Genomic DNA, 55492 nt, shown 5'->3' with positions numbered 1-55492 from the left:
CTGGATGCCGATGTCGAGGGCCGACACCGGCTCGTCGCACACGATCAGCGCGGGCTCGGCGGCCAGAGCCCGGGCGATCGCCACGCGCTGACGCTGGCCGCCCGATAGGGCGCGCGGATGGCGATCGAGTACGCAGCCGTTCAGGCCGACTTGGTCGAGGAGCGCCAGCAGGCGCGCGCGCCGATCCTTCGCGCCCGGGTTCGGGAGGTTCTCGGCCACGATGTCCTCGACGCGGTAGCGGGGATCGAAGCTGCTCAGCGGATCCTGCGGGATGTACTGGAGCCTCCGGCGCAGAGGGCGTCGTCGGGACTCAGGAATACCCGACCAGGACTCGCCGAGCAGTCGCACCTCGCCCGCATCCGGCTCGAGCAGACCCAGGACGATCTTGGCACAGGTCGATTTGCCCGAGCCCGAAGCGCCGATGATTCCGAGAACCTCGCCGGCCCGCACCGTGAAGCTGACCTCCTCCAGAGCGGTGAAGGCGCCGATCTTGCCGGGCGTGGCACGCTGCTGTGCGTAGTGCTTGGCGATGCTTCGAACCTCGAGCACGGGGCGCGGCTCGACGGCCACGCGCGACGGAAGCGGGTCGCGCGTGATCGCGGATGTATCGTGGCCGCAGGCGATCCGCGCCGATGCTAAGCGCCCGCCCCGAGAGGCGAAGGAAGGGGTCGCGGCGAGGAGTTGGCGGGTATAGGGATGCCGGGGCTGCGTCAGGACGTCTTGGGTCGCGCCGGCATCGACGATGCGGCCGGCCCGCATCACAATCACGCGGTGCGCGATCCGTGCCACGAGTGCAAGATCGTGGCTGATCAGAAGAAGGCCGGCGCCTTCCTGGACGCGGGCGGCCAGGACCGCGAGCACTTGTTCCTGGATGCCTGGATCGAGCGCCGTTGTCGGCTCGTCCGCGACGATCAGATCTGGCTCGGCCGCGATGGCGGCGGCGATCAGCGCCCGTTGCCGGAGCCCGCCGGAGAGCTGATGGGCGAACTGCCGGGCCCGCTCGGCCGGCCGCGGCATGCCGACCTTCGCAAGCGTCGCGTGGACGCGCTCCGCCAGCGCGACACGGCTAGAGACCAGCCGGTGCTCGGTGAGCACCTCGCCGACCTCCTGGCCGATCGTCCGCAGGGGATCGAGCGACACCAGCGCATCCTGCATCACGAGACCCGTGAAGGTGCCGCGCAGGTGCCGCCAATCGGCCTCTCGGAAAATGCGCGCATCCCGGCCGTGGATCCGGAACTGCGCCGCCTCCACGCGAGCACCGTCGCCCGCGAGGTTCAGGAGGCTGCGCGCCGTGACGCTCTTACCCGATCCGGACTCGCCGACCAAGGCGACGCATTCGCCCGGATGTATGGCGAGGTCGATGCCCTCGACCACGGGTTCATCCCTCTGGGCTGGGAAGGCGATCGACAGGCCACGGACGTCGACGAGCGGTTCGCTGAGCGCGATCATGCGAGACGTCCCTCATAGCGCTTCTGAAGAACGCCCCCAACGATGCTGAAGGCGATCACCGTCAGTGTGATCGCGAGCCCCGGGAAGACGCCGGGCCACCACGCCACCCGCAGCACGTCACGGCTCTCAGCGAGCATCACGCCCCATTCCGGCGTCGGCGGCTGGGGTCCCAGGCCCAGGAAGCTGAGGCCAGACACGACAAGGATGGTATTGCCGATGTAGATGGTGGCGATCACCGGGACCGCGACCAAGACGTTCGGCAAAACGTGGCGCAGGAAGACCTGGAGGCGCCCGAGCCCGTAGATCGTCGCGTGGGTCACGTAGTCGGCGCCGCGCACGAGCTGCGTCTGCGCGCGCACGACCCGGCCGAATTTCGGGATGCCGGCGATGCCGACCGCGAGGGCGATGTTGGCCATACCCTGCCCCAGGAAGGTGACGACCAGCATGGCGAGCAGCACGCCCGGAAAGGACGAGAGCACGTCGAAGAGACGCGACACCACCTCGTCCAGAAAGCGGCTGCGCAATCCCGCCAGGACGCCGAGAAGCACGCCCACGGCGGCACTGACCGCCATGCCGGCCAGCCCGATCAGGAGCGAGTAGCGCGTGCCGTAGAGGGTCCGGGCGAGCACATCGCGCCCGAGGCGGTCCGTACCGAAGGGGTGGACCCAGCTCGGCGCTTGCAGGGTCTCCGACACGTCTCCGGTGAGGGGGTCGTAGCCGGTGAAAAAGCGTGGCCCGAGAGCGACGAGGGCCAGCAGGATGAGGAATCCGGTCGCCAGGATGAAGCGCGGTGGATGACGCAGCCGGGACCGCGTCGCGCGTCTGACCGGGGCCGACGCGCTGACCGTAGACCCCACGCGATCTTCGGACGAGAGCGCGACCGTGGCGGGCGCAGGGTGAGAGAAGGCGGTCATGCGGCCCTGAGCCTCGGATCAATGAGGAGATAGAGGATGTCGAGGAGGGTCGAGGCGGCGACGTGGATGAGGGCAGCGAGCAGAACCACCGCCAGCACCACCGGTACGTCGTGGGTCAGGACCGCCCCGAGCGTCACCGTGCCGAGCCCCGGTCGGCCGAACACCTTCTCGGTGATGACGGCGCCGCCGAGCAGGCCGCCGATCAGCCAGCCTCCGAGGGTCACCGCCGGGAGAAGAGCGTGGCGCAGAACGTGGCGGGTCCGGATCGCGGTCTCGCCGACGCCGCGGGCCCGGACCGTGGTGACGAAGGGCTGATCGAGGGCCTTCTCCATCGCCTCGCGCAGGACCTGGGCCAGGAGTCCGGCGGTCGGCAGGGCGAGAGCGATGGCCGGTAGAACGAGGGCGTTCCAGCTCTTGGCGCCCGCCACCGGGAACCAGCGCAGGGTGAACGAGAACGCCATCAGCAGAAGGATGCCGAGCCAGAAGACCGGCGTGGAGGCCGCGACGAGTTCCAGGCTCGAGGCGAGTCCGCGGGCGATGCGCCCCCGTCCGGCCGTCGCGAGCGCGAGCCCGGCAGCCAGCACGACGGCCAGCAGCCCCCCCGCAAGTGCGAGTTCGACGGTCGGCCCCAGCTGGGAGCCGACGACCTCGATGACTGGCCGGCGCAGCACGTAGGAGGTGCCGAAATCGCCGTGGGCGATGCGGAGCAGGAAGTCGGCGTATTGGGCCGGCAGGCTCCGGTCCAGACCCCACTCGGCGGCGATCGCCTCGCGCAACCCGGGGAAATCAACGTCGCCCGCGAGAATATCCTCGATCCGGCCCGGCAGGGCGTGAAGCGCGACGAAGGTCGCGGTCACGCTTGCCCAGGCGACCAAGAGGCTCGTGGCCAGACGGCTCAGGATGCGGACCGTGATCGAGCGTACCGCCATCGGCTTATTCCCCGGAAAGCCAAACGTCGTAGCCGTTGGCGGGCGAGTCGAGGCCGGCCTCGAAGCCGAGGCCCTCGACGCCCTTGCGGGCCGCTAGAAACCAACTCGGCGCGAACAGCGGCACGATGTACGCCTTCTCGATGCCGAGCGTCTGGATCCGGTCGGTGAGCGCGCGCTTGCGCACGAGATCCGTGGCGGCGAGTGCCTCGTCGACCAGTCCGGTGATCTCCGGGTCCGGGTTCGGAATGTTGGTGTAGAGGAAGCCCTTCGAGCCGAGCATGTCCCAGAGTTCGCGGGCGGCATCAGAGGGATTGTCGGTGTTGGGGTAGATCGCCCAGGTCCCGGCGGCGTTATTCTTGGCGTATTCGCCCGCCGTGATTATGCGCAGGTTGAGATCGAGGCCGATATTCTTGCGCACCGCGGCTTGGATGCCCTGGATCAGCACCTCGCGATTGTCGCGCACGTAGGGCTGCGGATAGCCGACCTCGATCGTCAGGCGCTTGCCGTCCCGGGTGCGGAACCCGGCTGGATCCCGGCCAGTCCAGCCCGCCTCGTCGAGAAGCCGGTTGGCGCCAGCGACGTCCCGGCCCCAGCCGCCGATCAGCGCACGGTTGAAGGCTGGGTTGTCCGGGCCGATAATCGACCACGCCCGCGGGACTGTGCCCAGATAGACCTGGCGCACGATCGGCTCGGGGTCGAACCCGTCGCGCAGGGCGCGCCGCACGCGGACGTCGTCGGCGGGCGCGCGGGTGTAGTTGACGTTGAGGGTGAAGGCCGTGCCGGCGCCCAGCGGCCCCTTGAGCAGGGTGAAGTCCGGCTGATCGGCGAACAGCGGAGCATCCGTCGGCTGCACGCCCTCGATGACGTCGAGCTGGCCCGAGGAGAGAGCGCCCGCCCGTACCGCCGCCTCCGGCAGGAAGCGGATCGTGAAACCATCGAGATAGGCCGGGCCGGAATGGGCAGCGTAGCCGGGCGGCCACGCATAGGCCGTGTTGCGGGTGAACCGAGCCGATTGGCCCCGCACGTAGTCCGCGAACACGAAGGGGCCGGTACCGGCAAGTGCCGGGCCGCCGCCGCAGAGATCGCCCTTGGCAAGAGCCTTCGGCGAGATGATCCCGAGCTTCACGTTGGAGACGGATTCCAGGAAACTCGAATCCGGCCGGGCGAGGATCAGTCTCACTATGTTGGGAGCGACGACCTCGGCCCGCGCGTAGCGGTCGAGTAAAGAGGCTGCGTTAGCGGCGTTCTCCGGCTTCTTTACGAAGTCGAAGTTGGCCTTCACCGCCTCAGCATCGAGCGGCACGCCGTCGTGGAAGATGACGCCGTCGCGAAGCGTGAAGGTGTAGGTCAGGCCGTCCGGCGTGATCGACCACTCCGTGGCGAGCCAGGGGGCGAAGCTCCCGTCCGCGCGCTTGGCCACCAGGGAGTCGATGTAGTTCCGGGCGACGAAGAACGCTGCCTGCTGGGACGACCGGTGCGGATCGAAGCAACTTGGCTCGGTCGCGACGCCCCATGTGATCGTGCCACCGGACTTCGGGGCCGGACCGGACGGCGCCGCGTAAGCTGGCCCCGCAAGCCAAACAGCGCAGGCGGTGAGTGCCGCGGCGCGGTGAACTATCTTTTGCATCAGATTTCACCAAGCCAATCTTATGCGCGCCAGATCAGTACATTGGCGCGACATTGTTTCTTTCAAAGCGATCAAAATCTCGGATTGAAAGCCCGGATCGGTGCGCCGACCATTGGCAGATGTGTAAGATGCAACGCTGCCGCCTGGCAACGCGCGATGTCCCGTTTTCATTGATCTGATAGAATTTTGTATTCTGTTGATCGTTATATTCTCGGTTCTTGGATGGAATTGCTAATATGATCGTCGGCGAGGCATATTTATTTTGGCCGATCCGGCGGATCTTCGGCGCATGTGGCGACAATGCGGATCGCCGGGCACCGTACCGCTCGACGGTCTTGTCTCGAAGACGTGGTGCCTCTGGGGCTGGCCGCGATCGGAGTGGCTACCGAGTGCGCAGCGAGATCTAAGCAGGGTGACCGATGCTGCGAACCTGACGGCCAGACTTCCTCATGACCGGCGTATCGCCCGAGGATCATGATACCGTCGATCAGGTCCGGTCAGGGCCTTACATCCGGCCTTGGGTCCGGGACGAACCCGTCACGGTTCGGCATGCGAACGGCCGCCAAGGATCTCGCGTCGAGCACGGCCCCCTCCGGAACCAGCCCGTTCAGGTGAAGGACGTAGCCCGAGACGGCATAGACATCGTCATCGCTGAGAGATTGCGGGGCATTCATCGGCATCGCGCGGCGAATATAATCGAACAGCGTCGGTGCGTAGGGCCAGAAGCTGCCGACGGTCTTGACCGGCCTCGTCGAGCCAAGCGTACCCTGCCCACCGACGAGCCGTTCCCCGATCCCGCCTTCGCCCCGAGCGCCGTGGCAGGACGCGCACTGCGCCTCGAAGACATCGCGGCCGTGGGCGACGCTGCCGCTTCCCGGCGGAAGCTTCCGGCCGTCCCGGTCGACGTCGATGTTCCAGGCAGCGATCTCCGGCTCCGTCGCCGGATGGCCGATCCCGTAGCGCTCAGCGGACAGGGCGCCGCCGGCGAAGCCGAATATGAGAGCGACGCCGACGAGAGAGCCGAACCTACGCGTAGCCATTGGCGACCTCGCCGTCCGCCGCGATGAGCCAGGGCACGACGGCGTTGTTGTGGTAGAAGGACTTGAGACCGCGCACCGCCGTCAGGTCCTCGAAGCTCGGCTGCACATAGCCGGTCTCGTCGATCGCCCGACTCGCGATGGTCGTCGGCGTCCCGTCCCAAGTCCAAGGTAGGCGGAACCGCGTCAGCGCCCGGTTGAGCACCGGCTCCTGCAGGGATGCGTCCTGCCAAGTCCTTCCGCCGTCGGTCGTGACCTGCACGCCGCGGATTTTGCCCCGCCCGCTCCAGGCAAGGCCAGTGATCTCGTGAAAGCCGGGGGCGATCCGCTGCGTGCCCGAGGGCCGCGTGATGATCGACTTGGCCTCCATCACGAAGGTGAATTGCCGCGCCGTGCCGTCCGGCATCAGGTCGGTGTACTTCGACGTCTCCTCGCGGGAATAGGCCGGCTCCGCCGTGACGTTGAGCCGGCGCAACCACTTCACGCTCATGTTGCCCTCGTAGCCGGGCAGCAGCACCCGGAGCGGGTAGCCCTGCTGGGGGCGCAGCCGCTCGCCGTTCTGGCTGTAGACCAGCAGGGCGTCGTCGAGGCACTTTGCGATCGGGATACTGCGGGTCAGCGCGGCGGCGTCCGCGCCCTCGGCCACGACCCACCGCGCGTCTGGCTTGAGCCCGGCCTCCGCCAGGACCGTCGCGAGGCGCACGCCGGTCCATTCGGCGCAGCTGACGAGGCCGACGAGGTCCGACGCCGTCTTGCCCTTGATCGCCTCGAAGCCCGGGTTGCCCGAGCATTCGAGAAAGTAGATGTGCGACTCCGACGGGAAGCGGCGGATGTCGTCCATCGTCAGGATGAGCGGCGTCTCGACGAGTCCGTGGATCATCAGCCGGTGCTGGGCTGGATCGATGTTCGGGATGCCGCCGTGGTGGCGCTCGTAGAACAGGCCGTTGGGCGTCAGGATGCCGTCGAGATCCTGCAGCGGCGTGCGGCTCGACGCCGAGATGTACTGCTTCAGACCCTTCGGGACGTTGCGGATGACGCCCTCCTCGAAGCGCGAGGGCTGGCCGTAGGTCTGGCTGCCGACATCGGCGCCGGGGGCCTTCATGCTCTCTGGTATACCGGGCGGGCTCGCTTCCTCTGCCCGGGCACCGTGTCCTGCCACCATCCCGACGGCGGCGGCGACCCCACGTCGAAGGAAGCGCCGTCGTGCCGGTATGGTCGTGTTGTCGTCGGTCATGGCTAGTTGATCCGAAATCGAACGTGTCTCCAGCCTGATCATAGTCATGCCGCGCCCCGCACGGACGCATCGTGCCGCGCGTAGAACCGGTCGGCGGGACGCGGGAGGCCAAGATGCTCGCGCAGCGTCGCTCCCTCGTACTCATTCCGAAACAGGCCTCGGCGCCGCAATTCTGGGAGCACGAGGGAGACGAAATCGTCGAGCCCGCCGGGCAGGGTCGGCGGCATGATGTTGAAGCCGTCTGCGCCATGGGCCTCGAAGCGCTCCTGAAGAGCGTCGGCGACCTGGACCGGCGTACCGACGATCGTCCAGTGTCCCCGGGCGCTGGCTGCGCGAAGGTAGAGTTCACGAATCGTCAGGCCCTCCCGCCGGGCGAGGCGCAAGAAGAGGTCCTGGCGGCTCTTGCCGCCGTTGGTCTCGGGCATTTCCGGAACGGGGGCGTCGTCCGGGTAGGCCGACAGGTCGGCGCCGGTGAGCTGCTCCAGGAGTGAGCGGCCGACCACCGGGTGGATCAGATCCTGCAGCGAGGCGAACTTGTCCTGCGCCTCCGCCTCGGTCCGACCGACCACCGGGAAGGCGCCCGGCATGATTTTGAGGTGGTCCGGATCGCGGCCCTGATCGGCCATTCGGCCCTTTACGTCGGCGTAGAAGGCGACCGCATCCTCCAGGGTCTGCTGCGCGGTGAAGATCACCTCGGCGGTGCGCGCGGCGAGCGCCTTGCCGGCCTCGGACGAGCCCGCCTGCACGACCACCGGATGCCCCTGCGGCGGGCGGGGAACGTTGAGGGGGCCACGGACCGAGAAATGCACGCCCTCGTGGGCCAGCAGATGCAGCTTGTCCGGATCGAAGAAACGCCCAGCCTCGCGGTCGCGGACAAAAGCGTCGTCCTCGTATGAATCCCACAGGCCGCGCACAACGTCGACGAACTCTTCGGCCCGGGCGTAGCGGTTGGCATGGGCGAGGTGGCTCTCCCGGCTGAAGTTCCAGGCTTCCCGCGGATCAGCTGAGGTGACGAGGTTCCAGCCCGCCCGGCCGCCGCTCAGATGGTCGAGAGAGGCAAATTTGCGGGCGACGTGGAACGGTTCGTTGTAGGTGGTCGAGGCGGTGGCTACGAGACCGATGCGCTCGGTCACCGCCGAGAGGTGCGATAGCAGGGTCAGCGGCTCGAACTGGCCGACATAGCGGATCGCTGTCCGGCTCAGGGCGTCGAGATCGTCGCCCCGGATGCTGACGCCGTCCGCGAGGAAGATCAGGTCGAACTTCGCCGCCTCGGCCGTGCGGGCAAGGCGCCGGTAATGGGCGGCGTTGATCCCAGCATCGGCTTCGGAGGACGGATGCCGCCACGCGGCGACGTGGTGGCCGCCGGGATACAGGAAGGCGCCCAGGCGCATGTGGTCGCGACGTGCCATGCCCGCCACCTCACGCCGATCCGACGCGGTACTGCCGCGGCGGCGCCTCGCCGGAGATCGCGAAGGCGCCGACCGTGCGGTCGCGGTAGATCCGTGGATTGTGGGAGGCGATGGTACGGGCGTTGCGCCAGTACCGGTCGAGGCCGGCGCCCACCTTCACCGCCGAGGCGCCCAGGGCGTCGAACAGGCTCGTCGTCGCGGTCAGAATCAGATCGGTCACCACGCCCACCGCCTGGTTGACCTCGACATCGGCCAGCGTCACCTCGCGCTCTGCGTCCGGCGATCTGGCCCGGTGCGCGTCGTACACCCTCTGGATCGCCTCGGCGGCCTTGAGCACGACGGCGCCCGCCGCATAGGCGTTCGCGCGGACACGGCCCACCACCGCCTGGATCTGCGGATCGTCGGCGGTACGCCCGGCATTACCGTGGCTGTAGACGCGGGTCCGCTCTGCCACAAGCCGCGCCACGTCGTCCGCTGCCGCCCGGCCGATGCCTGCAAGCGTCGCCAGATGCACCAGTTGGAAGAACGCCATCGCGTAGGGGAAGCGGGCTGGGTCAGGCTTGATCAGCGCGGGATCGAGCGCCACCCCCTCGAAGGTCGCGGTGCCGCTGGCGGTGAGCGCCTGCCCGAACCCGTCCCAATCGTCCACGATAGTGACGCCCGGGGCGCGCACCGGCACGGCGGCCGTCACCGCCCCGCCGGCCTCATCCTCGGCCGAAAGGTGGATGTAGTCCGCGAAGAGCGAGCCGGTGGTGTAGAACTTCCGCCCCTCGACCACGAGACTGCCGTCGCGCCGCCGCACCTTCGTGTCGAACGCGCCGACCTTGGCCGGACCTGTTTCCGAGACACCACTGCCGATCGTCTCGCCCGCGCCGATCCGCTTTATCCAGGCTGCGCGCCATTCTGGCGTGGAGGAGCACAGCGCGTCTTCAGTGAAACCGAAATGTGCCCGCAGCGCATTGGTGACGTTCGAATCCGCGGCCGACAGTTCAATGAGCAGAGCGAAGAGTTCGGGCAGACTGGCGCCGTGGCCGCCTTCCTCGGGGGCCAGCCGCAGGGTGGTGAAGTTCGCTTCCCGCAGCCAGCCGATCTCGGCGTGTGGCAGTCCGCGGGTGCGATCCCGCTCGACGGCGGTGGCGCGGATCTCGGAAAAAACAGGGCGGAATTTGTCCGCCAGGGCTTCGTAGCGCGCGCTTGGCCCCGCACCCCAGCCCGCATCCGTTTGCGACATGGCTTCGACTTTCCGAATCCCGACACCGCCCCGCGGGCGTTTGCCAGAGGAATCGGCGAGGCGTTCCGCTATCTCAAGCCTGATTTTTCATTTGACACTAATTTTGGGATTAACGCATCTTCAGCCGCCTAACACGAGAAGTTTTATTTCTTGATGACGGAAATTGACAAAAGTACATTCTCCTCCAAAAAACCCGCAAATCCTTTTAGGATTTTGCCATGGCCGCAGAGACGAAAAGAAATATTTCTTCCCCAAACGGTTTTGCAGAGCGGAAATCTCCCATGCGCGCCACAAATCGAAAACACGTTTCATTGACCCGGTGTATCCTGTCGGCATTCAATAGATCCGCTTCGTGGCTACCAGGCCCTGCTTCTTCTTCCGCTTCGCGAGCGTTTGATGACCGACGACACAACGGGCCGGTTCGGCCCCTCCCGCCGCACGCTTCTGCGCGGCGGGCTCGGCGGGGCGGCTGCCTTGGCGCTAGGTGCCCCGGCTGTGCGCGCGGCGCCTCGCGAGCTGAAGATCAGCATGCAGCGCTCGTCCGTGCTGTTCACCGTGCTGAAGGTGAAGGGGACGCTCGCCGAGCGCTTGGCGCCCCTGGGGTTCACGCCGAGCTGGCACCTGTTCACCAGCGTGATCGAGCCCATGTCGGCAGGCGCCGTCGACATCCACGCCGACGTCGCTGACGCCGTCCCGATCTTCACCCAGTCCGCCAAGGCACCGCTGACCTTCTACGCCCGCGAGCGCGGCGCGCCCGCCGCCGAGGCGATCATCGTGCCGGCGGACTCGCCGATCCGCACGATCGCGGACCTGAAGGGCCGCACGGTCGGCGTCTCGCGGGGCTCGGGCAGCCACTACGTGCTCGCCGCCGCCCTGAAGCAGGCGGGCCTGAGCTTCGCCGACATCAAGCCGGCCTATCTCCAGGCGCCGGAGGGTGCGGCAGCCTTCGAGCAGGGCAGCCTCGACGCGTGGTCGATCTGGGACCCGTTCCTCGCCTTCGCACAGGCCAAGCGTCCGGTGCGGGTCATCGCGGACGCCACCGGCCTGACCAGCTACCACCGGTACTACCTCGTCAACGACAGCTTCGTCGCCGCGCAGCCGGATGTCGTAGCCACCGTCTACGGGGCGCTGGTCGAGGCCGGCGCCTGGATGCGGGCGAACCCGCAGGAGGCGGTGGCGCTCCTCGCTCCGATCTGGGGCGACCTGCCGCCCGCAGTCGTGGCCGCCGCCAACAGCCGCCGCACCTACGCGGTCGAGCCCGTGGAGCGCGCACAGCTCGGCGAGCAGCAGGCCATCGCCGACGTATTCTACGAGGCCAAGCTCATTCCCCGCCGGATCGACGCCACCGACGTGCCGATCTGGCAGGCCCCCGTAGGCCGGGGCTGAGGCCATGGTCGGAACGACCGACACGCCCCGCTTCGGCATCTGGGCGGCCGTGCACGGCTCCAGGGCATCCCATCACGACCCCGACGAGCCGGACGACGCCAGCTGGGACCGCAATCGCGCCCTGGTCCTGGAGGCCGAGGCCCTGGGCTTTGACTCCGTGCTGGTCGCCCAGCACACGATGAACCCCTACGACGGGGAACGCGACCAGCTCGAGGCATGGACGGGAGCGGCCGCGCTCGCGGCGCTCACCCGGCGCATCGAGATCATCGCGGCGATCAAGCCCGGTCTCTACCACCCGGTCGTGCTCGCCAAGATGGCGCTCCAGATCGAGCACATCAGCGGCGGCCGCTTCGCGCTGAACCTCGTGAACGCGTGGAACCGGGCCGAGTTCGAGCGGGCCGGCCTGCCGTTCCCCGCGCACGACGACCGCTACGCCTACGGCCGCGAGTGGATCAGCATCGTGGATCGGCTGATGCGCGGCGAGCGCGTCACCGGCGTGGGCGCGCATTTCCGGGTCGAGGATTACCAGCTCCGCCCCGCCGGCACGTTCCGGAAGCGACCGACCATCTATCTCGGCGGCGAGTCCGAGCCCGCCCGGGCGCTGGCCGCCGACCACGCGGATGTCTGGTTCATCAACGGCCAGCCGTTGCCCGAAGTCGCCGCCCTGATCGCCGACGTCGCCCGCCGGCCCGCCTCCAACGGCCCGCTGCGCTACGGCCTCTCGGCCTTCGTGATCGCCCGGGCGACCGACGCGGAGGCAGAGGCAGAGCACGCGCGGCTCCTCGCCCTGGCGCAGCGCGACGCGGACCTTCGCGCCGACACCCGCGCCCGCACCGACCAGGCCAGCGTGATGTTCGCCAAGACCGACGCCGCCGCCAGCCGGCATGTCGGCACCAACGGCGGCACGGCCGCCGGGCTGGTGGGCAGCTACGCCACCGTGGCGGAGCGGATCCGGGCGTTCCACGCGGCCGGCATCGACCTGTTCATGCTGCAGTTCCAGCCGTTCGAGGCGGAGATGCGCCGCTTCGCCGAGCAGGTCCTGCCGCGCGTCCGCTGATCCGGAGACTTCGATGAGCGCACGCACGCTGCATCTCAACGTCAACCTGCTGCATTCGGGCGTCTACCCGTCCGCGTGGCGGCTGCCGGACAGCCGGCCGGACGCCTTCGTCGACATCGACCACTTCGTTCGCGTCGCCCGCGTCGCGGAGCGGGGCAAGCTCGACGCGATCTTCCTGGCCGACACGCCGGCGATCAACGACCGGATCGACTACCGGCCGTTCAACGCCCTCGAACCCACGGTGGTGCTGGCGAGCGTCGCGGCAGCGACCAGTCATGTCGGCCTCGTGGCGACCGCCTCGACGACCTACAACGAGCCCTACAACCTCGCCCGCCGCTTCGCGAGCCTCGATCTCGTCAGCCGCGGCCGTGCCGGCTGGAACGTGGTGACCACCGCCGACGCCGCGGCGGGCCGCAATTTCGGCTTCACCGGGGCCTCGGAGCACGGCGCCCGCTACGCCCGGGCGCGGGAATTCACCGAGCTGGTTCACGCCCTGTGGGACAGTTGGGAGGACGACGCGTTCGTCGGCGACAAGGCGGGCGGGCGGTTCGTCGACATCGGGAAGGTCCACGCCGTCCGACACCGCGGCGCCCACTACGCGGTCGAGGGACCGCTGACCGTGCCGCGCAGCCCGCAGGGCCGCCCGGTGACCTTCCAGGCGGGCGGCTCGGAGGACGGGCGCGAGCTCGCCGCCGCCACTGCCGACGCGGTGTTCTCCCTGGCCCAGACCATTGATGACGGTGCGGCCTACGCCCGGGACCTGCGCGCCCGCGCGGCGCGCTACGGGCGCGGACCGGACGCGCTGGTCATCCTGCCCGGCCTCGCCACGGTGATCGGCTCCACTGAGGCTGAGGCGCGCCGACGCCAGGACGCGCTCTGGGACCTGGTGCCGGTCGAGTACAGCCTCGCGCGACTCGCCGGGACGCTGCGGATTGATCCCGCGCTGCTGGACCTCGACCGACCGCTTCCGGACCCGCTGCCGCTCCCGCCGGATGCCAACCACACGATGTTCCTCGGCACCGTGGCGCTTGCCCGGCGGGATGGCCTGACCGTGCGTCAGCTGCTGCGGGCATTGGGTGGCGGCGTTGGCCACCGCATCGTCGTGGGGACGCCGGAGGCGATCGCCGACGACATCGAGGCCTGGTTCCGGGCTGGCGCGGCCGACGGCTTCAACCTGATGCCGGACGTACTACCGGACGGGCTGGAGACCTTCGTAGACGCGATCGTTCCGATCCTCCAGCGGCGCGGCCTGTTCCGACGCGACTACGCGGGCGCGACGCTGCGCGATCACCTCGGCCTCCGAAGGCCTGCGAGTCGCTACGCGGCCGAGGGTGCCTCGCTCTCCGCATGATGCGGCGAGCTGCCGATCGGTCTTAGCCAACCGCCGAGCGACTTGTTTCCCGAGACGCATATTGCCAGACCGGCTGGCGTCGATCGTTCAAAAAATAGACGGATATGCCGTTAAAACGGGCCATATCGGAAATTATTTCTCCTTCGAGCGAATTGTATTTCGTATATACCGAACAGGATTTATGGTCACGCTAGGTATTGTGCTCGTGAAACCGCAGTTTCGGATGTTTTCCGGTATATGTCCGCTTCTCAGCCTGGTCGCGACGATCGTCACACTCGGCCTCTGCTTTCCAAAAGACGTTCATGCTCAAGATCGCCTAAAGATCGGCCTGGCTATCCCATCGACGGTGACCGACGGCGGCGTTCAGGCAATCGCCGAAGAACTCGGATTTTTCAAACAGGAAAATCTGCAGGTCGAGTACGTCGTCCTTCCTGGTGCCGGTGCACTATTGCCGCAATTGCTGCAAAAAACCATCACCATAGCGTTGCCACTGCCCGAAACGCTGCTCGCCTCGCATAAGCCAGCAGAGCCGCCGCTCCCCGTCGCTTACTTCTACAATGCAGGGCCGCGCAACACGCTTGAACTTGCCGTGCGGGCAGACTCCGACATTCGGAGCCTGGCCGACTTGAAAGGCAAACGGATCGGCGTTGGCGCGCTGACCTGGGGCACGATCCCACAGACACGCGCCTTGATGCGCTCGGTCGGCCTGGAGCCCGGGCGGGATGTCAGCATCGTCGCCGCCGGGGTGCTGGGCGCGGGCTTTCACGCCCTTCGGGAGGATCGGGTCCAGGCGCTCAACTTCAACAGCACCTGGATCGACATCATGGAAGATCAGGGCATTCAGGCGCGCCGTTTAAGCTACCCACCGGTCTTCCGAAGCATGGTGGTCAACGGCTTCCTCGCTCACCGGTCGACGCTCGAGCAGGATCCGGGGCTTCTCGAGCGCTTCGGTCGGGCTTGGACGAAGGCCCTGATCGTCTGTGACGTCAATCCGAAGGCGTGCATCGAAGCGTTCTGGCGTCGAAGCCCGTCCATGGCGCCTCAGGCGGAGCGCGAGAAGGCATTGGAAGCGAGTGCACGCCTGCTTCGGCGGTGGATCGAGCCGATCATGCGCGACGAGGCCGGGGCGACACGCGTGCCCGGTGCTTTCGATCTCACGCGCATCGGCGCGTATGTCCGCGAAATGCATCGATACGGCGAGTTCGCGACGGCCGACCTGCCCCTGGACGCCTATTTCTCGAACGCACTCGTGCCTGGCTTCGCTCAGTTCGACCGGGCTGCCCTTGAGGCGAAGGCGCGGGCACTTCGATGACGGCTTTGCCGGCTTCCGAGCACGTGCGCATCGACACCGTCCGGTTCGCCTATGGCGGATCGACCGGAGCGCCGATCTTGCAGGACCTGTCGCTCGCGGTGCAGCACGGCGCATTCGTCGCCATTCTCGGGCCATCGGGCGGCGGCAAGTCGACGGTGCTGAAACTTCTGTCCGGCCTCGTCAGCCCCCAAGGTGGGACCATCCAAATCGACGATACGCCGGTAACCGGTCCGCGCCGCGACGTCGGGACGGTGTTTCAGAAGCCGATGCTGCTGCCCTGGCGGACAGTGCGGGACAACGTCCTGCTACCGGCCGGTTTCGCCCGCGCGGCGACCGCCCGTGAAGCCGCGCGCGCCGACGCCTTGCTGGCGACCGTCGGCCTCTCCGATAGCGCGGGCCTCTATCCAGGTCAGCTCTCCGGTGGCATGGCCCAGCGGGTCGGCCTGGCGCGGATGCTTCTGCACGATCCGCGCCTGCTGCTGCTCGACGAGCCTTTCTCGGCCCTCGACGCGATGACCCGAGAGCATCTCTCCCTGGAACTGCAGCGGCTCTGGATGGAGGAGCGCCGGACGGCGCTCTTCGTCACTCACTCTATCCCCGAGGCGCTGTTCCTAGCCGACCGGGTCGTCGTGCTCGCGGGGCGGCCGGGCCGTATCCTCGCCGACATGCCGATCCCTCTCCCGCGTCCACGCACCCTCGAGACGATCAGCGAGCCGCACTTCGGCGCGCTCGCGCTCGAGCTTCGCCGGCTCTTCGACACGGCTGCTCGACAGGGAACCCTCGCGGCATGACGATCCTGCGCAGCGTCGTCCCGCCTCTGATCACACTGGTGCTGGTGCTGGCGGTCTGGGCTTACGCGACCGGATCGGGAGGGCTTCCAAGCTATCTCCTGCCGGATCCGCTCTCGGTCGGCAGGGCCTTTTGGGCAGGGCTCGCCAGTGGCGAGTATGGGCCGCACATCCAGTTTACCCTGACCTCGACGCTCCTCGGCTACGGCATCGGATCGATTGCGGCAGTGGCTGCCGGCATTCTCGTCGCCGAAAGTCGGACTTTCGAACGCTTCGTCTTTCCCTACATCGTGGCGATCCAGGCGATGCCGAAGGTCGCGCTCGCGCCATTGATCCTCGTCTGGTTCGGCTTCGGTCTCGCCTCCAAAGTCGTACTCGTCGCCCTGATCTGTTTCTTCCCGCTCCTCGTGAACACGATCGCGGGCATTCGTCGAACCGACCCTGAACTGATCGATATGGCCCGGTCATTCTCTCGGCCGCGCTGGTGGATCTTCCTGCACGTCAAGCTTCCGGCGGCCGCCGGTGCGATCTTCGCGGGCCTCGAGATCGGGATCGTACTGGCGCTCATCGGGGCGATCGTCGGCGAGTTCGTCGCCGCCGAGAAGGGCGTCGGTTATCTGATCGGCTCGGCGACTGTGAACATGAACGTGCCCACGATGTTCGCGGGTGTTCTGATGCTGGCAGGGTTCGGCATAGTCGGTAGTGCGCTCGTCCGCCTCGCCCAGCGGCGCATCGTGTTCTGGGAACAGACGACCGGTCAATCGGCAAAGGGAGAACGCGCGTGAGCCTGGATATCGAGCTGCCGGACGCACTCGCCTTCGCCTCGGCCTCCGAGCTGGTACGACGTCTGGAAGCCCGTGAATTCACAGCCCGCGCTCTGCTCGAATTTACCCTCGCGCGCGTCGACCGCCTCAATCCCGAGATCAACGCGATCGTCTTCACCGATCTTCCCGCGGCGCGCGAACGCGCGGACCAGGCCGATGCGGCGATGGCCCGCGGCGAAAGCTGCGGACCTCTGCACGGGTTGCCGATGACCGTGAAGGAGACGAACAACGTCGCCGGATGGCCGACAACCTACGGCGATCCCGCCATGGCGCGCTTTGTCCCGACGCGGAGCGCCGTCATCGTGGAGCGGCTTAGGGCGGCCGGCGCGATTATTTTCGGCAAGACCAACGTGCCGATCCATGCACTCGACTGGCAGAGCTACAACACGATCTACGGCACGACGCGCAATCCCTGGGATCTCGATCGGACGCCGGGCGGCTCGTCCGGGGGCTCGAGCGCGGCCCTCGCTGCAGGTCTCGTATCGCTCGAGATCGGGAGCGACGCAGGCGGTTCCATCCGCTTCCCGGCACATTTCTGTGGCGTCTATGGTCACAAGCCGACGCCCGGTATCGTCCCCGTCTCCGGCAACGAGCGCGGAGAGAGCCTCGTCGACAACGACCTCGTAGTGAGCGGTCCGCTCGCCCGGACCGTCGCTGACCTCGAGCGCGCACTCGACGTCATCGCAGGACCGGCGGGACCCGCAGCGAAAGCCTGGCGTCTGGATCTCCCGCCGCCGCGGGCGCGGCGCTTGGCAGACTTTAGGGTCGCCTACGTGACAGACTCGCCTATCGCTGAAGTGGACGAGCCCGTCCAAGTCGCGATCAGAGCGTTGGTGGAGCGCCTGAAGACTTTTGGAGTCCGGGTCACGGCGGACACGCTACCGTTCGACGATCATGTGGCGCATCACGCTACCTATCTTCAACTCCTACGCGGATCGGCTTCGGCCCGCCTCCCGCAGGCGGTCTTCGAGGATGCCGTTCACCGCCTTACCGAACCGGGTTCGAATGCGACGCCGTACGTATTGCGGATGGCACAGGCGCATGCGCAGCGCCATCGCGACTGGATCATGGCGGAAGAGCGGCGCGCCGTGCTGAAGCGGGACTGGGCGACATTCTTCGAGAGCTACGACGTGCTTCTCGCTCCAGCCACCGTCTGCGCCGCTTTCCCGATCGACGAAGCCCGACCTCGGGAAGAGCGCGTCTTACAGATCAACGGACACGCGGTCGACTATAACGATCAGCTCTTCTGGGCCGGGCTAGCAACGCTGCCGTCCCTGCCCGCGACCGCCGTCCCGATCGGCTACGACGCTCACCTGCCTATCGGGATTCAGGTGATCGGGCCATATCTCGAAGACCGGACGACACTCGCGTTTGCCGCCGAGATCGAACGTCTGCATCCGTTCGTGGCACCACAGCGGTTTGCGCCGCCGGCCGAGCGCTGACAAGTCGTCGAGCTGGAGACGAGAGGCAAGCTCTACCATTCACCAAAGTATGCTTCTACGCGACTGCTACTCTCGGCCGTGCCTGAAGGTCGAACATGGGCGTGGCGCCACCTGCGGTGCTACATGCGCCTTCGATGAAGATCGTGACGCAGCTCGGCGGACGGGGGCATAAGTTGCCCGATCGCGCCGCATTCTTTTCCGTCAAGTTGCAATTGCGCGATGACGGCCTCCTGGGTGCGTCCGGCTTAGTCGGGGCGATCGGCCAGGGAAGAGCTTCTCGCGCAGCGTGCCCTCGCCATAGGCGGTCTTGAAGGCCCGCCGGTTCTGCAACTCGGGGACGACGAGATCGACGATCGCGTCGAGGGACTCGGGCATGACCGTGCGCACTAGGTTGAAGCCATCGACATCGGTCTCCGCAACCCAGGCAAGAAGTTCGTCCACCACCTCGACGGGCGAGCCGACGATCACCGGGGCCCGTGCCCCGGCGGGAGTGAAATCCAGAAGGTCGCGCACCCGCGTCGGCTGCGCGGCGTCGCCGGCGAGATGCTTTACCGTCGACTGAATCGCGTTCGTTTTGACGAATGGCAGGGGGGCGTCGAGGCCAAGAGTGGCGAGATCGATCCCCGTCCAGCCGGAGACGAGGGCGAGCTGGCCGGCGGCGTCGAGATAGCCGCGATAGTCGTCGCGCAGGTCCCGGGCCTCTGCGGCCGTCGGGGCGACGATCAGCGTGGCGCCGAGGAATGTTAAGATGTCGTGGGGCGCACGCCCGGCCGCCTGCGCCGCCTCGCGCACGCCCCGGACAGCCTTGGCGGCCGCCGCCTTGGTCGGCCCGTTGAGGAAGACGCATTCCGCGTGGCGCCCGGCGAAGCTGGAGCCTCGCGCAGAGGTCCCCGCCTGATAAAGCACCGGCGTGCGTTGCGGGGACGGCTCGGAGAGATGCCGCCCGTCCACCGTGTAGTATGGCCCGTCGTGCCGGATGCGATGCACCCTATCGGGGCGGGAGAAGATCCCGGCTTCCCGGTCGCGCACGACAGCGCCGTCCTCCCAGGATCCCTCCCACAGCTTATAGACCGCGGCCATGAAATCCTCGGCTGCCTCGTAGCGCTCGTCATGTGCTCGAGACGTCGCGAGGCCCATGCCGCGGGCGCCACTGTCGAGGTATCCCGTCACGATGTTCCAGCCGACGCGGCCCTGCGTGAGATGGTCGAGGGTGCTGAACCGGCGGGCGAACTGGAAGGGGTGCTCGTAGGTGAGGTTGGCCGTGATGCCGAACCCGACATGGCGCGTCACATGCGCCATGGCCGAGACGGCGAGCACCGGGTCCGCGCTCGGCGCCTGCGCACCTGCGCGGAGCGCCGCCTCCGGGCTGCCGCCGTAGACATCGTAGATGCCGAAGACGTCGGCGATGAAAATACCGTCGAGGAATCCGCGCTCGGCGGTCTGAGCGAGGTCAGTCCAGTACTGAAGCCGGTTGTACGCGGACTGATTGTCCCGGGGATGGCGCCACAAGCCGGCCCAGTTGTGGGACGGGGCAGCCATCTGGAAGGTGTTGAGGCGCAATTCACGCTGCAACGTCATCCGCTCCAGTCCATTCCCTTGGCTCGACGCACGGCTTTGTTTGAACCCCAGACAGCCACCGAGTCAAATTTCGTTCGGAAAAAAGAACGATGCGATTGACCGTCCCCTGGAGACGACAGTATGGGTCGAACCAGCAAGCCTCTCCTTTACGCCTGACGGAATTGGGCCGGCGGGAGGCTTTTAGGGACGGCGTCGCTCGTTCGACCGCGTCCCATTCCAGCCTTTGGGGACCGACCGTGCGCGTATGCATCCTCCGCCTCCTCGCGGCCGTCGGCTTGGCAATGAGCGCGAGCAATCCCGGAACCGCGATGGCGACGGATGCGACGACGCGGATCGGATTGCTCGCCCCGCTCTCGGGTACCGGCGGTCCCTACGGCCGGGAGGAAGAGCGCGGCGCCCGCGCGGCAGTGGACGTCGTGAATGCGGCGGGGGGCGTGCTCGGCCATAAGCTCGAGCTCATCGTCGCCGATGACGAGAGCGTCCCAACTTCGGGCGTCGCCGCGGCGCGCAAGCTGATCGATGTCGACGGCGTCGCGGCCATCGCCGGTGTGTGGAGCAGCGCAGTGGCGCTCGCCGTACGTCCTGTGGCAATCGAGAAGGGCATTGCGCTCTTCGTCAATGGCTCCGCCGACGAGATTACGCAGGGCGACACCAAGGGGCTCGTCTGGCGCTTCCAGACCACCGGCAAGGCCTGGGGCACGGCGTTCGCCCACGTGGTGAGGAAGGACGGGGCCAAGACGGCCTCTCTACTCGTGCTGCAGACGCCGTTCACGCTCTCGACCGTCCAGCCTTTCGTCGACGCCTTTAAGGCGGACGGGGGCAAGATCCTCGACGTGGTGAACTTCAACCCGAACCAACCCTCGTACCGCACGGAGGTCGAGAAGGTTTTCGCCAAGGAGCCGGACGCGGTCTTCGTTGCCAGCTACATCCCGGAGTTCAGCGCCATCGTGAAGGAGGCGTTTCGCTCCGGGTATACGAGCAAGCTCTATACGTTCAGCCACGCGGCCGACAGCCAAGGCGCCTTCGTGCGCAACGTCGGCAAGGAAGCGGCAGAGAGCGTGAACCACGTTCAGGCGGTGCCGGTCGGCGATGCCGGAGCCTACAAGATCTACCTGAAGGCGACGAACCAACCGGATGGGACCATCGTGCCCTTCGGCGCGAACGTGTTCGACGAGATCGTCGTCCTGGCCCTCGCAATGGAGAAGGCCAAGAGCGTCAAGGCCGCCGACTTCACAAAGACCATCGCCTCCGTCGCCAATGGGCCGGGCCCGAACGTATCCGATCCGGCGGAGGCCCTCGCGCTCGCCCGCGACGGCAAGCCATTTCGATACAGCGGGGCCGCCGCCGACTTCAGGTTCACGCCGAATGGCGACCAGACGGATCTCGATTACGGCCACTTTCGCATCGTCGATGGCGTGAGCCGCCGCGTCGGCACGACGCGGTGAGTCAAGCGACACCGGCAATGCTGGAGGCCGTCGGCGTCCGTGTCCGCTTCGGCGGCTTCACGGCGCTTGACGGGGTTGATGTGGCGGTTCGGGCGGGTTCGATAACCGGCCTCGTCGGGCCGAACGGCGCGGGCAAGTCCACGCTGTTCGACGTGCTCGTCGGCCGGCGGCGGCCCCAAGCGGGGGCCGTGCGCCTGATGGGCCGCACTGTAACGCGGATGCCGGTCCAACGCCGGGCGCAGCTCGGCTTGACCCGGACCTTCCAGATCTCCCGGGAACTCGGCAGCCTCACGGTGCTGGAGAACCTGCTCCTCGCCGCTCCCCGTCAGCCGGGTGAAGCGATCTGGAACGTATTCACCCGCCCCGGCCTCGTCCGCCGTGCAGAAGAGGCAGCCCTGTCGCGGGCGGACGCGCTCCTAGCCCGGGTCAGCCTACGGCGCCTCGCCGACCAGCCGGCCGACGCGCTCTCCGGCGGCCAGAAGAAGCTCCTCGAACTCTGTCGCGCGCTGATGCTGGAGCCCCGCGTGGTGCTGCTCGACGAGCCGGCCGCGGGCGTCAACCCGGTCCTCGTGGGCGAGATCGCGGATTTCGTCCGCACGCTCCGGGACGAGGGGCTGACCTTCGCAATCGTCGAGCACAACATGGATCTCATCGCCGCCCTCTGCGATCCGATCTACGTCCTGGCCGAAGGACGGGTGCTCCGTCACGGGCGCTTCTCCGAAATCGCGGCGGACGACACGGTGGCGCAGGCCTATCTCGGGGGTGCGGCGTGAGCGCCCTCGAGGTGCAGGGTATCGAGGCGGGCTACGGCGCCCGCAGCATCCTTCACGGGATCGACCTCGCGGTGTCCGACCGGGGTAGCCTCACGGTCGTCGGCCCCAATGGGTCCGGCAAGTCGACGCTGATGAAGGTGGTCGTCGGTCTTATCCGCCCGACGCGAGGGAGTATCCGGCTCCTCGGCGAGGATGTGACCGGGCTCGCCGCGTCGGCCCGCGCCCGGCGCGGCGTCGGCTACGTGCCGCAGGAGGCCAACGTCTTCCGCAATATGAGCGTGCGCGAGAACTTGAAGCTCGGCTTCGAATTCATCCCGTCGTGGCAGCCCGGCGGGTTCGCCGGCCGGCTCGACGCCATGCTGGATCTGTTTCCCGAACTGTCGGACAGGCTCGGGACGCTCGCGGGCCACCTCAGCGGCGGGCAGCGCCAGATGGTGGCGATGGCCGCCGCACTGATGCCCGGGCCTGCCCTGCTCGCCCTCGACGAGCCCTCGGCCGGGCTGTCGCCGCGCAATGCCGGGCTTCTCTTCGCCGCGATTGGACGGATCGTGGACTCAGGTGTCGCCGTCTTCATGATTGAGCAGAATACGCGCCTCGGCCTCGGCGCGGTCGAAGACGGTCTGGTCCTGGTCGCGGGGCAGGTGCGGGCCCGCGCCCCGGCGCACGCCCTCCTCGCAGACCCGGAGATGCGACGACTCTATCTCGGGGCCGAGGCGGCACCATGATCCAGCTTCTGTTTAACGGCCTCGTCACCGGCCTCCTGATCGCGCTCCCCGCCCTCGCCCTCGCACTGACCTTCAGCGTGCTGCGCTTCGCGAACTACGCCATCGGCGCCATGCTGACGGTCGGGGCTTATGCCGCCTTCGCCTTCAACACTCTCGCCGGCTGGCCGCTTCCGCTGGCGACGGTGGGTGGGATGGGCGTGGGGGCGCTCGTTGCGGTCGGCGTCAACGAACTCGTCTACGAGCGCCTGCGCGGGCGTTCGGGCGTCACGCTGCTCGTCGCCTCCATCGGCGTCGCATTGGCTCTGGAGAACGTAGTCCGGTTCGTCGCCGGCAACTCACCCCGAGGCTACGCGGTAGCGCTCGCCAGGCCACTGCGCCTGTTCGGCTTGCGCATCAACTCTGAGCAGATCACGACACTGGCGGCGGTCGTGGCAGCTCTTGCTGGCATCTGGGTGCTGTTTCGCTTCACCCGGATCGGCCGCGCCATGCGGGCCGTGGCCGACAACCCAGACCTCGCAGCTGTGCGGGGCATCGGGCGGCGGGGCGTCGTGACGGTGGTCTGGGCCCTATCCGGCGCCCTCGCGGCGTTGGCTGGGGTGCTGATCGGACTCGATGCGACGCTCGATCCGCAGATGGGCTGGAACTACACCCTGCCCGTGTTCACCGCCGCGATCCTGGGCGGCCTCGCGAGCCCGATGGCGGCGGTTGCAGGCGCCTTGGTACTCGGGGTGGCCGAAGAGCTCGCCACCACCGTGCTCGCCCCGCAGTATCGCACCATCGTGGCTTTCTTGGTGATGGCTGTCATCCTTCTCGCCCGCCCCTCCGGTCTGTTCGGCGCCCGGTGGATGACGCGATGACCGCCTACCTCGTCGCCACTCTGGCCCTCGTCGCGATCAGCACGATCGCGGGGCTCGCCCTCAACCTGCAGTGGGGCCTGGGCGGCCTCGTCAATTTCGGCCTGTTCGGCTTCGTCATGCTCGGCGCCTACACCTGCGGGCTGCTGAATGTGGCGGGCTGGCCGCCGCTCGTCGCCATGGCCGCCGCCATCCTCGTGACGGCGGCGGCCAGCGCGGCGGTGAGCCTGATCTCGATCCGGTTGTCCGACGATTACCTCGCCATCGTCTCCCTCGGCTTCGCCGAGAGCCTGCGGCTGTTCATCAGCTACGAGGAGTGGCTCACCCGCGGGACACTCGGGGTTCCAGGCATTGTGCGGCCCTTCACCGGGTGGGTCCCACCCGCAGCGGCCGACGCGGTGTTTCTCGCCTTCGCGGTCGCCTGCCTCGCCCTCGTCTATGCCGTGTTCGAGAAGCTGGCTCGGTCGCCCTTCGGCCGGACGCTCCGGGCCACCCGGGACGATCCGACTGTGGCCGAGGCTCTCGGTAAGAACGTCCTGTGGTTGCGCCTGAGGGCCTTCGGCATCGGCGGCGCGGCCCTCGGCATCGCGGGGAGCCTGCACGCGTTCAACTACACCTACATCGACCCGACCCAATTCGGCCCAGTGATCACGGCCTACGCGTTCATGGCGGTGATCATCGGTGGCCGCGGCAGCAATACGGGCGTCCTGCTCGCGGGCTTCACCGTGGTCCTGCTCCTCGAAGGGAGCCGTTTTCTCATCGACGCGTTCGGCCTGCTGGATGGTGCCCGTTTGGCGGCCCTTCGCCTACTCTTGGTCGGCGTCGCCCTGGTGGCGATCCTGATCTTCAAACCGGACGGCCTCGTGCGCGAGTACCGCCTGACATCTGCAGCGAAGGAGGGACCCTGATGGCCCGCGTAACGATGAAGACCCGCGACGATCTGCCGGCGGAGCTACACCCGCTCTGGGATAAGATGACCACCTACGGCGACTTCGCGGACCAAGCCGGCGTGATGGCGCAGCGCCTGCCGATCTTCGAGCACACCTGGACGATGCTCACGCAGCTCTCAGACGAGGCAGTGCTGCCGAAGCGCTATCTCGAACTAGCGATCGTCACCGTCTCGCTCCTCAACAAATGCGAGTACTGCGTCGCCCACCACGCGCCGAAGCTCGCGGTGCAGGGCGTGTCCGAGGCTGGGGCGGAGCGCCTCCTCGAGTACACGAACCATCCTGAACTCGACGACGTCGACAAGCTGGTGGTCGAGTACAGCATCGCGGTCACGAACAACTGGAACCGGACGAGGGACGAGATCTTCACCCGCCTTCGCCGGCATTTTAGCGAACCACAAGTCGTCGAGCTGACATGGCGGATCGCTCTCTGCGGCGCCTTCAACCGCTTCAACGATATTCTTCAGGTTGATGTGGCCGAGGCCTCCATCGCAGCAGAGTAGAGAGCGCGCGACGCTGCCCGCTAAGCGAACCGTCCTCTTCCGCGACGGAGAACCATACGACGGCGAGATTCGAACCGATACCAGGTAAGGGCTTGCTGATTTCGACTGGGGCCGTGCGTTGTGTCGGCGACCGCCGAGCCTCGGCTTAGCGCGTGACAACGTGAAGCGATCGCCGTGTTTGGTCTCGCGCGGCGTGTCCGCTACTTGAGCGACTTTATTCGCAAGCAGTAGGGCTGCTTTCAGCCAGATTCGGTCGCCGACGACGACGCCAGGAACGTCTCGGTCGGGTGGATTTCCGCCTGACCGCTTTCGAGCGGTTTAGCGATGAAGCAGACATCGCCGTTGCGCCCGATCTGAGGCCTGCAGCAGTTGCAACTTCAGGATGTCGCTTCAGCGCACCGCGCCCGGCTCGTGGATCGGGCAGCGGTTGAATCGCTCGCGGAACTCGGCCGAATGCCGGTAGGGGGCGTTGCGGGCGCGGTTGATGTTGCCGAGAGGTCGGTGCGCTGCGAGGCCGGTCCACACGCTGAAGCGCATCTCCTCGTCCACCGCTTGGACCCGGGCAGGGTCCCAACTGTCCTGCGGCTGAACCCGGACGATCCCGACCCGTTGGAACGGTGCCTCGTCCTCCTTCCACTCCACCGTCGGGTCCTCGACCGGCTGGCGTTCGAGGTCACGGCAGAGTTGCACGCGGAATTCCCACTCGCCGGCGATGCCGATCATCTCAGACTGCACCGTCTCGCGGATGGCGTTCGGGCGGCCGGAGGCGTCGATCTCAGTGCCGGTCAGGGCGGTCAGAGCCGGCGCGACGGGGGCCAGCGAGAACTTGGCGATGTAGTCGCCGTACCGGAACGGGGTCAGACTGTAATAGGTCTCGCCGAGCGGATCGACATTGGGCGCGCCGCCCAGGGAACCGATGGTGGGGCTGTCGATGCCCACCGCGTGCAGGGCCTTGTTGACGCCCCGCAGGACCGTGGAGGCGGCCACCTTCAGCCCCTCGGCGCGGTCCGTGGTACCGGCCAGCAGCTTGAGGCTGCCCAGAAACTTCTCCGTGTTCGGCGCCTGGAACACCTTGCCGTTGACCATGATGAAGTTCTGGGTCGTCCCCTCTGCATCCGGCAGGCGCTCGCCCTCGACGTCCAGCACCTTGAGGGCGACGCCGCGGGGCAGGGAAACTGCGTCGGGGAGGATGTCGCCGGCGTTGGTCGACAACCGCATGTAGACCTTGTGCTTGCCGGGCGTGGCGAACAGGCCCTGGGCCAGTTCGGGGGGCAGTCCAGCGTCCACCGTCAGCGTCCCCTCCAGGATACCGTGCGACTTGGCATGGACCGATCTGACGGCATGTCCCGAATGATCGGCGACCGTTCGCAGGATCGTGTCGAAGGTCTCGTTCAACTTGTCGATTGTTGCCGCCTCATTGGGGCCGACTTGTTCGACGTGAGGGCTGTAGCGGACGGGCGCTTGCAAGTTCGATGGCTCCGGATGGGTGTGGCGCCGGGATGAACGACGTTCTCGGTGCGGCGTTCCCAAAGATGATCACGCGGTGGACAAGACGTACCGCGGAGGCAGAAGCCGACGCTTGAGAACGCCGGCTGTATTCTTCATTCGTCGCGGGCAAGCGCCCCTACAAAGTGGCGCTGCATTCGAGTGAAGACCAAAAAGTGCTCACCCTAATTCGATACCGTCCGCACCCGCCGAACCGGAACGACGCGACAGGTTGCGACATTGCGACCAGTCCGGAACCAGAGCCCGGTGGAGGGGCTTCTCCCGCGACAATCGCAATGGAAGCCACTTTGGTGCAAGCACACTGTGGCTAGAGGTCGAAGGGGCAGACCCCACAATGAACTATAAGCTCGCCCTAAGTCTTCCACTCCTCGCCTTCCTGGCTTGGCCCGTTTCGGCCCAGACCGCAGGCCATACGGCACGGGCGGTATTGATTCACGGCAACTACTGCGGACCAGGCAACAACGCTCCTGCGGCTCCGGTGGACGCGCTCGATGCGGCCTGCGCCCGACACGATGCATGCACCCCCGATGGCGGGTTGGCCACGAAGGCCTGCAACCTGCGCCTCCAGAAAGAGGCGGACGCCATCTCGCGCGACCCCCGGCAGTCGGACGAACTAAGGGCCATGGCAGGCTTGGTGTCAGCGGGTGCCTCGATGATGATGTCGGCCCGTGAGCCCGCGACCGAGACGGAGGTTGCTCGAAGCCAGGGTGGAAAGGCTTGGGCAGCGTACACCCGCTAGTCCCCACTTTAAGCCAATCGGTATCGTCGCGTCACGCATGCAGGCGCTGCCCCTTCAGTTGGCCGACGACGCCCGGCCTCTGACTTGTACCGTCTGCCCTTAGACCCTCTTCCGAGGAACGAGCATGGCCTATCTCCGCTACGCGCCAGACATCGAGACGCCCGCACCGGACGAGCAGAAGTCCATCGATGGGATCATCCAAGGGATGACCCAGCAGTCGCAGGTCGTCGAGAAGCGCGAGCACCGCGCCGTGCGTGCGAGCCACGCCAAGAGTTCGGCCTGCGTCGTCGGGGAGCTGGTCGTCCCGGAGAACCTGCCTCCGGAACTCGCACAGGGCCTGTTCGCCAAACCGGGGACGCACAAGGTGGCGGTGCGCTTCGCGCAAGGGCCCGGGGAGATCCTGGGCGACCGGGTGTCGACCCACCGCGGCATGTCGATCAAAGTCTTCGAGGTGCCCGGCGAGAAGCTGCCGGGCCACGATGTCGAGACCCAAGACTTCGTGCTCGCCACCGGCACGACCTTCCCGTCGGGCACGGCGGCGGGCTTCCTGCGGGACGGCACGGTCATCGGGAAATCGACGGGCCTGCCAGAGGGCGTGAAGAGCGCGGTCGCCGCCACGGCGCGCAACCTCAACCGCGTGCTGCACGCCTTCGGCACGGAGAGTGCCATGGCCGATTTCCTCGGCCATCCCTACAGCCACCCGCTCGCCGACAGCTACTTCAGTCAGGCTCCGATGCGGTTCGGCGACTACGTCGCCAAGCTTGGTGCAGTCCCGGCTTCGCAGGCGCAGCTGGACCTGGCCGAATGGCGGCTCGACCCGCACGGCGACGAGGACGGCTTTCGAAACGCGGCGGCGGCGTTCTTCCGCGAGTCCGACGTGGTCTACGAGCTGAAGGCGCAGCTCTGGGCCGATGCCGAGCGCCAGCCCATCGAGGATGCCTCGGTCGACTGGCCGGTCGCGGTCAGCCCGTACCGCACGGTGGCAACGCTCCGCCTGCCCCGGCAGGACGCCTATTCCCCCGAGCGGGTGCGTTACTTCGACGAGGTGATGACCTTCCGCCCCGCGCACAGCCTCGCGGCGCATCAGCCGCTCGGTTCGGTGATGCGGGCGCGGCTTCAGGTCTACCGAGCGCTGAGCGACTTCCGCCACCGGGAGAACGGTGTGACCGCCGAGAACACCGCCTCACCGGAGAGCATTCCGGCTTGACGCCGACCCCTTTCCGCCACGCACAGAGGAGCCAACCATGACCCTTCAGGGCAAGACCATCGCCATCCTGATCGCCCCTCGGGGGACGGAGGAGCCGGAGTTCACCAAGCCCCGCGAGGCGCTGCTCGCAGCCGGCGCGACCGTCACGGTGGTCGGGCTTGAGGCGGGCGAGGCCGAGACGGTCAACAACGACCTCGACCCGGCTGGGAAGTATCCGGTCGACAAGGTCATCGACGGCGTGTCCGCCTCAGACTTCGACGGGCTCGTCATCCCCGGCGGCAGCGTGGGGGCCGACAAGCTCCGCGGCAGCGAGGCCGTGGTCGGCTTCGTCCGGGACTTCTTCCAGCAGGCCAAGCCAGTCGGCGTCATCTGCCACGGGCCCTGGACGTTGGTGGAGGCCGACGTCGTGAAGGGGCGCAAGCTTACCTCTTTCCCGACCGTGAAGACCGACATCCGTAACGCGGGCGGTGAATGGGTCGACGCGGAGGTGGTGGTCGACAAGGGCCTCGTCTCCAGCCGCAACCCGAAGGACCTGCCGGCGTTCTGCGCCAAGATCGTCGAGGAGTTCGCGGAAGGGCGCCATCCGGAGCAGGCCCGCAGCGCCTGAGGCCGTCTCACGTCGGCTTCGGCATAGGCGAGCTCCGGCGCTCAAGCCGGTCGACCGAACACCACTTTCCCAGACTAGCAGCCGTTCGGTGCTGAAGCACACACCGGATGGCTGCTTTATGGAGCTCTGTTTCCTCACAGCAATGACTGGGTTGGGTCGGTAGGAGCCTGTCGGCTTTTCCGGCGTGTCGGCTCCTGAGTGGACCAGGCGACAACAGCCCAGAAGACGCAGGCGACGGCTCGGACAATTTGTCCGGAAGGTCTCAACCAGCGCAATTTTATCCGGGTGTCTCGCAAGCGCTGACAGATCGCTGTGAGGGTGTACCCGGGGGGGCTGGGGGCGGCCCTCGAGTGAGGCGATCAAAAACAGCGCAACGCTCATTCAAGCATCGTTGACATCCAATCCTGACGTATCATTCTGAGCAACGTCCGTTGCATAGAATGGTATGGTCATTCGATGACCCATGGCCGCTTCATCTCATACCTGCGCGTCAGCACTGATCGTCAGGGCCGATCCGGTCTCGGGCTAGAGGCGCAACGTGCAGCCGTCACCGACTATCTAAACGGCGGTGCCTGGACGCTGATCGCCGAGGTCGTCGAGATCGAGAGCGGTGCTAAGAGCGATCGACCTGAATTGGATCGCGCCCTGGCGCTCTGCCGGGCTCACCGCGCGATCCTCGTCGTCGCCAAGCTCGACCGCCTTGCCCGCGACGCGCACTTCCTCCTGGGCCTGCACAAGGCCGGCGTCGACTTCCTCGCCTGCGACATGCCTTCGGCTAATCGAATGACCGTCGGCATCATGGCCGTGGTGGCCGAGGAGGAGCGGCGGATGATCTCTGCACGGACGAAAGCGGCGCTTGCTGCTGCGAAGGCGCGCGGTCGCGTACTCGGCGGCTTCCGCGGTCGAGCCGGTACGGGTGACGATACAGCCCGAGCCCGCGCTGCCCTCCAATGCAACGCTGACGAGCGGGCGGCAGCACTAGCGCCTATCCTGAAGCGACTCGATCCCGACGGTACAGCCTCGCTGAATGCACTGGCGCGGGCGCTAACGGCCGAGAACGTGCCGACGGCGCGGGGGCGCAGCCTATGGACGCCGGTCGCCGTGGCGCGCCTGCGAGCTCGCCTCGTACCCGCTTCGCAACGGCAGGCCACGCTTTGATCTAATCCCGCAAGCCCGGGGCTTGGTCGTGGCCGCCCTACCCTGCCCCGACGCAGTCCTCGATCGACCATGGCTCAGTCGAATAGGCCGCCGATCGATGGCTCGTCTTCAAGCTCGCTCATTTCGGCGTCAAGCCGCGCCAGGTGAGCACGAAACCTCGCCCGCAGTGCGTCCAGCTCGGCTCGATCCGGCGTGGGCGCTGAGGGTGCCTCCTGCATGATCGTATGGAGCCAGTGCCGGGCTTCGCGTGCGCGGCGCCCAAACGTCCGATCGCGTTCGCTGCCCGGTTTGTGCGTGTTCCTCCATGCTTCCAGCCGCGCCAGCTCCTCGGCGGTCATGGCGGCGATCTCAGCGCGCCGCTGTCTACGTTTGCGAGCTTTGTGTGCGTCGCTACGCGGCTTGCCGGTCGGAAGGCCGTCTGGAAATCCCGGCGTGTGCCAGCCAGCTGGCCCATCGCCGCGTGGGGTGGCTCCCCCGTGGAAGCGGCAGCGGGTGCGCCCTTTCGCGGGAGTCTGTCGGCACGGCTCGCCGGTTGATCGGGCCATGGCACCACACATCGGGAAGGTTTCGCGCTCGGCATGGAAGCGCCGCAGCGCCCGAGCCCCAATGGACGGGAAGTCTGGCCGAACGGTGCGGCGTGAGCCACGTGATTCAGGACGCGTGCTCGCGGGGGGACGGCGGCGGCTCACGGCGTTCCTCCATGCGGTATGTCGTTGCGACCTCCACAGCCCCGATGGGGCATCCGATCCAGCGCCGGCAATGCCGCTCGCGTGCGCGCGAAGAAGTTCGGGAATGAAGGGGTCTGTGGAATATAAAGGTAGAAGAGAGAGGAAAGAGACATACCTATCGCGCACGCGAGCGGCATTGTCGGCGCCTCTTGGGCCTCAGACATCGCGAAGCTCCCGTTTCGCCGACAATGCCGCTAGCATTTGGGTGTGCGCTTGGGTGCGCCGCGCCTTCTCACGGTCGGCTCGTTCGGCGAACCGCACATGGATTCTCGGATCGATAGTCCACTTCGTCGGCCCGTCCGCGCTCATCTCAGCGACCGATACCCATCCAGCGTCCGCGAGCGCGCGCATCGCGGAGCGCGTAAGGTGCCGTTTGCCGCTGAGCGGCCGCCTCGCCTTCTCAATGTCTCTCGCCGTTACGGACAGGATGTCTGGTCGCGTGAGCAGATATCCGGCCACCTCGCGCGCCTCGACCGTCTCTTCCGCCGGCTCGCAGAACTCGCTGTAGAAGCGTAGAGCGTGGCGGACGAGGAACGCGACGAAGCGAGATGCGCGTTGCGCGGTCTCAGCGGTCACCTCGTGTCCCGACTCTGTCGACACCCCTCCCGTTAGATCCCAGGTGTCGAGCGCGTGGAACGTCAGGGCGATCCGGTAGATCAGCCCCTCCCATTTGGATATGTGGCCTTCCCAAGCCGCTGAAGCACCCGGCAGGCGACCCAGCGCCCGTACCCGCGTCCATGTCCCGGTGAGGATCGTGCGGGCCTCCGGCGAGAGCTGCACTGTACGCCCGGCCGCCGCGCGGAGCGCGAACATCCCTCGTACAGCTCGCTCGTACTCAGCTACCGCAGCACCGTCTGCGGGCACATCGAGCGGCGTCCGCTCCGCACCGTCATCTGTCACGAAGATCAGGCGCTGTAGGAAGCCGTCAGTGCCGAGGTTTTGCGCGTGCTGACGGATTTTGTCTGGCTGCGTCGAGGCGATGAGGCCCATCAGGGCACTGTCGGCTCGTGTGGAGCCCGTCATGCGATCGACGCTGATGTCGCCGCCATCGATCAGGCGAAGCATGGTGCTTCGATCGCCGTCGCCGTTGCGCTTATAGGCTCCGAAGCTGCCGAGAAACGCGAACAGCTCGTCGGGCGCGCGAATGATCCCGCACGGATTGTCTGCATGGATGCGAACCTGCTTCTCCAGGGTCGCATCATCGACCCAGAGCCGCCGCATGGGCGGTGCAGGTGGGAGTCCTCCGGCTGCCTCACGCTTGCTCTTCGCCGCCCGCACCATGGCTTCGCGAGCGGCCTGCTCCTGGCAGCTCTGGCGATACAGCTCGCGATCAATCTGTTTCACCGGTCGCAGTACCGCAGCGATTGTGGGCGACTTCTTACGACCGGGCCGGGCCACGATCACCACAGACAATGTGGCTGGCACGCTGAAGTCGGCGCTGTGTGCGTTCACCTGAAGCTTGAGCGCGTTGCCGATCGTACCGGCGAGGGCTGCCACGGCCGCGGTCGCGACGAAGCTCTCGGGCACGCCCATTTGGGTCGCGATGGTGCGCGCGATCCCGTCGACCACGCCCGGCAGGCTGCCGGCGGGCGGTGTCGACAGATCCGCCGGATCATCGTCGCCGAAGATGTCGACCAGCTCGCCGATCTCGCTGGCAGCCTTCTCACCCTCCCTTTCGCCGGCCACCTCGAACCCGTCCTCGATGGGCTCGAAGAAGTCCCCTGGCTGAGCGTCCGGCTTGACCCGAGCCAGAGCGTTCGCGACGGTTTTGCGCAGGTAGTACTCGGCCCGCCCATCGTCGCGGGCCTCGGCTTCCGCCTCGAACTTATCCGGTGAGTACGCCGCAATGATCGCGGCCACGTCGGCTGGTTCCGAGATGCCGGCCTGGATCACCGCGGCGGCAACGGCGTAGTCTCGCGCTGAGCGATCGCCCGGCATCGCTTCTGCTGCCAGGCATTTGTCGAGCTGAGGGCGCGCTGCTCGCGCACGCGTCAGCCGCTCCACCAACTCCGGATCCAAACGCTCCGGGGCTCCGACTGCCTCCCACGCAGCCGAGAGATCGAAATTGAGCTTGGCGGCGGTGGCCGCTCGGGCAGTGGCCGCTCGGGCAGTGGCCGCTCGGGCGGTGATCGGAGGTGCCAGAATGGCGAGGTGGTCGAGCGTGTGCAGGCGCCGTGGGTCGTACACCTTGCCTAGCACCGGGGCGGACACGCGCTTGCGCGCCCGCTTCTTCGCGTTCGGCAGGTTGACGGTCCCGGGCATGCGGAACAGGTGCGAGACGTCGTGGGTGTTGTCGCCACCGTTGAGCAGCGCGAAGCCGCGCGCCTGCGCCTCCGCGGCTGCGATGGTCTGTGGCGTGGCCTGCAGCGATTCCCGCAGCAGCCACACTCCCTGATAGCCGCCGCCGCTGTCGATGACGGCGCTGGCCTCCTGTCGTTGGCGCCAGTCAAGCGCCTGATGCCAGAGTCTTTCCCGTTCCTTGCTCAGGCCGCCATCGTCGGCGGTGGGGTCGAAGTGCGGATCGCAATCGATGGCGATGCCGCGGATGCGCGCGATGTCCGCCTTGCACACGCGGCCATGCTTGCCCTGCTGTTGCTCCCGAGGGACTGGCTCGTTCAGTGTGAAGTAAAGATTGTGCTTGCCCTGGCGCGCCTCGATCCACCGGCTCAATGCATCGCGCTCGGTCGGCAGCGCGAAGGTCGCCCCGTGGCAGCCGCCTAACTCTGGATCGATCGCCGCGACCGCGAGAAGCCCTGAGCCAATCAGCGCTATGAGAAAGGCGACCGCCGCTTCCGTGTCCCAGGCTGGCAGGGCCGGCGCACGCATTTGGACTGATGCGGTGATTGCGGGCACGGGTGCCTGGCTACCGACCATTGGCAGGTGGCCGCTGCCGCTCTCCGGAGTGCTTGCGTCCATGATGAAGTTCCGGCGAGCGTTGTGTGGTCGGCACCCGGCCCGCGTGGCGGCGAGGCCGAGGCGGCGACTTTCTAAGGATGGGTGGGCTGCGCTCGAGCGCGGCGTGTACGGCGCGCTGCTGGAGCTGCGACTCTCGTCAGATCACGACTTGGATCGCGTGCAGGATCGACTAGCGATCGTTCGCGATGGTCGAGCGCTGAGTACTCGGCTCCTCACCGAAGGGCGGCGCGGGCCGCCTCGGATCGCTTCGCCCGAGCCGCAGCGCCACGAGTCCCAGGCCGCCAAGGCTCAGCGTTTTCGACCAGCGTTAGGACACCCGAGGTCTCAACGACGACCCGACCGGCGAGGCGCCGGAGTGTGAGCCGGCCGTCAGAAGCGAGGCGATAGATCGTGCTCCGCGACAGCCCGGTCACCTCGGCCGCCACATCCATCCGTAGATGAGGGCGCTTCTGCCACGGGATGGCGTCTGGACGTTCGCGGTGCTTAGCGGTTGGACGTGACATGCTACAGCCTGCCCTTGTCTGATCTGTCTGACGACAAAGAGACACGGCTTCGCATGGGCGTCACGGCGGGGCTAAAATGATTCTCTATCTGCCTGTGCGACAAGCATAATCAGTCGAAAGTCCATCTGCTATCTTTTCGGCGCTCTTCCCGCTTGCGTGCCTCGCTTCGGTCTCGCCGCAGCCGCCGCTTCACAGTCTCCTCCTTGATCTCGTTCCCTGTTCCCTCTGCCGCTAGTTGCTTCGCGAAGCCGGCTTTGTTGAAGCCGACCTCCATCTGAATGAAGCGCAAGATCATTGGCTTCAGCGCCACCGGCGGGCGCCCTCGTCTCTCGGGTTTTCGAACTGTGGGATCGCCAGAGCGGCTCGTTTCCGGGTCGTAGGACCGGCTTCCAGGTGGCCGGCCGCGGAGTTTGCCGGCCTTCGTCCACTTCTTCTTGGCGCGCTGCCGCTCCGTCACGCCGCGGCTCCATCGACAGGCTTCAGCGTAGCGACTGCGCTCGGCGCCAGCGGAGTGACGGCTCGACGGGCGATCTCCTCCGTCGCCTCAACGATGTATGCGGAGTAGTGGTCCTCGATCATCTGCACGCTGGTGTCGTGCAACGCCGCGACGAGTCTCACCGGCACGCCGGCGCTCAGTGCTCGTACGATCGAGCTATGTCGCAGGCACAGCATGACTGTCCCAGGAGGTGCCTCTGCGCGGGTTCGAGCCCTGTCCCAAAGGCGCAGCGCTGCTGAGGCTGTGGCCCAAGGCCCCCTATCAACCCGCTCCCAAGTAACGGGCCCGACCTGTCTATGCCGCCAATGGAGCAGGAGCGGCTCGTGACTGCGTCGGCCGGCAAGGGCGACCTGGAGCCGCTCGATCACGTCGGCTCCGACCGGCACGGCAATTGGCGTCGGGCGCTTACCGGCGCGGCCCTTGTTCGAGGGTGGCACCATGATCCGACCACGCGCGACCTGCACGTCGCCCACGGTGATCCTGGCGACCTGAGAGTGGCGAGCCCCGGTGGCTGCCATGACCAGAACGAGCCGCCCGAAATCACCGGTCTCGTCGACAGCAAAGGCCGCGTCGACAAGGCGGCGGATCTCAGCATCGGGCAGGACCTGCTTGCGCGCGCTCGACCCTGCCGAGTTCGCCTTCGTACCGGCACGGATCTCGGCGGCAAGAGTAGCTGGAAGCACGCGACGATGGTGTTCTGCGGCTGCGTTGAGCGCAGCGCGCAGGTCGTTCAGCAGCCGGTTGACGGTCGTGGGTTGCAACTCGCTCGATAGACGCTGTCGCCAAGTCCGGATGGTGCTCGCGTTGAGCTTCGCCAACTGCGTCTCGGCGAAAGCTTGATCGGAGAGGACGTGCTTTCCGAGGCGCTTCTCGGCGTCCTTCCCCGCTGTGGGGGCACGCTCTGAGCGAGTGGCGACATAGGCCCCGACGGCAGTGCGCACGGTCGGGACCTCGGCATCGTCCCCCTCCCCTTCACCGTCGAGACGACGTACCTGAGCGCGCGCCCAGTCGATGGCTGCCGTCACGGCAGCTGGGTACGAGAGGGCATCCGGATCCGAGCCAGGATCGTCAGCTTGGGCGAGGCGTTGCTCGACGCGGTTCCCATCGATCACCAGCTTGACGATCCAGGTACCCGGTCCTCGCGCTGGCTTGCGGTAGCCCAGGCTAACGCCGCCTCGGCCTCCCGAAACACCCTGCCAGCGTGGGTTCTTGGCCGACGGAAGCCGGACCCGCTTAGCGACGCTATCGAAGCTGCTAGGCTTTGCCATCGATCGGTCTCACAGAGCGTCTCACACAGACGGTGAGACCAATTATGATAGTGGGAGACGAAAAAAGCGAGTGCGCAGAGGGGAATGGGGTGTGCGCCTCTGTCCTCTTTGTCTCGTAGCGGCCCTTTCACGGCGAAAACACGGGTTCGATTCCCGTAGGGCGCGCCAACAAAATCAAGCGCTTGGCTGCATCTGGCGGCCTGCCTAGCTTCTCTTGGGAAAAATTCGCGGCGAAATGGCTCCTGCCGTGTACCCGTGGCTTGGCCTGTTCCTCATCGCCCTTGGATGCGCAGGCCGATTTCGCTGTTGCGGCCTTGCGCCCACTCTCGCAGCCTGATTATCACCAACGGGCGGTTGCAGAGGGCCGGTGCAGGGGACAGGTCGAACGGCTTTGTCCCTGACTCTCGGCAATGCGGACGCACTTCTGCTTCCCCGCCCCCGGCTTCAGTCCCTCACGCGGGCGATGACCGCTACCGGGCCGCCGCCATCCGGCCCCTGATGCTCAGCGCCGCCGGAGACGAAGAGGTCCGTCCGGCCGATCGCCGCGGCGGCCACGCCGCCGACCAGGGCGCGGGCGTGCCGGGTGGCGTTGATGTCGCTGTCGTCGTTCATGATGTGGCGCCGTCCCCGGATCAGGCCGTCATGGGAGGGCTCCGCTTTGGCGAGCAGGGCGATCACGCGCTCCGCCTCAGGAGGCGGCAACTGCCCCGCCTCCAGGAAGCCGAGGTCGGTGAGCACCCGCCGAATCGCGGACAGGTCGATGCCATCGTCCATGACCCGGTGGGCGATGGCGAGCGGTCCGGTCCAGCCCTGGGCGTTGCCGAGCACGATGATCTCGTTGCGCATCAGCTCGATCCCCGCCGAGCAACTGGCGCGGCCGGAGAAGAGATCGCGTCGGGTGCCGATGGCGGAATCCGCGAGATGTTCGCGGTCGACCTCTCCTAGGGCGAGCGCGATGCCGAGCGCCGAGGCGCCGCGGGATAAGCCCATCGAGGCGTAGGTGTCGTGTGTGGCAACGCCGTGGCCCCGGGCGGCCGCCTCGGCGATCCGAGCGCTCGTCAGGAGCGGGCACTTCACCTGCACGAAATGCACGTCCGCGGGATCGGTGAGCCCCGCCTCTGCCATGGCCCGGCCGACCGCCGCCGCAGTCGCCTCGACCTGCGCCATCCGGCCGATCTCCTCCGCGCGGAACTCCTGGGTGAAGGCCGTGCCGATGGCGAGCGCCTTGCCCTCCGGCACCGCGGGGCCTTCACGCCGGGCGAGGACGAGGAAGTGCGGCGACAGCCCGCCTTCGGTGCCGCCGGACATGACGAGGGCGATCCGCGCTCCGACCTCCGCCGCCGTACAGCCGAGGGCGGTGGCGAGCGCCGTCTCCAAGGCCATCACCGCGAGCTGCCGGGTGAAGTCATTCACGCAGCCGTTGCCCTCGGTCTTGCCGAAGATCGCGACGATCTCGGTCGCGTCCACCGCCCCGGAGCCGACGAGGCCCATCACCTCGGAGACGTCGGCGGGATGCTGCGCGGGCACGCGGAAGACGAGGCATTCGGGCATGGGGGAACCGGGGTGGAACAAGAAGGGGCGCCGCCCTTCCATTGGGGCGATCCCGTCGTCTGTCCGCGTCCAGCGACGACAGAAACCGGCACGATCGGGTGGCCATCAGGGGCAAGCACAGACCGGACCAAATTCGGAGAATCCCCGGGCCTTCTACTGCGCGGGAGAAGCAACGCGTTGATCGGCTCCCGACGCCGAAGCAGCAGGATGGCCCAATCTGTGGTAGAAGCAGATCGTCTCTAGACCCCTCTATGCCGCCGTTCCGGTAGCGACCCTGGCTGTGTCGAAACCTCGATGGTGGTAGCTTTGTCCGGCACGCCCGGGGGGCGGCATGGAACGGTTCGTTGTCGGCGCCGAGCGCGATCAGACGACGCTGTTCCCGCCTTATCTCGAAGATCGGATCGCCGAGGACAACCCTGTCCGGGTCGTCGATGCCTTTGCTGCCTCCAGGGGCACCCAAACGGAAAGGTGGCTCAGGGACCGAGGGGCGTGAGGCTACGAGTTATACCGCGTCTTCGTGGGCGCTACCGGCCTCCCGTCCCAGGCGAACCATGACCTCCCGCAGCCAGCGATGGGCGGGATCGCGGTCATAGGAGGCGTGCCACAGCATGGAGATGACGATCTCCCCGGTCGGCACCGGGACGGGGCTCGTCGCCAGGCCGAGTTGGGTCGCGAAGGTGGTGGCCAGCTCGTCGGCCATCGTGGCGATCAAGGGCGCGGCCTGCACGTGAAACGGCACGGTGGCGAAGCGCGGCGTCGTCGCCGCCAGCCTCCGCGTCCGGCCCACCTTCGCGAGCGCCTCGTCCACCACCCCCGGGCCGACGCCGGTCAGGTACGTCAGGATGTGCGGGAAGCGGACGAAGTCGTCGAGCGAGAGCGGACCGCTCACGCCGAGCAGCCGGGGATTGAACAGGCTCAGGAAGCCGAAGCGATAGAGCGGCCGGACCTTGTGGTGGACCTGGCCCTCGGAGATCATGCCGACGGCCATGTCGATCCTGTCGGCGTCGAGGTCCCGCAGCACGCTCCCGTAATCGAGGCCGACCAGGTGCAGGCGGATGCCGGGCGCCTCGCATGCGAGGAACGCGAGCAGGCGCGGGATGAGACGTACCTCGACGCTGCCGGGAATGGCGAGCGTGAAGGACCGCTCGACCTGCGAGGGGGCAAAGTCGTCCTCCCGGAGGACGATGCCCTGGAATTGGCGCAGGGCGGCGCGGACCGGCTCGACGAGGGCGAGCGACCGCGGTGTCGGGCGCATGCCGTCCGGCGTGCGCGTCAGGAGCTCGTCGCCGAGGAGCCTGCGCAGGCGGGCAAGGCTGCTGCTCATGGCGGATTGCGTGATGCCGACCTTCGCGGCAGCGCGCGTGACGCTGCTCTCGGTCAGGAGTGCGTCCAGCGCCACGACCAAGTTCAGGTCGATGCCCGCGAGGTCACGGTGCTTGATCGTCATGGTCAGGTCCGCCGGTGGCTCGCGACCATGGTCTCGGCGACCGGACAATGCGGCATCCGACCGAGCGAGACCATCAGGCTTCCGAGCCGCATCGGCCGCGCCGTCGCGGCCGTCGAAAACCGAACCATCATTTACGGCGTAGATACTGGGTATCAATCGCATCTGTTTGATGAATGCGCCTCCCGGCCGCATCTCCTCCTCATCGAAAGACGGGCCACCCCGTCACACCGAGAGGATCGAGAGATGACCCACCCTACCATCACCCTCACCGCCGCCCTGACGATGACCGTGGCGTCCCTCCTGCCGGCCGCCGCGTCGGAGGTGACCCTCGACACCGCCGCGCACGGCGCATTCTCCGTCCCCGCCGTCATCGGCGCGGCCCACCATACGCCGGGTCTCGCGCTGAGTGCCGCCGACGTCCGTGCGCAGGGTGGTCTCCTCGTACCGGCCCTCACGCGCTGGCAGGAGGCTCGGCCGGCCATCGCCTCCGTCGAGCCCTTCAAGGCGCCCGCCACCATCACCGTGGCCTATCGGAGCCGAGACGTCGCGACGCATGCCGCGCAGGTCCTCAAGCAGGGGGGCTTCGCGACCGCGGGCGTCGTCCGGTGGCTGCCCGACGCGCCTGTTGCGGTCGAGGCCAACACGAACACGGTCAAGCTCGGGTCGCTTGAGGCCATGAACTGAGCGAGCACGCGGACAGGCCGAGGACGAGCAGTCGAGGCCCGCCCGGCGAGCCGCCCGCTGCATGAAGTCAGGAGATCAGATCATGTCCGACCACTTCGCGTCGACCGAAATCGCGGTCGAGCACGTCACCCTTTCCTCGGCCAAGTCTTTCGAGGCGGTCCGATCCGCCTTGGAGGCTTCGGTGCCCGTCATCGACCTCGATTACGCCACGCTCCTGAAGGCTGGACGAGTGGACGAGGCGCGCGACCTCCTCGAACGGCAGGCGCCGCTCTCGATCTTCGGCTCCCGAGACCATGGCGATGTGCTGCGCACCGCCGGGTTGAGCCGCAAGGCCGTCCAGTACGACATCGGCAACCCGCTGACGGCCGCGTCGATGACCCGGCACGCCGTTTCTGCCGCCTTGTACGCGCCGATCCGGGTGCTTCTGCGTGAGGATTCCGAGGGTGGCGTCGCCTTCGAGTACGACCGCCCGGTCAGCACCTTCGGCCAGTTCGCGAATCCGCAGGTCGACCGCGTCGCTGGCGAACTCGATGAACTGCTTCGGAGCACGCTCGCCGCGGCCGCCGCGTGAGGTGAGGCGCTCGAGAACGCCGCGGATCGGTGCCGAGTGTCTCCGTTCCGCGGGGCGCGCCGTGACGCGGCAGCTCTGTTCCACGCGCGGTTCCGACGCTTGTTCGGCTTCACGGCAGCTTCGGCCGCGACCAGACCGTCTCAAAGCCACCCCTCCGAGACGTTCGAGCGGTCGTTCGGTGGTGACAGAGGCTGGCTGATCGAAGGCAACCCGCTCGCGGCCGAGCAGAGCAGGAGCGGACGCGCGTTTGGTAGGTCTCAGAACCGGAGGAGTCGCCGGAAGCGGGCGATGTTCACGAGCGACACGAGGGACGAGGCCACGTAGGTGAGGGCTGCGGCGCGCAGTACGGTGCGGGCGCCACGCATGTCGTCAGCGTCGAGGAAGCGGCCCGTTTCCAGGATGGGCAGAGCCCGGCGGTAGCTCGCATCGAGCTCGACGGGCAGCGTCAAGAGGTGAAACACGAGGCGAACGCTGAGGAGCGCGATGCCGAACCCGACCTGCAGGGTGAGCAGGGCGGGGGATTTGATGACGGCGAGCATGATGGGCGCGGTCATCATCACCAAGCCTGCGGCAAGCTCGAAGCCCTGCACGACCGGCGCGAAGGTCACCCGCGCCGCGAGCAGCCGGTCCCCCGCCGCGTGCTGGAGCGCGTGGGAGACCTCATGTGCCGCCACCGCGACCGCCGTGATGGAGCGGCCCTCATGGTTCTCCGGCGACAGGCGCACGACGTTCGCGACCGGATCGTAGTGGTCGGCCTGCGCGATCTCGACGGGAACGTGCTCGAGCCGTGCCAAGTCGAGCAGATGGCGGGCAAGCTCGCCGCCGGTCCCGGGCAGGTCCGGCCTCTCGGTGGCGTGTTGCCGCATCACCCGGCGCACCCACCACTGGGGGCCGAACACGAGACCGAACAGCAGGGCGGCGCCGAGCGCCAGGAGGATCGGCATACCGGGTATGTAGGCGCGGGGCCGAATCCGTGGAAGCGCGGCGCTGGCTCGACCGCTGGAGCCACAGTCGTGGATCGACTGGTGGCTGAGGCGTTCGCGCTTCGGCCGTCCGGCGGGTCACCGCGGCGGTCGACGAGGTGCGCGCGGCGTCGAGCGGTGGCCAGTCCGAGCTCGATCAGGGGCGCACGGCCGGCGTCTCCAGCGGCAGCGGCGCGGCGCGCGTCGCGAGGTAGAGTTCGAGCGCAACATAGTCCGGCGCGCCGTACCCGAAGGGCTCGGCGCGCATGCCGGTGAGGCAGTTGCGCAGGCGCCGCTGCAGCGAGCCGAGACCTTGCCATTCGAGGCGGTAGAGCGGGTAGCCGGTCGGGTGTCCCTGCGGGATCATCGCTGCGCCGAGGCGGTGACCCCGATGGTCGTCGTGGCAGATGGCGCAGGACAGGCCGAGCTGGCCCTGGCGCGTCTCGAACAGCGCGCGACCCGCCGCCCGCGCGGGCTCGAGCCGGGGATCGTCCGGCGGAGCGATCGGCAGCCCGCGGGACTGCGCGGCGACGAAGGCCGTGAGCGCCAGCAGGTCGGGGCTCTCGTAGGCGAGGGCCTCGGAGCCCTGATGCTCGCGGCGGCACGCGTTGACGCGAGACTGGAGGTCGATGGGCCTGCCCGTCCGCGCGTCCCAAGCGGGATAGCGTGCCGCGACGCCCCGCATCGTGGACGAGGCCTCGCCGTGGCAGCCGGCGCAGGCGAGTGCCCCGGAAATGGGCGCCTTCGCCCAGAGGTCCTCCCCGTCCGCGACCGCGAGCATGCCGGGATTGGCCCCGTCGTCCCGCTGCATCGCCTGGATCTCGGGGCTCATCTGGTCGAAGCCCGAGCGTCGCTCGGCCGGCGGGACCGGCTCCGACCGCGCGAGAGGGCTGGAGAGGAGCAGCGCCACGAGCGCCGTCTGCAGCGGGGAGCCCGAGCGGCGCGGCACGGCGGAGACTCAGGCCACGGTGATCGCCGCGGATTCGGTCTGATCGAAGCCGCCATCGCCGCGCCACGTGAAGCTGAAGCGGCCGCTGCGCGTCGCGACCCAGGTGAAGGTCAGGTAGGGGTTGGCCGCCGAAGCGGGAAACAGCTCGGCCCGGAAGATCTCCTCGTCCTCGAAGCGGCAGACGAAGTCCGTCACGATGTTGCGCGGCAGGATCCGGCCGTCGGCACCGGGGCGGAAGCCCGTCTCCATCGGGTGCGAGATCAGGGTCCTGATCGTGATCGTGTCGCCGGGCTCGGCGGTCTTCGGCAGGTTGATCAGCGTGCGGGCCATCGGGGTCAGCCCTCCAGGCAGGCGGCGAGGGTCACGATGGCATCGGCGCTCGCCGACCAGTAGGTCCCGTCGCTCATCTCGGCGATGGCGGTGATGCGCTGCGTGTCGGCGAGCCGGATGCGTGTCGAGACCTGCGCGCGGCCGGCGCCCGGCCGCAGGTGGACCGTCACGACGTTCGGCTGCGGGTTCCTCTCGTTGAACACCCCGATCCGGCGCACGTGCTCCTCGGGCGTCATCGCGCTCTCGACGGCGACGGTGAGCGGCACCGTGTTGCCGTTCTCCACGAGCGGCGGCAGGTCGAGGGTCACCCGGCCCGGTCGGATCGGGTTGTCACCCGCGAAGCGTCGGATGGCGGATTCCGTCGTTTCCGTGCGCGGGAGCGTCGCCGCGGCGGCGGAGCGCAGCGCGACGGCGAGCGCGGTGCCGACCGCCCCGGCGAGCACGCCGCGCCGGTCCATCGAACGCGCGCTCCGTCTCCTGTGCCTGCTCATCGACCTTCCTCGGGACCCGCCTCGCGCAGCGTCGCCAGGAAGGCGACGACATCCTCGATCTCGGCCGCGCTCAGGATCGGCCGCCCCTGCCACGGCCGCCCCACGCGGGTGAGCCCTGTCAGGCTATAGTACGGTGGCATGATCGTCTCCGGGTTCAAGACCCGTCCGTCCACCAGCCGCAGGCGCAGCTGACCCGAGCCCAGCCGCCCGCCGACGCCCGCGAGATCCGGGGCGAGGTTGCCCTGGAACCGCTCCTCCGGGAAGGGCCCGGTATGGCAGAGAAGGCAGAGCCCGCGGGTCCGGTCCACGACGATGGCCCGGCCGCGCGCGGCATCGCCCGGCGCGCCGGTCAGGCTCTCGGGGATGGCGTCGCCGACGATCGCGGCGGGGACCAGGCCCTCCCCGGCCTGCGCCGGTGGGGCGGCGGCGACTGCCAGCACGAGCATGGCGGCCACGCGGCCTTCCCTCATCCGAACACGTCCCGGGTGATCGTCCGGTACCAGCTCTCGCCGTAGGCCGCCTCCTGCGCGCGCACCGCGTCGGGCGCGTCGAGGGGGCTGATGCCGCCGGCTCCCGGAACGTCCGCCAGGAGGCCGTCGGTCGGGCGGAAGACGCCCGCGATCGAGATGCCGTTGCCCGGTGCGACGAGGCTCCAGCAGGTGTTGATGAGCCTCGGGCTCTCGGGCTCCCGTCCGGCCATCAGGTCGATCACCGCCTGCGCGCAGACTTTGGCCTGCGCGTTCGCCGAGAAGGCGGATTTCGGCATCGCCCCTGCGATCGCCGCGTCGCCGATGACATGGATGCCCGGCACGAGGCGCGATTCGAAGGTCACCGGATCGATCGGGCACCAGCCGCTGCGGTCGGCGCAGCCGGCCTGCGCCGCGATGGGGCCGGCGCGCTGGGGCGGGATGATGCACGCCACATCGGCCTTGTACTCGGCGAAGTCCGTGCGAACGACCATCGCGGCGGCGTCGACTTCCGTGACCGCACCGCCCGAGGCGAGCGGCACGTATTCGAGCACGTCCGGGTACAGCTTCGCCCAGGCCGCCTCGAACAGTTTCTGCTTCGAGAACGTGTCCTTGGCGTCGAGCAGGACGAGCTTCGCCTTCGGCTTCCGGGTCTTCAGGAAATGCGCGATCAGGCTCGCGCGCTCGTAGGGGCCGGGTGGGCAGCGATACGGGTTGGCGGGTGCCGAGAGGACCACCGTGCCGCCCTCCGGCATGGCCTCGAGCTGGCGGGCGAGGAGCACCGTCTGCGCCCCGGCCTTCCAGGCATGGGGCATCGCCTCGGCGGCCTTCGCGTCGTAGCCCGGCACGGCGTCGAAGCGCAGCGCGATGCCCGGCGAGAGCACCAGGCGGTCGTAGGGCAGGACTGTGCCGTCGCCGAGCGTCACCCGGCGCGCCACAGGGTCGACCGCATCCGCCGTTCCGCGCACGAAGCGGAGCCGAGCCCGACCGAGGGCCTCGTAGCCGAAGGTCTGGGCCTCGATCCCGCGCAGGCCAACGACGACCGCGTTGCTGCCCGTGCAGGCGACATAGCGCTCGGCCGCCTCGACCAGGGTCACGTCGACGCCGCCCGCGGCGAGGCAGCGCGCCGCCGTGGCACCCCCGAACCCGGCGCCCACGACCACGACGCGCGGCGCTGTGCCACCGAGGGCCGGGCGCGCCAGCGCGGCGGCCGCGGCTCCGCCGATCAGGGCGCGGCGGGTCGGAGAAGGAGCGCGCATCACCGCGATCCCTGCGCCGCGAACCAGGCGGCGATGGCCTGGCTCTCCTGCGCGCCGAACCCCTTGGCGATGCGGTTCATGAGCGTCGCCGGGCGCGCGCCGGTCCGGAAGGCCTCGAGGGCGCCGACGATCTCGGCTTCCGGCCGCCCCGCGAGCACGCCCATCGCGGAGCCCTCGGCGTGGCATCCGGAGCAGGACGAGGCGCCGGGCGGCGGCCGCATCTCGGCGGCGCACGCGCCCGTTCCCCCGGCGAGGGCGGCGAGCAGCGCGAGCGCCGGCGTCATCGCCCTCATGCCCGTCCCCTCATGCCCGGCGGAGATCCGTGTCCTTCAGCGGAAGCTGGCGGACGCGCTTGCCGGTCGCAGCGAAGATCGCGTTGAGCACGGCCGGCGCGGCGACCGCGATCGTCGGCTCGCCGACGCCGCCCCAGAAACCGCCGGACGGCATCAGGATGGCCTCGACCGCCGGCATCGCGTCCATCCGCATCACGGGATAGCTGTCGAAGTTCGTCTGCTCGATGCGCCCGTCCTTCACCGTGCAGGCGCCGTACAGCGCGGCCGAGAGACCGTAGACGAAGGAGCCCGCCACCTGCGCGTCGATCTGCTGCGGGTTGACCGCGTGGCCGGGGTCGGTCGCCGCCACGATACGGTGGATCTTCAGCTCGCCCCGGTCGGAGACCGAGACCTCGGCCGCGCCCGCGACGTAGCTCCCGAACCCCATCGTCTGGCAGATGCCGCGGTAGACCCCCTCGGGCGGCTTGCTGGCCCATCCGATCCGCTCGGCCACCGCCTGCAGCACGGCCCGGTGCTTCGGGTGGTTGTCCATCAGCTTCAGCCGGAAGGCGAGCGGATCCTGGCCGGCGGCGTGGGCCAGCTCGTCCATGAAGCATTCGAGATAGATGGCGTTCGGGTTCAGGTTCACGCCCCGCCAGAAGCCCGGCAGGATGTGCGGGTTGCGCATCGCGTGGTCGACCAGGATGTTGGGGATCGTGTAGCCGATCGCGGCCTCCGGACCTCCGGGGTTGAGACCCTGGAAGGTGACCGGGTCGCGGCCCTCGACCATGCGCTGGGGGGCGACCGAGGCCAGGATCGACTGGCCGGAGATGCGCATGTGCAGGCCGGTCAGGTTGCCGTCCCCGTCGAGGGCGGCGCGCATCCGGCACTGCGTGACCGGGTGGTACCGGCCATGCGTCATGTCCTCCTCGCGGGTCCAGATCAGCTTGACCGGCGTGCCCGGCATCTCCCGCGCGATGAGCACCGCCTGACGCACCCAGTCGTGCGTGGCGCCGCGCCGGCCGAAGCCGCCGCCGAGATGGATCTTGTAGACCTCGCACGACGTGGCCGGCAGCCCGGCGGCGTCGGCGGTCGCGGCCAGAGCCGCCTCGCCGTTCTGCGTCGGCGTCCAGACCTCGCAGCGCTCCGGCGTCCAGAGCGCGGTGGCATTCATCGGCTCCATCGTGGCGTGATTCTGGAACGGTACGCCGTAGACGGCCTCCACCACCTTGGCGGCGCCCTTGAGGGCGCCGGCCACATCGCCGGCCTTGTTGCCGACGAAGGCCTGCTCGGCGTCGAGTCCCTCGCGCAGGGTCGCCGCGATGGTCTCGCTGGAAACCGTCGCGTTCGGACCATCGTCCCAGGCGACCGGGAGGGCGTCGAGGGCGGTCTTGGCGCGCCAGAACGTGTCGGCCACCACCGCGACCGCGCTGTCGCCGACCTGGAGCACTCTTCGGACACCGGGCATGCCCGACACAGCCGCGGCGTCGAAGCTCCTCACGCTGCCGCCGGTCACCGGACAGTCGCGGATCGCGGCGTTGAGCAGGCCGGGCAGCTTGAGATCGATCCCGTAGACCTGGCTGCCGTCGAGCTTGGGCAGGGTGTCGAGCCGCTTCAGCGGCTTGCCGGCGATGGTCCAGTCCTTCGGATCCTTGAGCACCACGTCCTTCGGCGGCTCGATCCTGGCCGCCTCCGCGGCGACGGCGCCGTAAGTGATGCTGCGGCCGGAGGGGCCGTGGGTGATCACGCCCCGCTCGACGCGGCACTCGGCGGCGGGTACGCCCCAGCCCTTCGCGGCGGCGGCAACGAGCATCGTGCGGGCGGCGGCGCCGCCTCTTCGCACGTACTCGTGAGAATCGCGCACGCCGCGGCTGCCGCCGGTCGAGTAATCACCCCAGACGCGCTTGCGGGCGAGGTTCTGGCCCGGGCTCGGATACTCGGTGGTGACCCTGGCCCAGTCGCAGTCGAGCTCCTCGGCGACGAGTTGCGCGAGGCCGGTGAGCGTGCCCTGGCCCATCTCCGAACGGGCGATGCGAATGACCACGGTCTCGTCCGGCTTCACCACGACCCAGGCATTGACCTCCGGCGCGGTGGGCGCCGCGTCGAGGGTTGCAGCCCGTGCGGGGAACGGGATGTGGAAGCCGAGGGTGAAGAGACCGGCGCCGGCGAGCAGCGTGCGGCGGCTGGGGCGGGCAGCCTTCGGAGAGGCCTTGGATTCGAGGCTCATCTGCTCGTCCCCCGTCAGCCGGACTGGCCGCGCTCGGCGGCGATCTTGATGCCGGCGAGCACACGGTTGTAGGTGCCGCAGCGGCAGATGTTGGTGATCTCCTGGCGGATCTGCTCCTCGCTCGGACGCGCGTTCTGCGCCAGCAGCGCCGCCGAGGCCATGATCATCCCGGGCTGGCAGAAGCCGCATTGCGGCACGTCGAGCTCGGCCCAGGCTTGCTGGACCGGATGGCGGGCATCCGGCGCTAGCCCCTCGATCGTGACGATCTTCTGCCCCGCCTCGATCGCCGAGAGCGGCACGGAGCAGGAGCGGACGGCCGCCCCGTCGATATGCACGGTGCAGGCGCCGCATTGGGCGATGCCGCAACCGTACTTGGTGCCGGTCAAACCGATCTGCTCGCGGATGACCCAGAGGAGCGGGGTGTCGGCCTCGGCATCGACCTCACGCACGACGCCGTTGACGTTCAGTCGTGCCATCTGACCCCTCTCCCGAACGAGATTATGTATCCAGTATCCTCAAAGCGGGGGAGGCCTCAAGGGAGGGCGTGAGCGACCGTCGGCAGCAGCCATCCGGCGCTCGGACAGGTCGACGTCTGCGACCCGAAGGCGCCAAGGCTCTTGAGGCCCAAGGCGTGACCTCTCCTGCCATCGAACCGACTTCCCGCAGATCCCGGCCGCCGTCAGCTGGATCGGAACCGAGCACCGAGCCGTGGCCGCTGGCCTGACGCTGCTCTCCGAGCGGATCGACGCGCATCCTCCCAGCCGTCAGCCTGGCCTACTGGTACCCTTTCGGGAACGGATCGGGCTTGATCAGCTCGGGGCTGGTGTAGACGATCTCGAACTGGCCGTCGGGCTTGGCCCGGCCGACCCGCGTCTTCGACCAGAGGTGGTGGTTCTCGTCGATCTTCACGTAGCCTTCCGGCGCGCCCTTGAACTCGAGGCCGGGCGAGGCCGCCACGACCTTGTCGACGTCGAAGGTGCCGGCCTTCTCGCAGGCCATCTTCCACAGGAACGGGCCGAGATAGGCCGCCTGCGTCACGTCGCCGATGACCGTCTTCTCGCCCCACATCTTCTTGAACGCGGCCACGAACGCCTTGTTGTTCTCGTTCTGGATCGACTCGAAGTACTTCATGCACGAGTAGGCCCCGGCGATGTTCTCGCCGCCGATGCCGTCGACCTCGTCCTCGGTCACCGACAGCGTCATCAGCACCTGCTTCGACAGGTCGATGCCCGCCGCCTTGAGCTGCTTGTAGAACGCCACGTTCGAGCCGCCCACGATCGTGGCGAAGATCACCTTCGGCTTGGTGAGCTTGATCTTGTTGATGACCGAGTTGAACTGCGTGTGGCCGAGGGGGAAGTACTCCTCGCCGACGACCTTGCCCTTGAGCACGGTCTCGATGTGCCGGCGGGCGATCTTGTTGGAGGTGCGCGGCCAGATGTAGTCCGAGCCGATGAAGTAGAAGCTGTCGCCGCCCTTCTCCTTATGGACCCAGTCGAGGCCGGCGAGGATCTGCTGGGTGGCCTCCTGGCCGGTGTAGAAGACGTTCTTCGACTGCTCCAGGCCCTCGTAGAAGGTCGGGTAGTACAGCAGGCCGTTGTACTGCTCGAAGACCGGCAGCACCGCCTTGCGCGAGGCCGAGGTGAAGCAGCCGAACACGGCGGCGCAATGGTCGTTGACGAGGAGTTTCTTGGCCTTCTCGGCGAAGGTCGGCCAGTCGGAGGCGCCGTCCTCCTGGATGATCTTGATCTTGCGGCCGAGCACGCCGCCGGCGTCGTTGATCTGCTGGATCGCCAGCTTCTCGCCCTGGCTCGGCCCGGTCTCCGAGATCGCCATGGTGCCGGTGATCGAGTGCAGGATGCCGACCGTCACCTCGCTGTCGGTCACCGCCAGAGCGCCGGCCTCGGCGGCCGCCGCGACGCGCGGCAGCGATGCCGCGAGCGGGGCCGCCGCCAGCCCGAGCAGCAGGCGCCGGCGGAGGGTGAAGTGCGCGGGATCGTCTGTCGCCATGGGGAGCAAATCCTTCAGATCGTTCGAGAAGGTGGGCCGCCCCGTCCGCACCGGATCAGCCGTCGCGCACGGGATCGTCTCCTTCGGCACATTTCTTCAAAAGAAAATAAATTTCGCAAGATGAAAACATCGGCAGCCTGCCCATATCGGCGGCGGCGCTCCCGGGCGCCGGCTTCCTATTTGCGGCGGCGCGCCGGGGCGAGCCCGGTCAGCGCCGCGAAGGCGCGACCGGCGGCCGCCTCCAGCCCCGCCGCCAGGGTGCCGCCGTCGGGCGCGAGGAGCCGGAGGCCGAGCCCGGCCGCGTTCGGCAGCGGGCTGAGCCCGGCCCGGCAGCCGGTGCGGTCGGCCGCGGCCTGGACGTCCCCGGGATCCGGCAGGCACGGGGCCGGACCGAGGATGACGAGGGCGCCGTAGGCCCGCCACGGGCCGAGCGGCGAGGCCGGATCGCGGAATTCGGCGCCGGCGATGCGCGCCCGCTCGCGGACCAGGACGGCCCCCGCCGCCGTCTCGATGCCGAGGGCGAGCTCGACGTGCTCGAACGGCCTGCCGCGGCCCTCCGGGTCGTGACACGCAATGCTCTCGGAGACGACGGCACGGGCCCCGGGCTCGAGCGTGACCCGGGTCGAGGCCGAGAGGGCGGCGCCGGGGAACAGGATCAGGGGATCGGGCACGCAGTGGAGGAAGGCATCGGCGCCGACGCGGATCCGCGTGTCCTGGCGGGCCGGCTGGTCGGCGCTGCGATGGACGACCGTGGCGGCCTGGGTGGTGACGTGCGCCGCCGAGCCCGGACCCATCGCGATGTCGAGGCCGAGACGGTCGCCGCGGTAGAGGCCGCCGGAGGCCGATTGCAGGTACAGGGTGATCAGCTCCGGCCGCTGCGGATACAGGCGGAACGGCTTCGTGATGTGGAACGGGTACGGCACGTGCTGGTCGGCGAGCACGCTGGTCCCGCCGCCGCGCACGAAGCCGAGGCGGGCCGTCGCGCGGCGGCCGGTCTGGACGTCGTCGGGCACGGCTAGGGCGCGAACAGGACGGCCCGGCCGATGGCATCCGCCACCGCGTCGATGCCGAGGCCCGCGCGCGCGTTCGTGGCGAGGACCGGCCTGCCGCTCCGGACCCGCGCGGCCTCCGCGAGCATCCCGTCGAGGTCGACGCCGACATGCGGCGCGAGGTCGATCTTGTTGATCACGAGGAGGTCGCAGCGCAGCACGCCCGGGCCGCGCTTGCGCGGGATGTCGTCGCCGCCGGCCACGTCGATCACGAAGATCCACCAGTCCACGAGGTCGAGGGAGAAGGTCGAGGCGAGGTTGTCGCCGCCGGATTCGAAGACGAGCAGCTGCAGGCCCGGGAAGCGCGCCTCCAGCGCGTCGCCCGCGGCGATGTTGAGGGTCGGGTCCTCCCGGATCACCGTGTGCGGGCAGGCCCCGGCCTCCACAGCCTCGACGCGGCGCGGATCGATCAGCCCGGAGCGGCGCAGCCGCTCGGCGTCCTCCTTGGTGACGAGATCGTTCGTGATCACCGCGAGATCGACGCCCCGCGCCCGCAGCACGGGGATCAGCCGCTCGATCAGCGCGGTCTTGCCGGATCCGACCGGGCCGCCGATCCCGATCCGGGCGGCGTTCGCGGGAGTCACGTCGGTCATGGGGAGCGGGGCCGTGAGAGGGGTGGCGGGGTTCGGCGGCGCTCAGCGCAGCATGTAGCGCTGGGCGAGCGGCAGGGTCCGGGCCGGCTCGCAGGTGGCGAGCACGCCGTCGACGAAGACGTCGAAGGTCTGCGGGTCGACGCGGATCTCCGGGCAGGCGTCGTTCCAGAGCATGTCGGCCTTCGTCAGCGTGCGGGTCCCGCGGGCGGGCAGGAGCGCCTTGCGCAGGCCGAGCCGGCCGCCGAGATCGGCCTCGATCGCCAGGGGATGGACGAAGCAGGCCGAGAGCGCCTGCTTGGCGCGCCCGAAGGCGCCCCATTGCGGGCGCATCAGCACCGGCTCGCAGGTCATCAGCGAGGCGGCGGAATCGCCCATCGCGCCCCAGGCGATGAAGCCGCCCTTGATCACGAGCTCCGGCTTGATCCCGAAGAAGGCCGGCCGCCAGACCACGATGTCGGCCATCTTGCCGGGCTCCAGCGAGCCGACATGCTCCTGGATGCCGAAGGTGCGCGCCGCGTTGATCGTGTACTTGGCGATGTAGCGCCTGATCCGGGCATTGTCGCCGAAGCCCGGCCTCTCCTCGGGGAGCGGGCCGCGCTGGTCCTTCATCTTCGAGGCGAGCTGCCAGGTCCGGCAGACGACCTCGTGGATCCGGCCCATGCCCTGGCTGTCGGAGCCGAGCATCGCGATCGCCCCGATGTCGTGGAGCACGTCCTCGGCCGCGATGGTCTGGGCGCGGATGCGGCTCTCCGCGAAGGCCACGTCCTCCGGCAGGGCCGGGTTGAGGTGGTGGCACACCATCGTCATGTCGAGGTGCTCGTCGAAGGTGTTGACCGTGTAGGGGTTGGTCGGGTTCGTCGACGAGGGCAGGCAGTGGGGCAGCCCGGCGACCCGGATGATGTCCGGCGCGTGGCCGCCCCCGGCCCCCTCGGTGTGGTACATGTGGATGGTGCGGCCGCCGATCGCCGCCAGCGTGTCCTCCACGAAGCCCGACTCGTTCAGCGTGTCGGTGTGGAGCTGGACCTGGAAGTCGTACGCGTCGGCGAAGCCCAGGCAGGCGTCGATCGCCGCCGGCATCGCGCCCCAGTCCTCGTGGATCTTGAGGCCGAGGACGCCGGTCTCCAGCTGCTCCTTCAGGGCGGCCGGCCGGTGGGTGTTGCCGCGCCCGAGGAAGCCGAAATTGACCGGCCAGGCCTCGGCGGCCTGGAGCATGCGGCCGGTGTTGAACGGGCCGCCGGAATCGATGCCGACGGTGATCGGCCCGAGCGAGCCGCCGAGCAGGGTCGTGACGCCGGAGGCGATCGCGTGGTCCGGCAGGCCGGCGGAATCGAAGTGCACGTGCACGTCGATGGCCCCGGGCGTCGCGATCAGGCCCTCGCAGTCGCGCACCGTCGTCCCGGCCGACACGATCAGGCGCGGGTCGACGCCGTCCATGATCGCCGGGTTGCCGGCCTTGCCGAGCGCCACGATCCGCCCGTCCTTGATGCCGAGATCGCCCTTCTGGATGCCGAGGACGGGGTCGATCACCACGACGTTGCAGAGGAGGAAGTCGAGCGCGCCCTGCGCGGCGGTCACCCCGGGCGCCATCCCGATCCCGTCGCGCAGGGTCTTGCCGCCGCCGTGCAGGCACTCGTCCCCGTAGACGGCGTGGTCGTGCTCGACGACCGCCACCAGGGCGGTGTCGGCGAGCCGCACCCCGTCCCCGGTGGTCGGCCCGTAGAGGGCGGCGTAGTCGCGGCGCGGGATCGTCACCATGGCACTCTCCCTAGGCGCCCTTGAAGCCGCGGGCCTTGGCGCGGGCGAGGGCCGCCGCCCGCGCCGCGTCGTCGGGCAGGGTCCCCTGCGTCAGGTCGTTGAGCCCGGTCAGCTCCCGGGCGCCGCCGAAGCCGACCAGCGTCACGGTCTTGCGCTGGCCCGGCTCGAAGCGGATCGCCGTCCCGGCCGGGATGTCGAGGCGGTAGCCCAGGGCCGCCGCCCGGTCGAAATCGAGCGCCCGGTTCACCTCGAAGAAGTGGTAGTGCGAGCCGATCTGGACCGGGCGGTCGCCGGTGTTGACGACGTCGAGGGTGACCCGCGGGCGGCCCGCGGCCAGCTCGATCGCGCCGTCGGCCGGCAGGATCGCGCCGGGCTCCAGGGTGTCGGCGGGGGCGCCCGCCCGGGCGCGGACCGGCTCGTGGACCGTGACGAGCTTGGTGCCGTCCGGGAAGACGCCCTCGACCTGCAGGATCGGCAGCATGGCGGCGATGCCCGGCATCACGTCCTCGGTCGACAGGATCGTGGAGCCCCAGCCGATGAGGTCGGCGACGCTGCGCCCGTCGCGCGCGCCCTCCAGGATCTCGTCGGTGATGAGCGCCACCGCCTCCGGGTAGTTGAGCTTGAGGCCGCGGGCCCGGCGCTTGCGGGCGAGCTCGGCCGCGGTGAAGATCGTGAGCCGTTCCAGCTCGGTGGGCGTGAGCAGCATCACCCGCTCCCTAGTTGGCGAACAGGCGCAGGTCGGCGCGCGCGTGCCGCATCGCGGCGACCTCGATCAGCGGCGTGAAGCCCGTGAGGACGATCGCGCCGTCGGGGTCCTCGGTCACGGGCCGCTCGGCGATCTCCGCGACGAGCGGCAGCACCGTCTGGAGGGCCTGCTGGCCCTGGATGGCGCCCACCTGACCGAGCCGGACCGTGGCCGAGACCAGGCCGGAGACGAGCTGGTAGCCGGCGACGGCCGCCGCCTCCGCTTCCGACAGGCCCAGCCCCCGCCACAGGGCGCCCTGCACGGTGGCGAGGTGCCCCAGCATGAGCCCGGACCGGATCGCGGCGCGGATGTCCCCGGCACCGGGCGTGGCGAGCCGCGCGTGGGTGGTCAGCAGGGAGGCGCCGTTGCGCCGGCTGCCGGTGCGCATCGCCTCGACGAGGGTGGCCGCCTCCACGGCGGCGTCGATGCGGCCGAGCCGGGCCGGATCGGGGCCGGCGCGGTGGGCGAGGATCAGGGCGACGCGGTCGCTCTCCGCCCACCGGAAGCGCACGAGGGCCGTGAGCGTCCGCGTCAGTCTCCCCGTGTCGAAGGCCGGGTCGCCCGCGACGAGCCCCTCGATCCCGTTGGAGAAGGCGAAGCTCCCGCTCGGGAAGGCGGCGTCGGCCTGCTGGAACGCCAGGAGCCGGCTCAGCACGGCGCCGCCTCGTCGAGGATGGTGTGGGTCACCTGCCGGTCGGTGACGAGGGCGCCGAGGCGGACGAGGTACGCGTCGGCCGGTCCGTCCAGGGCCACCAGGAGGGCGCCGTCGGCGAAGCGGACCCGCCAGTGGAGGTTGCCGGCGTGGTAGCCGAGTTCGAGGGCGGCGGCCTGGCTGTCCGGGACGAGGCGGAGCCAGCGCTCGGAGCCGACCCGGGCGACGAGGGCGCGGTCCGCGTCCAGCGCCAGCACGGCCCCGTCGAAGAGCGGCTCGTCCCGCGGCAGGGCGAGGGCGATCTCCTCGCCGGACTGGGTGGTCGCGCGGATCCGCCGCCGGGCGACGTCGGTGCTCGACACGACGAGCACGTCCACCGCGCCGTGATGCGCGAGATGGTGCAGGCGCTCGGCCATCCCGGATTCGTGCCGGCTGCCCAGGATACGATGGATCACACGCATGTCGGTCCGCGTCCCGCTCCCCGTGGCCAGGATCGATCTGGGCCTTGCAAGAGCCGGTCCGCCGCTCGGCCCGTCACCGGCAGCACCGGCTCAGACATCGAGCGTGGTCTCGCGCTCCCAGGCGGTGAAATGGGCGCAGTAGCTGTCCCACTCATTTTGCTTCAACTTGAGGTAGGCGACGGAGAATGCGCCGCCCAGATTGTCCCGCAGGGCCTCGTCGGCCTCGAAGGCCCGCAGCGCGTCGAGCAGGTTGAGCGGCAGGCGCGGCGCGCCGGTGACGGCGTGGCCGTCGCGGTACATGTCGACGTCGCTGTGCGGCCCGGGATCGGCCGCCGACGCCAGGCCGTCCAGGCCCGCGGCCAGGATCGCCGCCTGGAGCAGGTACGGATTGGCCGCCCCGTCGGGCAGGCGCAGCTCGAACCGGCCCGGCCCGGGCACGCGCACCATGTGGGTGCGGTTGTTGCCGGTCCAGGTCACGGCGTTCGGCGCCCAGGTCGCGCCCGAGATCGTGCGGGGCGCGTTGATGCGCTTGTAGGAATTGACCGTCGGGTTGGTGATCGCGGCGAGCGCGGGCGCGTGCCGCATGATCCCGCCGAGGAAGTGCCGGCCCCGGGCCGACAGGCCGAACGGCATCTCGGGATCCGCGAAGGCGTTCACGGTGCCGGCATTGTTCCACACCGAGACGTGGCAGTGGCAGCCGTTGCCGGTCAGCCCCGGGAACGGCTTCGGCATGAAGGTCGCCCGCAGGCCGTGCCGCTCGGCGACCGAGCGGACCATGAACTTGAAGAAGGCGTGCTTGTCGGCGGTGGCCAGCGCGTCGTCGTACTCCCAGTTCATCTCGAACTGGCCGTTCGCGTCCTCGTGGTCGTTCTGGTAGGGCTTCCAGCCGAGCGCCAGCATGTGGTCGCAGATCTCGGCGATCACGTCGTAGCGGCGCATCAGCGCCTGCTGGTCGTAGCAGGATTTCTCCGCCCGATCGTGGTGATCCGAGATCGCCGATCCGTCCGGGCTCAGCAGGAAGAACTCGGCCTCGACGCCGGTCTTGACCCGCAGGCCCTCGGCGGCGGCCCGCGCCAC

The 55492-nt window shown here is 68.5% G+C and carries 54 protein-coding genes, 1 tRNA gene and 1 pseudogene (2 of these 56 only partly in view); 21 read left to right on the top strand and 35 right to left on the bottom strand.

All coding sequences use genetic code 11. From position 1 onward, the window contains the following. The 9 genes from nikE to ACQKQD_RS11845 all read right to left on the bottom strand — a co-directional run. Positions 1 to 1449 carry the 5' portion of a nickel ABC transporter ATP-binding protein NikE gene (gene nikE / locus ACQKQD_RS11885; RefSeq protein WP_091683934.1) on the bottom strand. 207 nt of this gene lie to the left of the window's left edge, so the window shows 1449 of its 1656 coding nt (coding positions 1-1449); it begins with the start codon at positions 1447 to 1449; its stop codon lies off the left edge, out of view. Then, the gene (locus ACQKQD_RS11880) at positions 1446 to 2363 is read right to left on the bottom strand and encodes an ABC transporter permease (RefSeq protein ID WP_091683932.1); all 918 of its coding nucleotides are present in this window, start codon (positions 2361 to 2363) and stop codon (positions 1446 to 1448) included. Before ACQKQD_RS11880 ends, nikE begins: the two co-directional genes overlap by 4 nt. After that, on the bottom strand, positions 2360 to 3292 hold the full coding sequence (locus ACQKQD_RS11875; RefSeq protein ID WP_210186910.1) for an ABC transporter permease: 933 nt from the start codon (positions 3290 to 3292) through the stop codon (positions 2360 to 2362). Before ACQKQD_RS11875 ends, ACQKQD_RS11880 begins: the two co-directional genes overlap by 4 nt. A gap of 4 nt (positions 3293 to 3296) precedes the next feature. Next, positions 3297 to 4919 (bottom strand): ABC transporter substrate-binding protein, encoded by a 1623-nt coding sequence (locus ACQKQD_RS11870; RefSeq protein ID WP_091683930.1) that lies wholly within the window; start codon positions 4917 to 4919, stop codon positions 3297 to 3299. A 497-nt stretch (positions 4920 to 5416) separates the two neighbouring features. Beyond that, a complete protein-coding gene (locus ACQKQD_RS11865; RefSeq protein ID WP_091683928.1) occupies positions 5417 to 5959 on the bottom strand; it encodes a c-type cytochrome in 543 nt (180 codons plus the stop codon). After that, positions 5946 to 7190 carry a sulfite dehydrogenase gene (gene soxC, locus ACQKQD_RS11860; RefSeq protein WP_427508447.1) on the bottom strand — a complete coding sequence of 415 codons (1245 nt, stop codon included), beginning with the start codon at positions 7188 to 7190 and terminating at the stop codon, positions 5946 to 5948. Before soxC ends, ACQKQD_RS11865 begins: the two co-directional genes overlap by 14 nt. A gap of 44 nt (positions 7191 to 7234) precedes the next feature. After that, the gene (locus tag ACQKQD_RS11855) at positions 7235 to 8599 is read right to left on the bottom strand and encodes an LLM class flavin-dependent oxidoreductase (RefSeq protein ID WP_091681574.1); all 1365 of its coding nucleotides are present in this window, start codon (positions 8597 to 8599) and stop codon (positions 7235 to 7237) included. A 10-nt stretch (positions 8600 to 8609) separates the two neighbouring features. Next, positions 8610 to 9830 (bottom strand): monooxygenase, encoded by a 1221-nt coding sequence (locus ACQKQD_RS11850; RefSeq protein WP_091681563.1) that lies wholly within the window; start codon positions 9828 to 9830, stop codon positions 8610 to 8612. A 120-nt stretch (positions 9831 to 9950) separates the two neighbouring features. Beyond that, entirely contained in the window at positions 9951 to 10166 is a 216-nt protein-coding gene (locus tag ACQKQD_RS11845; RefSeq protein WP_427508446.1) for a hypothetical protein, read from the bottom strand. Positions 10167 to 10226: 60 nt separating this feature from the next. On the opposite strand from ACQKQD_RS11845, the gene ACQKQD_RS11840 reads away from it, so the two are divergent. The 7 genes from ACQKQD_RS11840 to ACQKQD_RS11810 all read left to right on the top strand — a co-directional run bounded on the left by ACQKQD_RS11840 (position 10227) and on the right by ACQKQD_RS11810 (position 17990). Then, positions 10227 to 11216: an aliphatic sulfonate ABC transporter substrate-binding protein gene (locus ACQKQD_RS11840; protein ID WP_091681561.1), complete on the top strand. Its 990-nt coding sequence runs from the start codon at positions 10227 to 10229 to the stop codon at positions 11214 to 11216. Between the two features lie 4 nt (positions 11217 to 11220). Then, on the top strand, positions 11221 to 12273 hold the full coding sequence (locus tag ACQKQD_RS11835; RefSeq protein ID WP_091681559.1) for an LLM class flavin-dependent oxidoreductase: 1053 nt from the start codon (positions 11221 to 11223) through the stop codon (positions 12271 to 12273). 13 nt (positions 12274 to 12286) lie between these two features. Beyond that, positions 12287 to 13624, top strand: coding sequence for an LLM class flavin-dependent oxidoreductase (locus ACQKQD_RS11830; RefSeq protein WP_091681557.1), 1338 nt, complete (start codon positions 12287 to 12289; stop codon positions 13622 to 13624). A 61-nt stretch (positions 13625 to 13685) separates the two neighbouring features. Beyond that, on the top strand, positions 13686 to 14936 hold the full coding sequence (locus ACQKQD_RS11825; protein ID WP_139307700.1) for an ABC transporter substrate-binding protein: 1251 nt from the start codon (positions 13686 to 13688) through the stop codon (positions 14934 to 14936). A 23-nt stretch (positions 14937 to 14959) separates the two neighbouring features. Continuing rightward, positions 14960 to 15727 carry an ABC transporter ATP-binding protein gene (locus ACQKQD_RS11820; RefSeq protein WP_244526987.1) on the top strand — a complete coding sequence of 256 codons (768 nt, stop codon included), beginning with the start codon at positions 14960 to 14962 and terminating at the stop codon, positions 15725 to 15727. Further along, positions 15724 to 16509 carry an ABC transporter permease gene (locus ACQKQD_RS11815; protein ID WP_091681552.1) on the top strand — a complete coding sequence of 262 codons (786 nt, stop codon included), beginning with the start codon at positions 15724 to 15726 and terminating at the stop codon, positions 16507 to 16509. The genes ACQKQD_RS11820 and ACQKQD_RS11815 overlap by 4 nt, the downstream gene beginning before the upstream one ends. After that, positions 16506 to 17990, top strand: coding sequence for an amidase (locus ACQKQD_RS11810; RefSeq protein ID WP_210186890.1), 1485 nt, complete (start codon positions 16506 to 16508; stop codon positions 17988 to 17990). Before ACQKQD_RS11815 ends, ACQKQD_RS11810 begins: the two co-directional genes overlap by 4 nt. Before the next feature lie 201 nt (positions 17991 to 18191). Here the strand turns inward: ACQKQD_RS11810 and ACQKQD_RS11805 are convergent, their stop codons facing one another. Continuing rightward, the gene (locus tag ACQKQD_RS11805) at positions 18192 to 19568 is read right to left on the bottom strand and encodes an LLM class flavin-dependent oxidoreductase (RefSeq protein WP_091681551.1); all 1377 of its coding nucleotides are present in this window, start codon (positions 19566 to 19568) and stop codon (positions 18192 to 18194) included. A gap of 308 nt (positions 19569 to 19876) precedes the next feature. Between ACQKQD_RS11805 and ACQKQD_RS11800 the strand changes: the two genes are divergently transcribed. From ACQKQD_RS11800 to ACQKQD_RS11775, 6 genes are read left to right on the top strand one after another with little or no spacing between them, the layout of a single operon-like run. Then, positions 19877 to 21013, top strand: a complete 1137-nt coding sequence (locus ACQKQD_RS11800; RefSeq protein ID WP_170855191.1) for an ABC transporter substrate-binding protein — start codon at positions 19877 to 19879, stop codon at positions 21011 to 21013. Between the two features lie 17 nt (positions 21014 to 21030). Further along, a complete protein-coding gene (locus tag ACQKQD_RS11795) occupies positions 21031 to 21786 on the top strand; it encodes an ABC transporter ATP-binding protein (protein WP_091681547.1) in 756 nt (251 codons plus the stop codon). Next, positions 21783 to 22511, top strand: coding sequence for an ABC transporter ATP-binding protein (locus ACQKQD_RS11790; protein ID WP_427508445.1), 729 nt, complete (start codon positions 21783 to 21785; stop codon positions 22509 to 22511). The genes ACQKQD_RS11795 and ACQKQD_RS11790 overlap by 4 nt, the downstream gene beginning before the upstream one ends. Continuing rightward, positions 22508 to 23368, top strand: coding sequence for a branched-chain amino acid ABC transporter permease (locus ACQKQD_RS11785; protein WP_091681544.1), 861 nt, complete (start codon positions 22508 to 22510; stop codon positions 23366 to 23368). The genes ACQKQD_RS11790 and ACQKQD_RS11785 overlap by 4 nt, the downstream gene beginning before the upstream one ends. After that, positions 23365 to 24273: a branched-chain amino acid ABC transporter permease gene (locus tag ACQKQD_RS11780; protein WP_091681542.1), complete on the top strand. Its 909-nt coding sequence runs from the start codon at positions 23365 to 23367 to the stop codon at positions 24271 to 24273. Before ACQKQD_RS11785 ends, ACQKQD_RS11780 begins: the two co-directional genes overlap by 4 nt. After that, on the top strand, positions 24273 to 24815 hold the full coding sequence (locus ACQKQD_RS11775; RefSeq protein WP_091681541.1) for a carboxymuconolactone decarboxylase family protein: 543 nt from the start codon (positions 24273 to 24275) through the stop codon (positions 24813 to 24815). Before ACQKQD_RS11780 ends, ACQKQD_RS11775 begins: the two co-directional genes overlap by 1 nt. A gap of 390 nt (positions 24816 to 25205) precedes the next feature. On the opposite strand, the gene ACQKQD_RS11770 is transcribed toward ACQKQD_RS11775, so the two are convergent. Then, positions 25206 to 26282, bottom strand: coding sequence for a catalase family protein (locus ACQKQD_RS11770; protein ID WP_091681539.1), 1077 nt, complete (start codon positions 26280 to 26282; stop codon positions 25206 to 25208). Positions 26283 to 26655: 373 nt separating this feature from the next. Between ACQKQD_RS11770 and ACQKQD_RS11765 the strand changes: the two genes are divergently transcribed. From ACQKQD_RS11765 to ACQKQD_RS11750, 4 genes are all read left to right on the top strand, one after another. After that, positions 26656 to 27060, top strand: a complete 405-nt coding sequence (locus ACQKQD_RS11765; RefSeq protein ID WP_426315672.1) for a hypothetical protein — start codon at positions 26656 to 26658, stop codon at positions 27058 to 27060. A gap of 124 nt (positions 27061 to 27184) precedes the next feature. After that, positions 27185 to 28267, top strand: coding sequence for a catalase family protein (locus ACQKQD_RS11760; RefSeq protein ID WP_091681536.1), 1083 nt, complete (start codon positions 27185 to 27187; stop codon positions 28265 to 28267). A 37-nt stretch (positions 28268 to 28304) separates the two neighbouring features. Then, positions 28305 to 28874, top strand: coding sequence for a type 1 glutamine amidotransferase domain-containing protein (locus ACQKQD_RS11755; RefSeq protein WP_091681534.1), 570 nt, complete (start codon positions 28305 to 28307; stop codon positions 28872 to 28874). Between the two features lie 456 nt (positions 28875 to 29330). Next, a complete protein-coding gene (locus ACQKQD_RS11750; protein WP_091681532.1) occupies positions 29331 to 30032 on the top strand; it encodes a recombinase family protein in 702 nt (233 codons plus the stop codon). A 74-nt stretch (positions 30033 to 30106) separates the two neighbouring features. Here the strand turns inward: ACQKQD_RS11750 and ACQKQD_RS11745 are convergent, their stop codons facing one another. From ACQKQD_RS11745 to ACQKQD_RS11725, 5 genes and pseudogenes are all read right to left on the bottom strand, one after another. Beyond that, the gene (locus tag ACQKQD_RS11745) at positions 30107 to 30370 is read right to left on the bottom strand and encodes a hypothetical protein (RefSeq protein ID WP_091681530.1); all 264 of its coding nucleotides are present in this window, start codon (positions 30368 to 30370) and stop codon (positions 30107 to 30109) included. A 141-nt stretch (positions 30371 to 30511) separates the two neighbouring features. Continuing rightward, positions 30512 to 30577 (bottom strand): annotated as a pseudogene (locus tag ACQKQD_RS11740) (hypothetical protein); the annotation flags it as partial. A 339-nt stretch (positions 30578 to 30916) separates the two neighbouring features. Next, positions 30917 to 33676, bottom strand: coding sequence for a DUF3987 domain-containing protein (locus ACQKQD_RS11735; RefSeq protein WP_427508444.1), 2760 nt, complete (start codon positions 33674 to 33676; stop codon positions 30917 to 30919). Positions 33677 to 34288: 612 nt separating this feature from the next. Next, on the bottom strand, positions 34289 to 34636 hold the full coding sequence (locus tag ACQKQD_RS11730) for a hypothetical protein (RefSeq protein ID WP_139307699.1): 348 nt from the start codon (positions 34634 to 34636) through the stop codon (positions 34289 to 34291). Then, positions 34633 to 35787 (bottom strand): tyrosine-type recombinase/integrase, encoded by a 1155-nt coding sequence (locus tag ACQKQD_RS11725; RefSeq protein WP_244491874.1) that lies wholly within the window; start codon positions 35785 to 35787, stop codon positions 34633 to 34635. The genes ACQKQD_RS11730 and ACQKQD_RS11725 overlap by 4 nt, the downstream gene beginning before the upstream one ends. A 222-nt stretch (positions 35788 to 36009) precedes the next feature. Here ACQKQD_RS11725 and ACQKQD_RS11720 point away from each other — a divergent pair. Continuing rightward, positions 36010 to 36111: transfer RNA gene (locus tag ACQKQD_RS11720), tRNA-Ser, on the top strand. Between the two features lie 276 nt (positions 36112 to 36387). On the opposite strand, the gene ACQKQD_RS11715 is transcribed toward ACQKQD_RS11720, so the two are convergent. After that, positions 36388 to 37494 (bottom strand): ring-opening amidohydrolase, encoded by a 1107-nt coding sequence (locus ACQKQD_RS11715; protein ID WP_427508443.1) that lies wholly within the window; start codon positions 37492 to 37494, stop codon positions 36388 to 36390. Between the two features lie 331 nt (positions 37495 to 37825). Between ACQKQD_RS11715 and ACQKQD_RS11710 the strand changes: the two genes are divergently transcribed. Continuing rightward, positions 37826 to 37987, top strand: coding sequence for a hypothetical protein (locus ACQKQD_RS11710; protein ID WP_170862999.1), 162 nt, complete (start codon positions 37826 to 37828; stop codon positions 37985 to 37987). A gap of 9 nt (positions 37988 to 37996) precedes the next feature. Here ACQKQD_RS11710 and ACQKQD_RS11705 read toward each other — a convergent pair whose 3' ends face one another. Beyond that, a complete protein-coding gene (locus ACQKQD_RS11705; protein ID WP_427508442.1) occupies positions 37997 to 38941 on the bottom strand; it encodes a LysR family transcriptional regulator in 945 nt (314 codons plus the stop codon). Between the two features lie 243 nt (positions 38942 to 39184). On the opposite strand from ACQKQD_RS11705, the gene ACQKQD_RS11700 reads away from it, so the two are divergent. Both ACQKQD_RS11700 and ACQKQD_RS11695 read left to right on the top strand, forming a co-directional pair. After that, positions 39185 to 39625, top strand: a complete 441-nt coding sequence (locus tag ACQKQD_RS11700) for a hypothetical protein (protein ID WP_091681523.1) — start codon at positions 39185 to 39187, stop codon at positions 39623 to 39625. A gap of 82 nt (positions 39626 to 39707) precedes the next feature. Next, positions 39708 to 40196, top strand: a complete 489-nt coding sequence (locus ACQKQD_RS11695; RefSeq protein ID WP_354455961.1) for a DUF302 domain-containing protein — start codon at positions 39708 to 39710, stop codon at positions 40194 to 40196. Between the two features lie 257 nt (positions 40197 to 40453). Here ACQKQD_RS11695 and ACQKQD_RS11690 read toward each other — a convergent pair whose 3' ends face one another. The 17 genes from ACQKQD_RS11690 to glnT all read right to left on the bottom strand — a co-directional run. Beyond that, entirely contained in the window at positions 40454 to 41140 is a 687-nt protein-coding gene (locus ACQKQD_RS11690; RefSeq protein ID WP_020095599.1) for a zinc metallopeptidase, read from the bottom strand. 175 nt (positions 41141 to 41315) lie between these two features. Then, the gene (gene soxA / locus ACQKQD_RS11685; protein ID WP_427508441.1) at positions 41316 to 42107 is read right to left on the bottom strand and encodes a sulfur oxidation c-type cytochrome SoxA; all 792 of its coding nucleotides are present in this window, start codon (positions 42105 to 42107) and stop codon (positions 41316 to 41318) included. A 9-nt stretch (positions 42108 to 42116) separates the two neighbouring features. Next, on the bottom strand, positions 42117 to 42437 hold the full coding sequence (locus ACQKQD_RS11680; RefSeq protein ID WP_020095601.1) for a thiosulfate oxidation carrier complex protein SoxZ: 321 nt from the start codon (positions 42435 to 42437) through the stop codon (positions 42117 to 42119). A gap of 5 nt (positions 42438 to 42442) precedes the next feature. Continuing rightward, the gene (locus ACQKQD_RS11675) at positions 42443 to 42895 is read right to left on the bottom strand and encodes a SoxY-related AACIE arm protein (RefSeq protein ID WP_427508440.1); all 453 of its coding nucleotides are present in this window, start codon (positions 42893 to 42895) and stop codon (positions 42443 to 42445) included. Positions 42896 to 42924: 29 nt separating this feature from the next. Then, on the bottom strand, positions 42925 to 43398 hold the full coding sequence (gene soxX, locus ACQKQD_RS11670) for a sulfur oxidation c-type cytochrome SoxX (protein ID WP_427508439.1): 474 nt from the start codon (positions 43396 to 43398) through the stop codon (positions 42925 to 42927). Next, a complete protein-coding gene (locus tag ACQKQD_RS11665) occupies positions 43395 to 44654 on the bottom strand; it encodes an NAD(P)/FAD-dependent oxidoreductase (RefSeq protein WP_020095604.1) in 1260 nt (419 codons plus the stop codon). The genes soxX and ACQKQD_RS11665 overlap by 4 nt, the downstream gene beginning before the upstream one ends. Then, positions 44654 to 44938, bottom strand: a complete 285-nt coding sequence (locus ACQKQD_RS11660; protein WP_427508471.1) for a c-type cytochrome — start codon at positions 44936 to 44938, stop codon at positions 44654 to 44656. The genes ACQKQD_RS11665 and ACQKQD_RS11660 overlap by 1 nt, the downstream gene beginning before the upstream one ends. Before the next feature lie 19 nt (positions 44939 to 44957). Continuing rightward, positions 44958 to 47153 (bottom strand): molybdopterin cofactor-binding domain-containing protein, encoded by a 2196-nt coding sequence (locus tag ACQKQD_RS11655; protein WP_427508438.1) that lies wholly within the window; start codon positions 47151 to 47153, stop codon positions 44958 to 44960. A 14-nt stretch (positions 47154 to 47167) separates the two neighbouring features. Beyond that, complete coding sequence (locus ACQKQD_RS11650) at positions 47168 to 47629, bottom strand: (2Fe-2S)-binding protein (protein WP_020095607.1); 462 nt, start codon at positions 47627 to 47629, stop codon at positions 47168 to 47170. Between the two features lie 298 nt (positions 47630 to 47927). Continuing rightward, complete coding sequence (urtA, locus tag ACQKQD_RS11645; RefSeq protein WP_091681517.1) at positions 47928 to 49160, bottom strand: urea ABC transporter substrate-binding protein; 1233 nt, start codon at positions 49158 to 49160, stop codon at positions 47928 to 47930. Between the two features lie 176 nt (positions 49161 to 49336). Then, complete coding sequence (locus tag ACQKQD_RS11640; RefSeq protein ID WP_103985793.1) at positions 49337 to 50173, bottom strand: urease accessory protein UreD; 837 nt, start codon at positions 50171 to 50173, stop codon at positions 49337 to 49339. Positions 50174 to 50175: 2 nt separating this feature from the next. Continuing rightward, entirely contained in the window at positions 50176 to 50802 is a 627-nt protein-coding gene (gene ureG / locus ACQKQD_RS11635; protein WP_091977473.1) for an urease accessory protein UreG, read from the bottom strand. Positions 50803 to 50844: 42 nt separating this feature from the next. Next, positions 50845 to 52557 (bottom strand): urease subunit alpha, encoded by a 1713-nt coding sequence (gene ureC, locus ACQKQD_RS11630; protein WP_091681513.1) that lies wholly within the window; start codon positions 52555 to 52557, stop codon positions 50845 to 50847. A 10-nt stretch (positions 52558 to 52567) separates the two neighbouring features. Continuing rightward, a complete protein-coding gene (locus ACQKQD_RS11625) occupies positions 52568 to 53263 on the bottom strand; it encodes an urease subunit gamma (RefSeq protein WP_091977471.1) in 696 nt (231 codons plus the stop codon). A gap of 10 nt (positions 53264 to 53273) precedes the next feature. Beyond that, complete coding sequence (locus ACQKQD_RS11620) at positions 53274 to 53957, bottom strand: urease accessory protein UreF (protein ID WP_427508437.1); 684 nt, start codon at positions 53955 to 53957, stop codon at positions 53274 to 53276. Next, positions 53951 to 54415: an urease accessory protein UreE gene (ureE, locus tag ACQKQD_RS11615; protein ID WP_427508436.1), complete on the bottom strand. Its 465-nt coding sequence runs from the start codon at positions 54413 to 54415 to the stop codon at positions 53951 to 53953. The genes ACQKQD_RS11620 and ureE overlap by 7 nt, the downstream gene beginning before the upstream one ends. Before the next feature lie 90 nt (positions 54416 to 54505). Continuing rightward, a protein-coding gene (glnT, locus tag ACQKQD_RS11610) for a type III glutamate--ammonia ligase (RefSeq protein ID WP_427508435.1) crosses the window boundary here: on the bottom strand, positions 54506 to 55492 show its 3' portion. 321 nt of this gene lie beyond the right edge of the window; only the last 987 of its 1308 coding nucleotides appear in the window; the start codon falls outside the window, past its right edge — the gene reads right to left on this strand; the stop codon is at positions 54506 to 54508.

The sequence above is a fragment of the Methylobacterium sp. NPDC080182 genome (assembly GCF_050281105.1).
Taxonomy (GTDB): domain Bacteria; phylum Pseudomonadota; class Alphaproteobacteria; order Rhizobiales; family Beijerinckiaceae; genus Methylobacterium.
Note: the sequence above shows the minus strand (reverse complement) of the source record. Positions and strands in the feature narration are given on the sequence as shown.

Bases quoted from the DNA above. Each gene is read 5' to 3' on its own strand.
- ACQKQD_RS11880 (WP_091683932.1), bottom strand. From the start codon at position 2,363: ATGACCGCCTTCTCTCACCCTGCGCCCGCCACGGTCGCGCTCTCGTCC.
- ACQKQD_RS11875 (WP_210186910.1), bottom strand. From the start codon at position 3,292: ATGGCGGTACGCTCGATCACGGTCCGCATCCTGAGCCGTCTGGCCACG.
- ACQKQD_RS11870 (WP_091683930.1), bottom strand. From the start codon at position 4,919: ATGCAAAAGATAGTTCACCGCGCCGCGGCACTCACCGCCTGCGCTGTT.
- ACQKQD_RS11865 (WP_091683928.1), bottom strand. From the start codon at position 5,959: ATGGCTACGCGTAGGTTCGGCTCTCTCGTCGGCGTCGCTCTCATATTC.
- soxC (WP_427508447.1), bottom strand. From the start codon at position 7,190: ATGACCGACGACAACACGACCATACCGGCACGACGGCGCTTCCTTCGA.
- ACQKQD_RS11855 (WP_091681574.1), bottom strand. From the start codon at position 8,599: ATGGCACGTCGCGACCACATGCGCCTGGGCGCCTTCCTGTATCCCGGC.
- ACQKQD_RS11850 (WP_091681563.1), bottom strand. From the start codon at position 9,830: ATGTCGCAAACGGATGCGGGCTGGGGTGCGGGGCCAAGCGCGCGCTAC.
- ACQKQD_RS11845 (WP_427508446.1), bottom strand. From the start codon at position 10,166: ATGCCGACAGGATACACCGGGTCAATGAAACGTGTTTTCGATTTGTGG.
- ACQKQD_RS11840 (WP_091681561.1), top strand. From the start codon at position 10,227: ATGACCGACGACACAACGGGCCGGTTCGGCCCCTCCCGCCGCACGCTT.
- ACQKQD_RS11835 (WP_091681559.1), top strand. From the start codon at position 11,221: ATGGTCGGAACGACCGACACGCCCCGCTTCGGCATCTGGGCGGCCGTG.
- ACQKQD_RS11830 (WP_091681557.1), top strand. From the start codon at position 12,287: ATGAGCGCACGCACGCTGCATCTCAACGTCAACCTGCTGCATTCGGGC.
- ACQKQD_RS11815 (WP_091681552.1), top strand. From the start codon at position 15,724: ATGACGATCCTGCGCAGCGTCGTCCCGCCTCTGATCACACTGGTGCTG.
- ACQKQD_RS11805 (WP_091681551.1), bottom strand. From the start codon at position 19,568: ATGACGTTGCAGCGTGAATTGCGCCTCAACACCTTCCAGATGGCTGCC.
- ACQKQD_RS11800 (WP_170855191.1), top strand. From the start codon at position 19,877: ATGGCGACGGATGCGACGACGCGGATCGGATTGCTCGCCCCGCTCTCG.
- ACQKQD_RS11795 (WP_091681547.1), top strand. From the start codon at position 21,031: ATGCTGGAGGCCGTCGGCGTCCGTGTCCGCTTCGGCGGCTTCACGGCG.
- ACQKQD_RS11785 (WP_091681544.1), top strand. From the start codon at position 22,508: ATGATCCAGCTTCTGTTTAACGGCCTCGTCACCGGCCTCCTGATCGCG.
- ACQKQD_RS11780 (WP_091681542.1), top strand. From the start codon at position 23,365: ATGACCGCCTACCTCGTCGCCACTCTGGCCCTCGTCGCGATCAGCACG.
- ACQKQD_RS11775 (WP_091681541.1), top strand. From the start codon at position 24,273: ATGGCCCGCGTAACGATGAAGACCCGCGACGATCTGCCGGCGGAGCTA.
- ACQKQD_RS11765 (WP_426315672.1), top strand. From the start codon at position 26,656: ATGAACTATAAGCTCGCCCTAAGTCTTCCACTCCTCGCCTTCCTGGCT.
- ACQKQD_RS11760 (WP_091681536.1), top strand. From the start codon at position 27,185: ATGGCCTATCTCCGCTACGCGCCAGACATCGAGACGCCCGCACCGGAC.
- ACQKQD_RS11755 (WP_091681534.1), top strand. From the start codon at position 28,305: ATGACCCTTCAGGGCAAGACCATCGCCATCCTGATCGCCCCTCGGGGG.
- ACQKQD_RS11750 (WP_091681532.1), top strand. From the start codon at position 29,331: ATGACCCATGGCCGCTTCATCTCATACCTGCGCGTCAGCACTGATCGT.
- ACQKQD_RS11745 (WP_091681530.1), bottom strand. From the start codon at position 30,370: ATGACCGCCGAGGAGCTGGCGCGGCTGGAAGCATGGAGGAACACGCAC.
- ACQKQD_RS11735 (WP_427508444.1), bottom strand. From the start codon at position 33,676: ATGGACGCAAGCACTCCGGAGAGCGGCAGCGGCCACCTGCCAATGGTC.
- ACQKQD_RS11715 (WP_427508443.1), bottom strand. From the start codon at position 37,494: ATGCCCGAATGCCTCGTCTTCCGCGTGCCCGCGCAGCATCCCGCCGAC.
- ACQKQD_RS11710 (WP_170862999.1), top strand. From the start codon at position 37,826: ATGGAACGGTTCGTTGTCGGCGCCGAGCGCGATCAGACGACGCTGTTC.
- ACQKQD_RS11705 (WP_427508442.1), bottom strand. From the start codon at position 38,941: ATGACGATCAAGCACCGTGACCTCGCGGGCATCGACCTGAACTTGGTC.
- ACQKQD_RS11700 (WP_091681523.1), top strand. From the start codon at position 39,185: ATGACCCACCCTACCATCACCCTCACCGCCGCCCTGACGATGACCGTG.
- ACQKQD_RS11695 (WP_354455961.1), top strand. From the start codon at position 39,708: ATGTCCGACCACTTCGCGTCGACCGAAATCGCGGTCGAGCACGTCACC.
- ACQKQD_RS11690 (WP_020095599.1), bottom strand. From the start codon at position 41,140: ATGCCGATCCTCCTGGCGCTCGGCGCCGCCCTGCTGTTCGGTCTCGTG.
- ACQKQD_RS11680 (WP_020095601.1), bottom strand. From the start codon at position 42,437: ATGGCCCGCACGCTGATCAACCTGCCGAAGACCGCCGAGCCCGGCGAC.
- ACQKQD_RS11675 (WP_427508440.1), bottom strand. From the start codon at position 42,895: ATGGACCGGCGCGGCGTGCTCGCCGGGGCGGTCGGCACCGCGCTCGCC.
- soxX (WP_427508439.1), bottom strand. From the start codon at position 43,398: ATGAGGGAAGGCCGCGTGGCCGCCATGCTCGTGCTGGCAGTCGCCGCC.
- ACQKQD_RS11665 (WP_020095604.1), bottom strand. From the start codon at position 44,654: ATGCGCGCTCCTTCTCCGACCCGCCGCGCCCTGATCGGCGGAGCCGCG.
- ACQKQD_RS11660 (WP_427508471.1), bottom strand. From the start codon at position 44,938: ATGACGCCGGCGCTCGCGCTGCTCGCCGCCCTCGCCGGGGGAACGGGC.
- ACQKQD_RS11655 (WP_427508438.1), bottom strand. From the start codon at position 47,153: ATGAGCCTCGAATCCAAGGCCTCTCCGAAGGCTGCCCGCCCCAGCCGC.
- ACQKQD_RS11650 (WP_020095607.1), bottom strand. From the start codon at position 47,629: ATGGCACGACTGAACGTCAACGGCGTCGTGCGTGAGGTCGATGCCGAG.
- urtA (WP_091681517.1), bottom strand. From the start codon at position 49,160: ATGGCGACAGACGATCCCGCGCACTTCACCCTCCGCCGGCGCCTGCTG.
- ureG (WP_091977473.1), bottom strand. From the start codon at position 50,802: ATGACCGACGTGACTCCCGCGAACGCCGCCCGGATCGGGATCGGCGGC.
- ureC (WP_091681513.1), bottom strand. From the start codon at position 52,557: ATGGTGACGATCCCGCGCCGCGACTACGCCGCCCTCTACGGGCCGACC.
- ACQKQD_RS11625 (WP_091977471.1), bottom strand. From the start codon at position 53,263: ATGCTGCTCACGCCCACCGAGCTGGAACGGCTCACGATCTTCACCGCG.
- ureE (WP_427508436.1), bottom strand. From the start codon at position 54,415: ATGCGTGTGATCCATCGTATCCTGGGCAGCCGGCACGAATCCGGGATG.